The sequence below is a fragment of the Mesorhizobium sp. YM1C-6-2 genome (genome assembly GCF_003666685.1).
Lineage (GTDB): Bacteria > Pseudomonadota > Alphaproteobacteria > Rhizobiales > Rhizobiaceae > Mesorhizobium_K.
Genome location: NZ_RCIZ01000007.1, coordinates 165,600 through 223,270, shown reverse-complemented (window position 1 = coordinate 223,270; position 57,671 = coordinate 165,600). Strand labels below are relative to the sequence as shown.

Annotated in this window: 46 protein-coding genes and 2 pseudogenes (2 of these 48 cut by a window edge); 34 read left to right on the top strand and 14 right to left on the bottom strand. The window is 60.6% G+C overall.

All coding sequences use genetic code 11. The features are described 5' to 3' along the window. Nucleotides 1-274, top strand: the final stretch of a protein-coding gene (locus tag D8676_RS18735) for a glutamine synthetase family protein (protein ID WP_121582615.1). The gene continues 1,040 nt to the left of window position 1, outside the view; 274 of the gene's 1,314 nt are visible here — the last part of the coding sequence; its start codon lies off the left edge, out of view; the stop codon is at nt 272-274. 143 nt (nt 275-417) lie between these two features. On the opposite strand, the gene D8676_RS18730 is transcribed toward D8676_RS18735, so the two are convergent. Beyond that, the gene (locus D8676_RS18730; protein WP_121582614.1) at nt 418-2,040 is read right to left on the bottom strand and encodes a GMC family oxidoreductase N-terminal domain-containing protein; all 1,623 of its coding nucleotides are present in this window, start codon (nt 2,038-2,040) and stop codon (nt 418-420) included. 104 nt (nt 2,041-2,144) lie between these two features. On the opposite strand from D8676_RS18730, the gene D8676_RS18725 reads away from it, so the two are divergent. Next, complete coding sequence (locus D8676_RS18725) at nt 2,145-3,041, top strand: LysR family transcriptional regulator (RefSeq protein ID WP_121582613.1); 897 nt, start codon at nt 2,145-2,147, stop codon at nt 3,039-3,041. A 17-nt stretch (nt 3,042-3,058) separates the two neighbouring features. On the opposite strand, the gene D8676_RS18720 is transcribed toward D8676_RS18725, so the two are convergent. Beyond that, nucleotides 3,059-3,727: an FCD domain-containing protein gene (locus D8676_RS18720; RefSeq protein WP_121582612.1), complete on the bottom strand. Its 669-nt coding sequence runs from the start codon at nt 3,725-3,727 to the stop codon at nt 3,059-3,061. A 280-nt stretch (nt 3,728-4,007) separates the two neighbouring features. On the opposite strand from D8676_RS18720, the gene D8676_RS27395 reads away from it, so the two are divergent. The 13 genes and pseudogenes from D8676_RS27395 (at nt 4,008) to D8676_RS18655 (ending at nt 21,598) form a co-directional block, all read left to right on the top strand. Continuing rightward, nucleotides 4,008-4,175 carry a hypothetical protein gene (locus D8676_RS27395; RefSeq protein ID WP_183097156.1) on the top strand — a complete coding sequence of 56 codons (168 nt, stop codon included), beginning with the start codon at nt 4,008-4,010 and terminating at the stop codon, nt 4,173-4,175. Nucleotides 4,176-4,277: 102 nt separating this feature from the next. Next, nucleotides 4,278-5,204 carry a substrate-binding domain-containing protein gene (locus D8676_RS18710; RefSeq protein ID WP_121582610.1) on the top strand — a complete coding sequence of 309 codons (927 nt, stop codon included), beginning with the start codon at nt 4,278-4,280 and terminating at the stop codon, nt 5,202-5,204. A 111-nt stretch (nt 5,205-5,315) separates the two neighbouring features. Continuing rightward, a complete protein-coding gene (locus tag D8676_RS18705; RefSeq protein WP_210210735.1) occupies nt 5,316-6,806 on the top strand; it encodes a sugar ABC transporter ATP-binding protein in 1,491 nt (496 codons plus the stop codon). Nucleotides 6,807-6,902: 96 nt separating this feature from the next. Continuing rightward, nucleotides 6,903-7,859 (top strand): annotated as a pseudogene (locus D8676_RS18700) (ABC transporter permease); the annotation flags it as partial. A gap of 57 nt (nt 7,860-7,916) precedes the next feature. Further along, the gene (locus tag D8676_RS18695; RefSeq protein WP_121582608.1) at nt 7,917-9,629 is read left to right on the top strand and encodes an IlvD/Edd family dehydratase; all 1,713 of its coding nucleotides are present in this window, start codon (nt 7,917-7,919) and stop codon (nt 9,627-9,629) included. Between the two features lie 123 nt (nt 9,630-9,752). Further along, nucleotides 9,753-10,832, top strand: a complete 1,080-nt coding sequence (locus D8676_RS18690; protein WP_147448223.1) for a LacI family DNA-binding transcriptional regulator — start codon at nt 9,753-9,755, stop codon at nt 10,830-10,832. Between the two features lie 53 nt (nt 10,833-10,885). Then, on the top strand, nt 10,886-12,973 hold the full coding sequence (locus D8676_RS18685; RefSeq protein ID WP_245426898.1) for a hydantoinase/oxoprolinase family protein: 2,088 nt from the start codon (nt 10,886-10,888) through the stop codon (nt 12,971-12,973). A 38-nt stretch (nt 12,974-13,011) separates the two neighbouring features. Beyond that, entirely contained in the window at nt 13,012-14,766 is a 1,755-nt protein-coding gene (locus tag D8676_RS18680; RefSeq protein ID WP_245426896.1) for a hydantoinase B/oxoprolinase family protein, read from the top strand. 689 nt (nt 14,767-15,455) lie between these two features. After that, on the top strand, nt 15,456-17,117 hold the full coding sequence (locus D8676_RS18675) for an ABC transporter substrate-binding protein (protein WP_183097155.1): 1,662 nt from the start codon (nt 15,456-15,458) through the stop codon (nt 17,115-17,117). A gap of 149 nt (nt 17,118-17,266) precedes the next feature. Further along, complete coding sequence (locus D8676_RS18670) at nt 17,267-18,235, top strand: ABC transporter permease (RefSeq protein WP_121582604.1); 969 nt, start codon at nt 17,267-17,269, stop codon at nt 18,233-18,235. Between the two features lie 8 nt (nt 18,236-18,243). Beyond that, entirely contained in the window at nt 18,244-19,068 is an 825-nt protein-coding gene (locus tag D8676_RS18665) for an ABC transporter permease (protein ID WP_121582603.1), read from the top strand. Nucleotides 19,069-19,111: 43 nt separating this feature from the next. Next, a complete protein-coding gene (locus tag D8676_RS18660) occupies nt 19,112-20,680 on the top strand; it encodes an ABC transporter ATP-binding protein (protein WP_348629024.1) in 1,569 nt (522 codons plus the stop codon). Between the two features lie 81 nt (nt 20,681-20,761). Next, nucleotides 20,762-21,598 carry an enoyl-CoA hydratase-related protein gene (locus tag D8676_RS18655; RefSeq protein WP_121582601.1) on the top strand — a complete coding sequence of 279 codons (837 nt, stop codon included), beginning with the start codon at nt 20,762-20,764 and terminating at the stop codon, nt 21,596-21,598. A 122-nt stretch (nt 21,599-21,720) separates the two neighbouring features. Here D8676_RS18655 and D8676_RS18650 read toward each other — a convergent pair whose 3' ends face one another. From D8676_RS18650 to D8676_RS18635, 4 genes are read right to left on the bottom strand one after another with little or no spacing between them, the layout of a single operon-like run. Next, nucleotides 21,721-23,118 carry an aminotransferase gene (locus D8676_RS18650; protein ID WP_121582600.1) on the bottom strand — a complete coding sequence of 466 codons (1,398 nt, stop codon included), beginning with the start codon at nt 23,116-23,118 and terminating at the stop codon, nt 21,721-21,723. A gap of 56 nt (nt 23,119-23,174) precedes the next feature. Then, entirely contained in the window at nt 23,175-24,677 is a 1,503-nt protein-coding gene (locus D8676_RS18645; protein ID WP_121582599.1) for a CoA-binding protein, read from the bottom strand. Continuing rightward, complete coding sequence (locus D8676_RS18640) at nt 24,674-25,426, bottom strand: acetate--CoA ligase family protein (protein ID WP_121582598.1); 753 nt, start codon at nt 25,424-25,426, stop codon at nt 24,674-24,676. The genes D8676_RS18645 and D8676_RS18640 overlap by 4 nt, the downstream gene beginning before the upstream one ends. Beyond that, complete coding sequence (locus tag D8676_RS18635; protein WP_121582597.1) at nt 25,426-26,982, bottom strand: carboxyl transferase domain-containing protein; 1,557 nt, start codon at nt 26,980-26,982, stop codon at nt 25,426-25,428. The genes D8676_RS18640 and D8676_RS18635 overlap by 1 nt, the downstream gene beginning before the upstream one ends. 161 nt (nt 26,983-27,143) lie before the next feature. Between D8676_RS18635 and D8676_RS18630 the strand changes: the two genes are divergently transcribed. The 17 genes and pseudogenes from D8676_RS18630 (at nt 27,144) to D8676_RS18550 (ending at nt 46,273) form a co-directional block, all read left to right on the top strand. Then, nucleotides 27,144-27,365: a biotin/lipoyl-binding carrier protein gene (locus D8676_RS18630; protein WP_121582637.1), complete on the top strand. Its 222-nt coding sequence runs from the start codon at nt 27,144-27,146 to the stop codon at nt 27,363-27,365. After that, complete coding sequence (locus tag D8676_RS18625) at nt 27,358-28,728, top strand: biotin carboxylase N-terminal domain-containing protein (protein ID WP_348629023.1); 1,371 nt, start codon at nt 27,358-27,360, stop codon at nt 28,726-28,728. Before D8676_RS18630 ends, D8676_RS18625 begins: the two co-directional genes overlap by 8 nt. A gap of 79 nt (nt 28,729-28,807) precedes the next feature. Beyond that, nucleotides 28,808-30,907 (top strand): hydantoinase/oxoprolinase family protein, encoded by a 2,100-nt coding sequence (locus tag D8676_RS18620; RefSeq protein WP_121582595.1) that lies wholly within the window; start codon nt 28,808-28,810, stop codon nt 30,905-30,907. Continuing rightward, on the top strand, nt 30,904-32,574 hold the full coding sequence (locus D8676_RS18615) for a hydantoinase B/oxoprolinase family protein (RefSeq protein ID WP_121582594.1): 1,671 nt from the start codon (nt 30,904-30,906) through the stop codon (nt 32,572-32,574). Before D8676_RS18620 ends, D8676_RS18615 begins: the two co-directional genes overlap by 4 nt. A 94-nt stretch (nt 32,575-32,668) precedes the next feature. Then, complete coding sequence (locus tag D8676_RS18610) at nt 32,669-33,616, top strand: TrmB family transcriptional regulator (protein WP_121582593.1); 948 nt, start codon at nt 32,669-32,671, stop codon at nt 33,614-33,616. Nucleotides 33,617-33,793: 177 nt separating this feature from the next. Then, nucleotides 33,794-35,236, top strand: coding sequence for an aldehyde dehydrogenase family protein (locus tag D8676_RS18605; RefSeq protein ID WP_183097154.1), 1,443 nt, complete (start codon nt 33,794-33,796; stop codon nt 35,234-35,236). A 423-nt stretch (nt 35,237-35,659) separates the two neighbouring features. Beyond that, nucleotides 35,660-36,706, top strand: a complete 1,047-nt coding sequence (locus tag D8676_RS18600) for a putative sulfate exporter family transporter (protein ID WP_121582591.1) — start codon at nt 35,660-35,662, stop codon at nt 36,704-36,706. Between the two features lie 197 nt (nt 36,707-36,903). Next, nucleotides 36,904-37,143, top strand: a pseudogene (locus D8676_RS18595) (hypothetical protein); the annotation flags it as partial. 234 nt (nt 37,144-37,377) lie between these two features. Then, nucleotides 37,378-38,448 carry an amidohydrolase family protein gene (locus D8676_RS18590; protein WP_121582590.1) on the top strand — a complete coding sequence of 357 codons (1,071 nt, stop codon included), beginning with the start codon at nt 37,378-37,380 and terminating at the stop codon, nt 38,446-38,448. A 16-nt stretch (nt 38,449-38,464) separates the two neighbouring features. Next, nucleotides 38,465-38,851 carry an iron-sulfur cluster assembly protein gene (locus D8676_RS18585; protein ID WP_183097153.1) on the top strand — a complete coding sequence of 129 codons (387 nt, stop codon included), beginning with the start codon at nt 38,465-38,467 and terminating at the stop codon, nt 38,849-38,851. 15 nt (nt 38,852-38,866) lie between these two features. Next, the gene (locus D8676_RS18580) at nt 38,867-39,991 is read left to right on the top strand and encodes a substrate-binding domain-containing protein (protein ID WP_121582588.1); all 1,125 of its coding nucleotides are present in this window, start codon (nt 38,867-38,869) and stop codon (nt 39,989-39,991) included. 86 nt (nt 39,992-40,077) lie between these two features. Then, the gene (locus D8676_RS18575; RefSeq protein ID WP_121582587.1) at nt 40,078-41,658 is read left to right on the top strand and encodes a sugar ABC transporter ATP-binding protein; all 1,581 of its coding nucleotides are present in this window, start codon (nt 40,078-40,080) and stop codon (nt 41,656-41,658) included. Next, nucleotides 41,645-42,646 (top strand): ABC transporter permease, encoded by a 1,002-nt coding sequence (locus D8676_RS18570; protein ID WP_183097152.1) that lies wholly within the window; start codon nt 41,645-41,647, stop codon nt 42,644-42,646. Before D8676_RS18575 ends, D8676_RS18570 begins: the two co-directional genes overlap by 14 nt. A 49-nt stretch (nt 42,647-42,695) precedes the next feature. Next, a complete protein-coding gene (locus D8676_RS18565; protein WP_121582585.1) occupies nt 42,696-43,079 on the top strand; it encodes a RidA family protein in 384 nt (127 codons plus the stop codon). 66 nt (nt 43,080-43,145) lie between these two features. Beyond that, nucleotides 43,146-43,973 (top strand): alpha/beta fold hydrolase, encoded by an 828-nt coding sequence (locus tag D8676_RS18560; protein ID WP_121582584.1) that lies wholly within the window; start codon nt 43,146-43,148, stop codon nt 43,971-43,973. Nucleotides 43,974-43,991: 18 nt separating this feature from the next. Then, nucleotides 43,992-44,807 (top strand): TetR/AcrR family transcriptional regulator, encoded by an 816-nt coding sequence (locus D8676_RS18555; protein WP_121582583.1) that lies wholly within the window; start codon nt 43,992-43,994, stop codon nt 44,805-44,807. Between the two features lie 233 nt (nt 44,808-45,040). Continuing rightward, complete coding sequence (locus D8676_RS18550) at nt 45,041-46,273, top strand: MFS transporter (RefSeq protein WP_121582582.1); 1,233 nt, start codon at nt 45,041-45,043, stop codon at nt 46,271-46,273. 255 nt (nt 46,274-46,528) lie between these two features. Here D8676_RS18550 and D8676_RS18545 read toward each other — a convergent pair whose 3' ends face one another. From D8676_RS18545 to D8676_RS18515, 7 genes are all read right to left on the bottom strand, one after another. Beyond that, complete coding sequence (locus tag D8676_RS18545) at nt 46,529-48,049, bottom strand: amidohydrolase (RefSeq protein WP_121582581.1); 1,521 nt, start codon at nt 48,047-48,049, stop codon at nt 46,529-46,531. A gap of 21 nt (nt 48,050-48,070) precedes the next feature. After that, a complete protein-coding gene (locus D8676_RS18540; protein WP_121582580.1) occupies nt 48,071-49,153 on the bottom strand; it encodes an ABC transporter ATP-binding protein in 1,083 nt (360 codons plus the stop codon). Nucleotides 49,154-49,174: 21 nt separating this feature from the next. Then, a complete protein-coding gene (locus tag D8676_RS18535; protein ID WP_121582579.1) occupies nt 49,175-49,954 on the bottom strand; it encodes an ABC transporter permease in 780 nt (259 codons plus the stop codon). After that, entirely contained in the window at nt 49,954-50,802 is an 849-nt protein-coding gene (locus D8676_RS18530; protein ID WP_121582578.1) for an ABC transporter permease, read from the bottom strand. The genes D8676_RS18535 and D8676_RS18530 overlap by 1 nt, the downstream gene beginning before the upstream one ends. Nucleotides 50,803-50,852: 50 nt before the next feature. Further along, nucleotides 50,853-52,016: a spermidine/putrescine ABC transporter substrate-binding protein gene (locus D8676_RS18525; protein WP_121582577.1), complete on the bottom strand. Its 1,164-nt coding sequence runs from the start codon at nt 52,014-52,016 to the stop codon at nt 50,853-50,855. A 93-nt stretch (nt 52,017-52,109) separates the two neighbouring features. Next, a complete protein-coding gene (locus D8676_RS18520) occupies nt 52,110-53,519 on the bottom strand; it encodes an amidase family protein (RefSeq protein ID WP_121582576.1) in 1,410 nt (469 codons plus the stop codon). A gap of 47 nt (nt 53,520-53,566) precedes the next feature. Further along, a complete protein-coding gene (locus tag D8676_RS18515; protein ID WP_121582575.1) occupies nt 53,567-54,268 on the bottom strand; it encodes a cyclase family protein in 702 nt (233 codons plus the stop codon). Nucleotides 54,269-54,671: 403 nt separating this feature from the next. Between D8676_RS18515 and D8676_RS27695 the strand changes: the two genes are divergently transcribed. Together D8676_RS27695 and D8676_RS27690 are read left to right on the top strand one after the other, a co-directional pair. Further along, nucleotides 54,672-55,649, top strand: a complete 978-nt coding sequence (locus tag D8676_RS27695) for a LysR substrate-binding domain-containing protein (RefSeq protein ID WP_245426892.1) — start codon at nt 54,672-54,674, stop codon at nt 55,647-55,649. Continuing rightward, nucleotides 55,612-56,622: a hypothetical protein gene (locus D8676_RS27690; RefSeq protein WP_147448221.1), complete on the top strand. Its 1,011-nt coding sequence runs from the start codon at nt 55,612-55,614 to the stop codon at nt 56,620-56,622. The genes D8676_RS27695 and D8676_RS27690 overlap by 38 nt, the downstream gene beginning before the upstream one ends. A gap of 471 nt (nt 56,623-57,093) precedes the next feature. Here the strand turns inward: D8676_RS27690 and D8676_RS18500 are convergent, their stop codons facing one another. After that, on the bottom strand, nt 57,094-57,671 hold the 3' portion of the coding sequence (locus tag D8676_RS18500; RefSeq protein ID WP_121582572.1) for an ImmA/IrrE family metallo-endopeptidase. The gene runs 244 nt beyond the window's last position; 578 of the gene's 822 nt are visible here — the last part of the coding sequence; its start codon lies off the right edge, out of view; its stop codon occupies nt 57,094-57,096.

Below are 57,671 nucleotides of genomic sequence, written 5' to 3'. Positions count from 1 at the left end.
TGTTCAGGGAATCGAGGAGGGCCTCGAAATGCCGGTAGCCACCGAGGACGATCTGTCCACGCTCGATGCGGCTGCACTGAATGCGCGAGGATATGTGCGGCTTCCCCAAACTCTTGAGGCCGCCCTGGAGCGGTTCGCCACCAATTCCTTGGTGAGAAGCTGGTTCCCCAATGGCTTCGCGGATACCTATGTGAAGCACAAGCAGGGAGAGATGTCCTTTCTCAGCGGTCGCGACCCGGCTGAGATCTGCCAAGCCTACGAGCAGGTCTACTGAAATAGCGAAGCCGCCGCTATTTTTCTGACCCGAGCAATGCGCTGCAAAATGGCAAGGCGGACCAGAACGCCTGGGGTGGGTCGCAAAGTAGTCGACCATCGCCCCAGACCGCGTCGCATAGCCCGAAAAAAACGCGATCCGCTTTAGCGACGACGATCCTCGTGGATCATTTCGGCCCCCTTTAAGCCGATCATGGCGGTAGGGGTGTTGGTGTTGCCGGAGGTGATGGTTGGCATCACGGAAGCGTCGATGATGCGCAATCCTGTCACGGCCCTGACCCGTAGGCGTTCGTCCACCACGGCGAGGGGATCGCTCTCACTACCCATCTTTGCGGTTCCTACAGGGTGAAAGATGGTCGTCCCGATGTCGCCTGCCGCTGCTGCAAGCGCTTCCGTGCTGTCGCCAACGGATGGGCCGGGCAGATACTCTTCCGGCGAAAGCCGCTGGAGCGATGGCTGGCGCACCAACCGGCGGGTCAGTCGGATGATTTCTGCCGCTATGTGTCTGTCATGGTCGGTTGAAAGGTAGTTGCAGCGGATGCCAGGTTTCGCGTCGATCTCGGGCGAGTGCAGATAGACCTGGCCGCGCGATGTCGGTGTCAGATTGCACCCGCTGATGGTAATCGCTGGAAAACGATGAAGAGGCTCGCCGAAGCGATCGAGGGAAAGCGGCTGAACATGGAATTGCACATCGGGGCGGGCGACATTCTTGCCGGTGCGTGTGAAGATGCCGAGCTGGGATGGCGCCATTGTCAGCGGGCCTCGGCGCAACAGCAGGTATTCCAGGCCCATCATGCCCCTGCGCGGCAACGAATGGTAGGTTTCGTTGAGCGTTCGGGTTCCCGTGACCTTGTAGATCGCACGCTGCTGCAGGTGGTCCTGAAGGTTTTCGCCGATGCCCGGGATATCCGCCGTCACCTCGATGCCGAGCGCCGACAGGATGGATGCCGGCCCCAGGCCTGATCGCTGCAAGATTTGCACCGAGCCTATGGCTCCGGCGCTGAGGATCACCTCGCCTGCAGCTTTGGCTCGGAATACCCGATCGCCGACCCGGTACTCGACCCCCGATGCTTTTTTGCCATCGACAATAAGCCGCTCGACCGTCGCACCGGTCTGGAGACGAAGGTTGGAGCGCTTCAGGGCCGGTTTGAGAAAGCCCCTCGCGGCCGACCATCGTCGACCGCGCTTCTGGTTTACGTGGAAGTAGCCGACGCCCTCATTGTCCCCCGTGTTGAAGTCCTGGTTTGGCGGGACGCCCAGTTCCTGGGCCGCCTGCGCCACTGCGTCGAGGACGCCCCACCTTACGCGTGGAGGCTCGACGCGCCAGCCTCCTCCGGTGCCATGGAGGTTGCTTTCACCAAGGAAATGGTCCTCCAGCTTCCGGAACCATGGAAGCACGTCGCTCCATGCCCAGCCGGGAAGTCCCAGGGACTGCCAGTGATCGTAGTCGGCGGCCTGGCCTCGCATGGCGATCATGGCGTTGATCGCCGAGGAGCCGCCGATGACCTTGCCTCGCGGGTAAGCGAGGGAACGACCGTTGAGGCCTGGCTCGCGATCGGTTTGGAAACGCCAGTCGGAGCGTTCGTTGCCGATGGCGAACAGGTAGCCGACAGGGATGTGGAACCAGATCCAGTTGTCGTTTCCACCCGCCTCCAGCACAAGCACCTTGCTCGCGGGATCGCGCGACAGCCGTTCCGCCACGATGCAACCTGCCGTGCCCGCCCCGATGACGATGTAGTCGAACGTATCGGTCGTCTCGATTGCCATCTCAGCCCCTCGCTCGCGTTGCCGCGGGTCGAGTTCTTGGTGCAATCGAGGGTGCTTCACAATACGGAAATCTGCACTAGGATTGTGCAAAAACGAGTGCTGAAATGGATTGGGACCACCTGAGGATATTTTTGGCTGTTGCCCGGGCCGGGACGGTGGTCGAGGCCGCGCGTCTTTGCAGGCTGGACCACTCGACAGTCTCGCGGCGGCTGGCTGCACTTGAACAGGACCTTGACACGATCCTGTTTGAACGCGCCGGCCGGCGCCTGAGGATCACCGAGGCTGGAAACAAGCTTCGCCGGCTTTCTGAAAAGCTGGAATCCATGATGCTTTCCGAGCTTGGCAACATTCAGGACGAGCAGGGGCGACGGGCCGGGACGGTGCGCATCGGCGCTCCGGAAGGCTACGGCGTCGCCTATCTCGCGCCGCGGATCGGAGCGATTTCGGAAACCTACCCAGAGATCTCGCTCGAACTGATCGCGCTGCCCCGCAATTTCTCGCTAGCCGAGAGGGAGGTCGATATCGCCGTCACCCTGGATCGCCCGTCGTCGGGAGACCTGACCGTGCGCCGCCTTTGTCAGTATCGCCTGCAACTTTATGGCACCGAGGCGTATTTCGATCGCTACGGACGACCAAGGTCCGCGAAGGAACTGCCCGCTCATCGCTTGTGCGGCTACATAGACGAACTGCTTCATTCGAGCGAACTGGACTATATGGACATGCTGGTCAGCAATCTGCGCATGGAGTTGCGCTGCACCAGCATCGTGGCTCAACTGAACATGGTGCACGCCGGGCATTTTATCGGCATCTTGCCGGATTTCATGGCGCGTTCGTGCAAGGAAAACCGGCTGATCCCCATTTTGCCCGACAAGGCGCTGACGCGGACATACTGGCTCGCGGTGCACAGGGATCTTCGTCATGTCGAACGCGTGCGCCTGATTTGCGCTGAACTCATCGACATGGCCCGTAAAGGACGCGCCCTTTTTCTTGGCGACGGCTGACCGATAGTCTTGTGCTCCTATCGGTTCGAAAACAAATGAGATTCGAGCAGGATTCGCGATGTCTTGTTGAGGTGCCGAGACATGAGTTCGCAGGCTTCATCGGGCCTGCGGCCCAGCACTGCCTCCATGATTGCCTTATGCTCGCCGTCGACATCACGCATGCTTGTCTTCAGCGGCAGGGAAAGACGCCTATAGCGCTCGGCCTGCGCATAAAGCTGTTCGCGGATTCTCAAAAGGTAAGGGCTTCCACAGGCGCAAACCAGCCGATAATGGAATTCGCCGTGAGCGATGGACCAGTTCTCATTGACGCGCAGCGGATCGTCGTCGGAGGGTTCGGAAAGCCGGCTTAGGCGATGGTAGGCCGCTACGACGCCCGTCTCCCATTCGATGTCGCCGCGCTCGATCGATGCGCGAAGACAAAGGCCTTCGATTGATATGCGAACATTGGTGAGGTCAATCAACTCCTCAGGCGATATGTCGGCTACCTTGTAACCTTTCTGGGCTTCGGGGACGACAAAACCGTCGGCCGACAACCGTGACAAAGCCTCGCGCACCGCACCCAGGCTGACTTCACAACTTTGCGCCAGATCGTTGAGCTTCAGCTTCGCTCCGGGGGTATAGGTACCCTCGAGGATGTGGTTTCGCACATACCGGAACACCTTATCGGATTGCGTCATCGTCGCCATCTTAATTCAGTCCCAGGAGAATTTCAGCTTGCGGGTCAACGTTTGAAAATATATTTTGTAAAGGAAAGAGGATTTTTCTCCTCTCGCGCCGATGGCTTGGTCTGTCAACGGGCGGGCCCAAATTTTGTAGCCATGGGCTAGGCAGTCTTCGTCCTGTGGAAGCGGATTCCAGTTCTCCTCTGCTCAAAAACCATCATCCCAAATGTAGGGGTGGAAAATATATTTTCCAGTTGACAATCTAAATTTTTTTGAGAGAGTGCCGCGCAAGAGGGAGATTGCGGTGGTGCACCTTTCATACATTCGTGGCGAGATCGCTGGGCTGGGCATTGTGTCCGAGGGGGACGAGATCAGGGGCCTGCTTTCGACCGAAGAGGGTTATCCGGGTAGCGCTGAAGGGATCGGGATGCTGTCGAATCCGATCGTCCGCGAAATGCCGTTGGCGGCGTAGTTTCTGCTCATGTCTGGTTGAAAGGGAGGGGAGCAAGGCGCACGCGACAAATTCTGCCAGATAAGTAAATCGTTAAACCAAATCATTAACCGGGAGAGAGAAATGAAGAAGATACTACTTGCCTTGACGCTTGGCCTGATGGCTTCGTCGGCTTCCTATGCCCAGACGATCGGCTACAGCATGCAGACGGTGGATGACACCTACCAGTCCATCCTGCGCACGGGCGTTGAGGCACGCGCCAAGGAGCTTGGCCTGGAACTCCTGATCGAGGATGCTCAATGGGACATCGCTCGCCAACAGAGCCAGATCGAGAATTTCATCGCTTCCGGCGTCGACGGCATCATCGTTGTCGCCGTCGATGCGGATGCGGGCATCGCCATGTCCAAGGCTGCGGCCGCTGCCGGAATTCCGCTCGTTTTCGCCAACAGCCAGCCATCCAATGTAAACGAACTGCCCGAGAAGCAGGTTTTCGTCGGCTCCGATCAGCTTGAAGCCGGTGGTATTCCCGCGAAGGAAGTGTGCCGGATGCTGGGCGGAAAGGGCCGGGTCGCGATGATGATGGGCGAACTGGGCTCCGTGCTGGCGCGCGAGCGCACCAAGGCCGCCCACGACGTCTTCGCGACCGACGAATGCAAGGACGTGAAAATCGTCGAAGAGCAAACCGCTCGCTGGTCGCGGACAGGTGCGCTCGATCTGATGACCAACTGGCTGTCGGCGGGAATCGAATTCGACGCCGTCATCGCCAACAACGACGATATGGCCATGGGCGCGATCCAGGCCATGAAGACGGCGGGTCGGTCACTGGACAACGTCATCGTCGCCGGCATCGATGCGACACCCGATGCGCTGGCAGCGATGGAAGCTGGCGACATGAAGGTCACCGTGTTCCAGGACGGGAAGAAGCAGGGCACGGCTTCGGTCGACGCCATGATGAAGCTGCTCAAGGGAGAACCGATCGAGAGCATCAACTTCACCAGCCTCGAACTCGTCACCAAGGACAACATGGCTGACTACCTGGGTAAGAACTAGCCCAACGGGTGCGCCGCCGTTGGTGGCGCACCCGTTCCCCCTACGAGAGGCATGGTAATGCAGCCGATATCCGGCCCGGATCAAGATGGAAGCGAGGCCCTGCATCCGCAGATGCAGGGGGAGGAATTGCTGCGCGTCAGCGGCATCTCCAAGGCGTTTCCGTCTGTCCGGGCGCTCGACGATGTCCGCTTCGAACTCCGCCGTGGAACCGTTCACGCCCTGATGGGAGAGAATGGGGCCGGGAAATCCACCCTCATGAAAATTCTGGCCGGCGTGATCCAGCCGGATGAGGGGAGCATCTACCTGAAAGGCCGGCGTGTATCGCTGAAGACCCCGCTTGAAGCGCTTGGCCACGGTATCGCGATGATCCATCAGGAGCTTAACCTGATGCCGTCGATGACCGTTGCGGAGAATGTCTGGATCAGGCGCGAGCCGCTCAATCGCCTCGGCCTGGTGGATCATGCGCGCATGCGACGCATGACGCAGGCGTTGTTCGACCGTCTGAACATCGGCGTCGATCCCGACGCCAGGATCGGAGAGCTGGCGGTGGCCAGCCGTCAGATGGTGGAGATTGCAAAGGCGATCTCCTACGAATCCGACGTGCTGATCATGGACGAGCCGACCTCGGCCTTGACCGAAAAAGAAGCGGATCATCTTTTCGAGATCATAGCCGACCTGAAGAAGAGTGGCGTCGGTATCGTCTACATCTCGCACAAGATGGATGAGATACTCAAAATATCCGACGACATTTCGATTTTCCGGGATGGGAAATATATCGGGACCTATCGAAACGGAGAGATAACGAGGGACGAGATCGTCTTTCGGATGGTCGACCGCGAACTCTCCCAGATGTTTCCGAAGGAGAATGTCCCTTCCGCTGAGGTCATCCTTTCGGTCAGGGAGCTCTCGCTTGAGGGCGTATTCAGAGACGTCTCCTTCGATTTGCGGGCCGGCGAGATACTGGGCTTTGCCGGGCTTGTCGGAGCCGGTCGTTCCAACATCGCAGAAACGCTGTTCGGCGTGACGCCGGCAACGAGCGGTGAAATCCTTATCCGTAACGAAAAGATCGCCATCAGCTCGCCGGGGCAGGCCATCCGCAAGGGCGTCGGTTTTCTCACGGAGGATCGCGGGACGACCGGAAGCATGCAGGTCCTGAGCGTTCAGGAAAACATGCAGGTGGCGGTTCTGCAGAATGGTTTTACGAAGGTCGGATTTCTGTCCGGCTCCGCCTTGCGGGACGCATGCTCGGACATGTGCGAGCGCCTCAAGGTCAAGGCAGCCAGTCTTGAGACGCCGGTTGGAACGCTGTCAGGCGGCAACCAGCAAAAGGTGCTTCTGGGGCGTTGGCTTTTGACCAGGCCGCAAATCCTCATTCTGGACGAGCCGACCAAAGGCATCGATGTCGGAGCCAAGGCGGAAGTCCATGGGCTTATCTCGCGCATGGCCAGCAATGGCGCGGCGATAATCCTGATCTCTTCGGAGATGCCGGAAGTGCTTGGCATGAGCGACAGGGTCGTGGTGGTTCATGAAGGCAGGATCGCAGGAATCCTGGACCGCAAGGACGCAACCCAGGTCAGCATCATGGAAATGATCGCACGCTAGCGCACGAATGCGAGGTCGATAGGTATGAACGGCGTCCAGTCTCTGACGATGTCTCGAAAACAGCCCGCTAAGGCGTCCGGTTGGCGAAGGTTCGACGAAATCAACATCCTTATGGTGCTGGTTGGCATCGCGCTTCTGTGCGAGGCGCTTGGGTGGATATTCATCGGCCAAAGCTTTCTGGGTAATCCGCAGCGACTCACCATTGCGATCCTCCAGGTCTCGGTGATCGGCATCATCGCCATCGGCGTCACCCAGGTCATCATAACCGGTGGGATCGACCTCTCTTCAGGGTCGGTGGTGGCGATGACGGCGATGATCGTTGCCAGCCTGGCTCAGTCGGAAGGCTGGGCGCGCGCGCTCTATCCGTCGCTGGTGGAGCTTCCGGCCTATGTTCCGATTGTTGCGGGTATTCTGCTTGGCCTTATCGCAGGCTGCATCAACGGGCTGCTCATCGCCTACGCGAAAATTCCTCCGTTCATTGCGACGTTGGGGATGATGGTTTCCGCGCGCGGCATCGCCAAATGGTACACGCGCGGCCAGCCGGTTTCGGGGCTGACGGATGAGTTCACCGCAATCGGCTCCAGTGCGTGGCCGGTGGCGATCTTCATCGTCATTGCGATCATTTTCCACATCGCCATGAAATACACGAGATACGGCAAGTTTACCTATGCCATCGGCGCCAATCCGCAGGCCGCCCGCGTCTCGGGCATCAATGTCGAGCGCCATCTGGTGAAGGTCTACGCCATCGCCGGCATGCTGGCTGGCATTGCCGGCGTCGTTGCCTGCGCCCGCGCCCAGACCGCGCAGTCCGGCATGGGCTACATGTATGAGCTCGATGCCATCGCAGCGGCCGTCATCGGCGGCACGTCGCTCGCCGGAGGCGTCGGACGCATAGCCGGCACCGTGATCGGCGTGATCATCCTCGGCCTCATCTCGTCCGGCTTCACCTTCCTCAGGATCGATGCCTACTACCAGGAGATCGTGAAGGGCATCATCATTGTCGTTGCCGTCGGGTCGGATGTCTATCGGTCAAGAAAACGGCTGAAGAAATAGTTCGTTCGCAAGAGTTGAAAACCGCACGGTGCTCCAGTGCCGGGCCAGGAGACTGTCATGTCCAAGAAAAGCAGATCCCAGCAGTGGTTTGGTGGCGATTCCATGAACGCGTTCATCCACCGCAGTTGGATGAAGAACGGCGGCTTGCCGGACGATATGTTCGATGGTCGGCCGGTAATCGGCATCTGCAATACGTTTTCCGAGTTCACCCCCTGCAACGCCCATTTCCGCGGGCTGGTTGAGCACATCAAGGCCGGCGTACTCGATGCCGGAGGATTCCCACTCGAGTTTCCGGTTTTTTCCTGCGGGGAATCCATCCTGCGCCCCGGCGCAATGCTTTTCCGTAATCTGGCGGCGATGGATGCCGAGGAGGCGATACGCGCCAATCCGATGGACGGCGTCATCCTCATGGCCGGCTGTGACAAGACAACCCCTTCACTGCTCATGGGAGCGGCAAGTGTCGACTTGCCCTCGATTCTCATCTCCGGCGGGCCAATGCTGAACGGGCGTCATCGGGGCGGCATTCTGGGTTCGGGAACGGATATCTGGCGCCTTTCCGAAGAGGTGCGGGCGGGAGTGATTTCCAGAGAGGAATTCGTAGCTGCGGAAAGCGGCATGTCGCGCTCTCCCGGCCATTGCACGACAATGGGAACGGCCTCGACCATGGCGTCCATGTCCGAGGCGCTTGGCGTGACGTTGCCGGGCAATGCGGCCTATCCGGCAGTGGATGCGCGCCGCGCCAAGCTGGCGAGGCTCACCGGCCGCCGTGCCGTCGAGATGGTGAAGGAGGACCTGCGGCTTTCGCACCTGCTGACGCGACAGGCCTTCATTAATGCGATCCGCGTCAACGCGGCCCTTGGCGGGTCGACGAATGCGGTCCTCCATCTTCTGGCGCTTGCGGGCCGGATGGAAGTCGAGCTGACGCTGCAGGACTGGGACGATGCAGGGCGCTCCGTGCCGACGCTGGCCAACGTCATGCCATCGGGAAAATACCTGATGGAGGAGTTCTGCTATGCTGGCGGGGTGCCAGCCGTGCAGTCGGAAATCCGCGACTTGCTTGACCTTTCCGTGATGACTGCCAGCGGCAAGACGCTTGGTGAAAACCTTGAAGGCGTCGAGAATTTCAACACCGACGTGATCCGCACACGTGACAATCCGATCGTCGAGAACGGCGGCATCGTCGTGTTGCGCGGCAACCTGGTCCCGGATGGCGCGGTGATCAAGCCGTCGGCGGCGACGCCGGCGCTGATGAAACACCGCGGCAAGGCCGTCGTTTTCACGTCGATGCAGGACTACAAGGCGAGGATCGACGATCCTGATCTGGAGGTCGATGAAAACAGCATTCTGGTGCTGCAGAACTGCGGCCCCAAGGGTTTCCCCGGCATGCCCGAAGTAGGCAATATGGGACTTCCGAGAAAGCTTCTGAAAAAGGGCATACGCGATCTCGTCCGCATCTCCGACGCACGGATGAGCGGGACGGCGTTTGGTACGGTCGTTCTGCATGCGGCGCCTGAAGCAGCCGTGGGCGGGCCTATCGTTCTGGTGCGTGACGGCGACATCATAGAACTGGACGTTGAAGGACGCCGGTTGCACCTCGATGTCGACGAGGCCGAACTGGAGCGTCGGCGCATGGACTGGTCGCCGCCCCACGCCCCCGAGACTGGATACAAGGGGCTCTATATCCGTCACGTGATGCAGGCGGACAAAGGCGCGGATTTCGACTTCCTGGTGGGCTGCCGAGGAAGCGAAGTCGCAGAAGATAGCCACTGACAGTGCCGCTTCCATCGCGGCGACAAATGCAAGTCGATTCAGGTAGCCGTCGGCAGGCGGGCGCGGGGGCAAGGGAGGCGAAGATTGGCGACTCGAAAACCTTCATCATCCGGCAAGGCTAAATTGGACCTCGCGCCGCCGCGCGTGACCATTCAGGACGTGGCGCGGGCTGCCGGCGTTTCGGGCAGTTCTGTGTCCAACTACATGAACAGGCATTTCGAGCGGTTGGGCGAAGAGGCCCGGCTGCGCATAAAGGAAGCCATCGCCGAACTGAATTTCCGGCCCAACCGTGTGGCGAGGCAGCTCAAGACCGGACGCACGGACGCCATCGCGCTGATCGTTCCGAGTGTCGTCAATCCTTACAGCGGCGAACTCGTTCTTGCCATCGAACAGGAGGCGTCGAGGGCAGGCTATGGCGTTCACATGTGCAACACCATGCGAAGCTCCGCTATCGAGACGGATTTTCTGGACAGGCTTGCCGACATCGGGGTGCGCCGGCTGATCACGATCTCGCCGATGAACTCGACTTGTGGCGTCTATTACGCCGCACGGGAGGACGTGTCGATCGTGGCGATCGATGCGAGCCGCGACGATTTCAAGCTGCCGGGCCTACGAACCGTCAACCTGGATCATCGGGCCGCCATGGATATGGCTGTCGGCCATCTTCACGACCTTGGCCATGACCGCATCGCCTATGTGACCGATTCGCTGATCACGCACAGCCGCGTCGACCGGATGAAGGGATTCGAGCTTGCCGTCGAGCGATACGGCATCCGCGCCAGCGACATCGTTATGGTCGAGAACAGGGAACGTGTGGTCGATATCGCCGACCTTCACATGGTGGATGCGGGACGGCGCGCCGCCATCGATGTTGCCGCTCTTTCTTTGCGCCCGACGGCCGTCGTTGCTTTCAACGACATGATCGCCCATGGCCTGATGGCCGGATTTCGCGCCGTCGGAATTGCGGTGCCGTCTGATATCTCGCTCATCGGAGTCGACGATATCTGGATGAACGAAGCCGCCAGTCCGGGCCTCACCTCGATCCGCCATCCAGTTGCCGAGATGGCGAAGGCGACCATCGGCCACCTGTCTCCTTCGATGGATGAGCCGGCCGACAAGGTGCTGCTTCCCTCCCTGGTCGTCCGCCAGACGACGACGCAACCAACCTCCTCTTCAACCAGCCGCGACGCGCAGGGCAAATGACGGCGGCGGATGCCCGCCGTTCGCAATGCGACGTGCAAGCTTCAGGAAAACCAATGTCTGATCTGAGAATAGCGTGTGACACCGGCGGTACCTTTACCGATCTGGTCGTCGAGGACGATGGGCATATCCTCTTGTTCAAGGCATCAACGACGCCGGAGGACCCGGTGCTCGGCGTGCTGTCCGCGATCGACCTCGCCGCCGGACATTATGGTGTGGACCGGCGCGCGCTTCTCGGCCGCACCTCGATGTTTATCCATGGGACGACACGGGCGATCAACGCGATCATCACCGGCAAGACCGCCAAGACCGCATTCCTCACCACGAAGGGCCACAGGGATATCCTTGTCATCCGGGAAGGCGGCCGCATCGAGCCGTTCAACTTCCGGGTCGACTATCCGCAGCCATATGTTCCGCGCCGCTACACCTTCGAGGTTGAGGAGCGGATCGCGGCTTCCGGCGAGGTGTTGACGACGCTGGATGAGGAGGCGCTGATCACCACCATCGGCCGCCTGAGGAAACTGGATATCGAGGCGGTCGGGGTCTGCCTGCTGTGGTCGGTCGCTAATTCCGCCCATGAATTGCGTGTCGGTGAACTGCTTGCCGAGCATCTGCCTGGCGTGCCGTTCACGCTGTCGCATCAGCTCAATCCGACCTTGCGCGAATATCGCAGGGCATCGTCAACGGTAATCGATGCGTCGTTGAAGCCGTTGATGTTCGAATACCTGAACGGCTTGGAGTCGCGTTTGCGCTCTTCCGGCTTCAACGGTCGTGCGCTTGTGGTTACGTCAAGCGGCGGGGTGATGGATGCAACCGCAGTAGCCAACGCCCCGATCTATTCCATCAACTCCGGGCCGGCTATGGCGCCGGTTGCGGGGCGGCTCTATGCCGGGCGGGAATTCGGCAGCGCGGTCGCCATCATCGCCGACACTGGCGGGACGACGTTCGACGTCAGTCTCGTGCGCGACGGCAGGCTGCCGTGGACGCGCGAGACGTGGATTGGGCAAAAGCATCGCGGCCATATGACCGGCTTTCCGTCAGTCGACATCAAGAGCATCGGCGCCGGTGGCGGGTCGATTGCCTGGGTCGACAGCGGCAAGATGCTGCATGTCGGGCCGCAAAGCGCGGGATCGACGCCGGGACCTGTCGCCTATGGCCGCGGTGGCGAGGAGCCGACTGTCACCGATTGCGCGCTGATCCTCGGCTACATCGATCCCGATTACTTTCTCGGCGGCGCCATGAAGCTCGATCGCGAAGCGGCGGTGCGTCAGTTGGAGGCAAAGGTCGCCGCCCCATTGGGGTTGAGCGTGGAGGAGGCAGCCTTGGCCGTGCTTGGCCTGTCCTCCGAGAAGATGATTGGCGCGATCGAGGAAATCACCATCAATCAGGGTATTGACCCTGCGCAGGCGGTGCTTATCGGCGGCGGCGGCGCGGCGGGCCTCAACATCGTGGCGCTCGGCAAGCGCCTGCAATGCGCGGGAGTGATGATCCCCGAGGCCGGAGCGGTGCTGAGCGCTGCCGGAGCCTTGATGTCGGACCTCTCCACCGATCACGCTGTATTGAAGTTTACGACCGACGCCGCCTTCAAGTTCAACGAGGTCAACGAGGTCCTGGAAAGACTGGAAGAACGGTGCCGCGAGTTTCTTGCGGGTCAGGCGGATAGCGCCATCGACCACACGATCGAGTTCTCGGTTGAGGCGCGGTATCCCAACCAGATCTGGGAGATCGACGTTCCTCTTTCAACGACAAGGATCGCATCCGAAGCGGACCTTAGCCGGCTTAGTGCTGCGTTCCACGACGCGCATAAGCGTATCTTCGAGATCGAAGACCCGGACTCGTCCGTCGAGTTCGTGACATGGCGTGCAAAAGTAAGCTGCCGCCTGAAGGAGAATCCGGAAAGCCGGCTTGCCAGCCTCGCGCAAACCCATGACCAAGGGGTTGCCCGGCAGGCCTATTTCACGAGTGCCGGATGGACCGACACACCGGTCTACAGGCTTGAGACCCTGCCTTCCGGCCAACCGGTTTCCGGTCCGGCGATGATCGAATCTTCTTACACCACCGTCGTCGTGGATGCCGGAACCGTAGCGCGAAGAACCGAGGCAGGCGCAATTTGCGTTGAAATTCTGAAGGATGCGTCCCTATGAGCAAGCCGACAATGAGCAAGACTCCCGACGGGGTGCAGATGGCGATGATCGCCAGCCGCATGCAAAGCATCGCCCGCAAGATGCAGAATACGCTTTTCCGTACCGCAAGGTCCGGCATCCTCAACACCGCGCATGACTTCTCCTGCGTGGTGCTGACGGCGGATTGCAAGCTGCTGGCTGCCGCCGAAAGCCTGCCGAACCATACATTCGTCGGGCCGGACCTGATGTGCCAGGCGGTGCTGAAGCACCATCCGATCCTGAAGCGCGGCGACTGCTTCCTGCACAACAGTCCTTATGAGGGCAACTCACATGCGGCCGACCATTGCATGATCGTGCCGGTCATCGACGATGGGGGCACGTTACGCTTTTTCGTTCTCGCCAAGGCGCATCAGGGCGATTGCGGCAACTCGCGGCCATCTACCTATCTTGCGGATGTAAAGGACGTTTACGAGGAAGGTGCTCTCATCTTCTCGGCGCTGAAGATACAGGAAAACCATCAGACCAATCAGGATATCGTGCGCATGTGCCGCGCCCGTATCCGGGTGCCGGACCAGTGGTGGGGCGATTTCCTGGCCAGCATGGGCGCGGTGCGTATCGGCGAGCGGGAATTGCTTGCCCTTGGCAATGATGTCGGCTGGGACCTCCTCGACGGCTACGCAGATCGCTGGTTCGACTATTCCGAGCAGCGGATGATCGAGGCTATTCGCAAGCTGTCCTCAGGTCGCAAGACCATGCTCTCCGTGCATGATCCGATTCCTGGCCTGCCCGACGGCATTCCGATAACGACCCATATCGAGATCGACTCCGAGGCGGCGATGGTTCACATCGACCTGACCGACAACCCCGATTGCCAGCCCTGCGGACTGAACCTGACCGAGGCGACGTCGCGCAGTGCGGCGATGATCGGCGTGTTCAATGCCATCATGGACCATCATGTGCCGGCCAATGCGGGGAGCTTCCGGCGGATCGAGGTGAAGGTGCGGGAAAACTGCTGCGTCGGCATCCCGCGCCATCCGGCGTCCTGTTCCGTCGCCACGACCAATCTGGCCGACCACGTCACCAACCCCGTGCAGCGCGCGATTGCCGAACTGTCTCCGGGTTACGGTCAGGCCGATACCGGCCCGATCCAGCCGCCGGGACTGGGCGTCATTTCCGGTCGCGACCCGCGCAATGGCGACACGCCTTTCGTCAACCAGATCCATATCGGCATCAGCGGCGGGGCGGGCACTCCGGCCAGCGACGGTTTCCTGTCGATCATCCACGCCGGCAATGCAGGAATGTGCTATATCGACAGTGTCGAGGTCGATGAGTTGCAATTTCCCATCCTGATCGCCGACCGGCATCTGCTGCAAGACAGTGAGGGAGCCGGCACGTTCAGGGGCGCTCCATCGATCTACAGTGAATACGGTCCCCTGGGGGCCGAGAAATTCACGATCCTCTACGCAGCCGATGGAACCATCACGCCCGCTTCCGGGACCGTTGGCGGCGGTCCGGGCGGCAAGACCCGCGCTGCCTTGCGCCGCGTGGATGGCAGTGTTGACGAACAGCCGTCCTGCGCGGCCGTGACCGTTCGACAGGGAGAGCGCATGATCTCCCACTCGGCTGGCGGCGGTGGCTACGGCAATCCGCTGAAGCGAGATGCCGAGCGGGTCCTGCACGACGTCGCCGAGGGGTGGGTCAGTGTTGAAAGAGCGAAGTCAGTGTATGGCGTTGCGTTCACGGGAACGCCGGAGGACGACACTCTGTCGATGGATACCGGACAAACCGCCCAACTGCGGATGAACGCTTCCTAGCAGTTTGATCCCGGGCTCTGACGGCGGATTGTTGTCGTCCCAATCGTAAGGATGCGCGTTCGCCGTAACACGCTCTAACAGATCCCAGACTAATATCTAAAATTGCGGAAGGTTGGTTGTCCCGAAGCCTGATGAGGTTTCGGGACAATAGGACTCAGCGTTTGGAGGGCTCGTGGCGTTTTTTCGTCTCGGCGTTCACTGGACAGGAACCCAGCTGAGAGTGACGTAGGTCGTCCGAGACCGAGAGGCTTCGTCTTCCCCAATCAAAGCCACATCGTGAGACGGCTCGAGTTTGTCACGACTTTCAGGCAAGTCGTCGATGACGCCCGCCTGTAGCAGCTCGAACGGCATGACTATCCCCTCGACGAATTCGTGCCCATTCACCGACGGCTCGGTGACCGATGCAGGAAAGACGAGTCGTCCTACTTTAGCCGCCCTTCACGCGGCAGCCGTCATCCCAGCAGTGTCTACTCGATTTACATTTACTCGACCGTCAAAACGGTCGGCAGGTCGAGATTCACGTACGAGGAAGTGTTCCTGAGAGCCGTCAAAAACATCGGCACGTGGGCGTGAAACAGCTGGATGAAATTTAGTAGTTGCGAACAGGGCTACTATATGCAACGGTTCTGAACGCGTCGTGAACGTCAAATCATAAGGCGATCCTCGCTCGGCGCTTAATGGGGAATCTTATGGAATCTTTCGCGAAGAACTCAGCCGCATTTAGCTCAGGCTTGCTCGGCAACTGGTCGACGGATCGACGGCAAGTCCTCAAGGCGCTGGTGGGTACCAGCGCGGCATTGGTTACCGGGGCAGGCTTCACGGGGATCGCTTCTGCGCAGGATACAAAGACTGTCGTCGCCCTGGTCCAGCCGGACATCTCCACGCTCGGCCAGTATCTCAGCAGTGCGCTTGCCACCTCCCTCGTGGCGTCGAAGATCTATGACGGTCTGCTCGAATACGATTTCGATCTTAAGCCGAAGCCGTCGCTGGCGGAGTCGTTCGAGGTCTCGGAAGATGGCTTGACCGTGACGTTCAAATTGCGACCGGGAGTGGTCTTCCACGATGGGAAGCCGTTCACGTCGGCCGACGTCCAGTTTTCCATCCTCGAGGTTCTCAAGAACTTCCACCCGCGCGGCTCCATCAATTTCAAGGAAGTCGAGGCGATCGAGACGCCTGATGAATTGACTGCGGTCTTCAAGCTCGCAAAGCCGGCGCCCTACATGATCTCGGCGCTTTCCGGCTACGAAGCGCCGATGGTGCCCAAACATCTGTTCGAAGGGACCGACATTCGCGACAACGAACAGGCCAACGCGCCGATCGGCACCGGGCCGTTCAAGTTTGTCGAGTGGAGACGCGGGCAGTTCGTTCGTCTTGAGAAGAACGAGAATTACTGGCAGCCGGGCCTGCCGAAGATCGACCGTCTGGTCTTCCGCTACATTCCGGACGCAGGAACGCGTACCGCCGCAATCGAGAGCGGCGAGGTTCAGGTCGCCGGTTTCGGCGCGGTCTTCTATTCGGACGTTCGCCATCTTGAGACCGTTCCGGGCATGGAGGTCACACAGAAGGGCTACGAAATGATCTCCCCGGTCGTCGAGGCGCACTTCAATACGAAGAGGGCGCCGTTCGACCAGGTTAAAGTCCGCCAGGCGATCTCATACGCGCTCGATCGACAGTTCATCATCGACAACGTCTGGTTCGGCTTTGGCAAACCGGCGACCGGTCCTATCAGCTCCAATTTCGCGGCGACCGGGCTCTATACGAGCGATGTCCGCAACTACAATGTTCCCGATCGCGTGGGGCAGGCCAAGAAGCTGCTCGACGAGGCCGGCTTCCCCGAGAAGGAAGGCGGCATACGATTCGAGATGACGATCGACCCCACGCCCTACGGCGAGGAATGGCGGCGTTTCGGGGAATACGTCATTCAGGCGCTGAACACGATCGGCATCAAGGCCAGCATGCGCTACGAAGATGTGCCGACCTGGTTGAAGCGGATCTACACCGACTACGACTACGACATGATGTTGTCGTGGATCTCGAATCTGGCCGACCCGGTCACCGGAATCCATCGCGAGTATCATTCGAATTCGATCCGGCCGGGCGCCGTCTTCGTGAATGCGACGCAGTGGTCGACGCCGGAGACCGACGCCTTGATGGATCAGGCTGCGAACGAGAAGGATCCCGCCAGGCGGGCCGAACTCTATCACCAGTTCCAGAAGCTGGTCGTCGAGGCGGCGCCGACGATCTGGATCATGGAACTCCAGTTCAGCACGGTCACGAGCGACAGGGTCAAGGACGCGGTCGTGTCGCCGCTTGGGCTCTACGCCAACTTTGCCCAGCTTGATATCGTCTGAGGCTGGAGCAATCTGCGTGACCACGCTCAGCGGCGATCACGCATTTTGTCTCGGGATGGTTTCGCCGGCGGCATAGGCTCGGCCGGTTGCGAGACCGTCGCGTACGGTTGGTTTGGCTCGCAGCGGTTTGATTGGAAAGAAACGGGTTCATGGTTCGTTTTATAGCCCGCAGACTGATCCAGGCCATACCGACGATCCTCATGATACTGGTGTTGAGCTTCTTTCTGCTCAGGCTCGCCCCCGGCGACATCGCGGACGTTATGGCAGGGGAATCGGGCGGCGCCAGCGAGGAATACGTCGAACAGCTTCGCCAACAGTTCGGGCTGGACCGTTCGCTGTTCATCCAGCTCGCGACCTACATCAAGAACGTCGCAACCTTCGAACTCGGTTATTCATACCGCCAGAACATGGCTGTTTCCGAGCTCATCCTTTCGAGGGTCGGGCCGACCGTTATTCTCATGCTGACGAGTTTCGCCATCTCCATTGTCCTGGGGATCGTCCTCGGCATCGTGGCGGCTCGCAATGTCAACAGGCCGGTCGACCGCCTGATATCCTTGGTCTCCACGCTTGGCTACGCCACCCCGCTGTTCTGGGTTGGACTCATGCTGATCCTGATCTTTTCGATCACATATCGGATTTTCCCGACAAGCGGCATCGAGGATATCGCGGCGTTCAACGAAGGTTTCGCGCGGGTCAGGGACATTGCCTGGCATCTGGTGCTACCGGCAGTTTCGCTCTCGCTTTTCTACATCGCCGTCTACACCCGTCTGATGCGGTCGTCGCTGCTCGAACAATCGAAGATGGATTATGTGGTCACCGCCGAGGCCAAGGGCCTTCCTAGGCGGAAAGTCGTCTATGGGCATGTGCTGCGCAATGCTCTCCTCCCGATCCTCACGATGGCGGGCGTGCAGATCGGCAGTATGCTCGGCGGCTCGATCATCATCGAGTCCGTTTTCGGATGGCCCGGCATGGGACTGCTGGCTTACGAGGCGCTCTTTGCCCGCGACCTGAACCTGCTCACGGGCATCCTGATCGTGTCCTCCGTCATGGTCATCCTGATAAACGTCGTTGTCGATGTCCTTTATGCCGTCGTCGATCCCCGAATCCACCTGAAGTAGGCGCGCTCATGAGCACGACGGCCGAACGCTTTTTCAGAAACAAAACCGCTGCGGCGGCGACCTTGGTCATCGGATTGATCGCCGTTGTCGCGGTGGCGGGTCCGTTTCTCTATCCGCACGATCCGTTCGCCGTCCTCGCCAAGCCCTTCGAACCGCCGTTCGGAACCTATCCCCTGGGAACCGACGTCCTGGGGCGTGATGTCGCCGCCGGATTGATCTACGGCGCGAGGACGTCGCTGACGATCGCGCTCGTCGCCAGCCTGGCGGCGCTGCTGGCCGGGACGCTCGTGGGCGCAGTCTCCGGCTACTACGGCGGCATCGTCGACGATGTGCTGATGCGTTGCACCGAGTTCTTCCAGACGATCCCGACGTTTCTCTTCGCCGTGGTGATAGTGGCTGTCCTGACGCCTTCGATTACCTCCATCGCAATCGGCGTTGCGTTTGTGTCATGGCCGCCGGTGGCGAGGCTCGTGCGTGCTGAGTTTATGTCCATGCGCGAGCGCGAGTTCGTCCGCGCTGCTGAATGCCTGGGCGCGCCTGACCGGCAGATCCTGTTCCAGCACATCCTGCCGAATTGCCTGGCGCCGATCATCGTCATGGGTTCGCTGATGGTCGCGCAGGCGATCCTCCTGGAGTCTGCCCTCTCCTTCCTTGGGCTCAGCGACGGCAGCACGTTCAGTTGGGGCTATATGATAGGCGCGGGACGGACGTTCCTGCGCTCGGCATGGTGGCTGTGCACTATTCCCGGCCTGGCGATCCTCATCACGGTTTTATGCATCAACATCATCGGCGAGGCGCTGAACGATGCCCTCAATCCGCTTCTGAAAGACTGACCGCATGACGCCTGTTCTTGAGGTCACGGATCTGGATATCGCTTTGCCCGGCGGCGCCGATCGTCAGTATGCGGTAAGCGGCCTGAATTTCGATGTGCACAAGGGCGAAACGCTCTGCGTTATAGGCGAGTCCGGTTCGGGCAAGTCGCTGACCGGCAAGGCGATCCTGCGGCTGCTCCCCAAGCCGCATGTGCGAGTGGCACAAGGGCGGATTCTTTTCGAGGGAACCGATCTGGTCCAGATCGGCGACGAGAGCATCCGGAAGATACGGGGAAACGCCATCTCCATGATCTTTCAGGAGCCAATGACGGCGCTCAACCCCGTGCTCACCATCGGCCGGCAGATTGAGGAGGTGCTCATCGAGCACACCCGAATGAGCAGGCCCGAGCGCTGGAAGCGGATGCGCGAGATTCTGACGGAAACGAACCTTCCCGATCCGGAACGCATCCTGAACTCCTATCCTCATCAGCTTTCCGGCGGGCAGCGGCAGCGGGCGATGATCGCCATGGCGCTCATCCTCGAGCCGAAGCTCATCATTGCCGATGAGCCGACAACTGCGCTCGACGTCACCACGCAAGCGCAGATCCTGCGTTTGATGAAGCAGATACAGGAGCGGCATGGCACAGGGCTTCTGTTCATCACCCACGATTTCGGCGTGGTCTCGGAAATCGCCGACCGCGTAATCGTGATGGAGCGCGGCCGGGCAGTGGAGAGCGGCCCCGTTGGCGACGTGCTTCATGCCCCGAAGCATCCCTATACGCAAAGCCTGATGGCCGCGGTGCCGTCGCTATCGCCGAAACCCAGAAATCGCACGAGCGGACAGGGGGCGCCGAACGCCCCGACACTCGTCGCGGTCGAGAACGTCTCGAAAACCTACCCGCTTATGGGCGGCGGCTCCATGAAGGCCGTGGACAACGTCTCGCTTCGCCTCGGTGTGGGCGAAACCTTGGGGATCGTCGGCGAATCCGGATCGGGTAAATCGTCGCTCGCCCGTCTGCTTCTGCGGCTGTCTGAGCCCGACGAAGGAACTATCCGGCTCGACGGCACCGATCTCCTCGCGCTCAACCGATCGCAGCTGAGAAGCAAGCGCCATCTCTTTCAGGTCGTATTTCAGGACCCTTACGGTTCGCTCAATCCGCGCTGGACCGTGGGGCGTATAATCGGCGAGGGCCTGAGGTTGCGCAACGAGCCGCAACGGAAGGTACTGGAGAAATCCGAGGCGATGATCGATCTCGTCGGCCTCGATCGGAAGGCACTGTCGAGGTTTCCACACGAATTTTCCGGCGGTCAGAGACAACGTATCGCCATTGCCCGCGCGCTGATCATGGATCCCAAGCTGCTGATCGCCGACGAAGCGGTATCGGCTCTCGACGTGTCCGTTCAGGCACAGATCCTCGAGCTTCTCGACGAGATCAAGAAGCGCCTGAACCTCTCCATGATTTTCATCACGCACGACCTGCGGGTCGCGGCCAACATTTGCGACACCATCATGGTCATGCAGTCGGGCCGCGTCGTCGAAAGCGGGCCGGTAGAAACCATCTTCAAGGCGCCCCAGCAGGAGTATACGCAGCGGCTTTTCGCGGCTGTTCCGGGAAGGCTGACAACCGATTGAGGCGAATCCCTTCTTCCAGGCATAAAGTGCCGCCGTATCTCCCTACGGCTTCGACAAGACGAGAAAGAACAGGTCACCAGCATGTCCGATACACCGTCACCGGCGTTCGTCGCGCCGACGCTCGATGACGCCATTCTGGTGGTGGAACGGGGCGTCGCAACCTTCACCATGAATCGGGACGACGTGAGGAACGAGCTCACCGGTACCGCGCTCGCCAGCGATATCGTCAAGGTCGTGGACGCGATCAACAACGAACCATCGATCTCGGTCCTGATCGTGACAGGCGCTGGAAACGCCTTCTCTGCCGGAGGCAATGTCAAACATATGAAGAGCCGTGAAGGATCTTTCGGCGGCGATGTCTACACGGTGCAGAACAAGTACCGGCGCGGCATCCAGCAGATCCCGCTCGCCTTGGACCGGCTGGAGGTTCCGTCGATCGCGGCCATCAACGGACCAGCGATCGGGGCTGGCTTCGATCTCGCCAATATGTGCGACATGCGCATCGCGGCTGATACGATGGTGGCTGGTTCGACCTTCGTCAATCTCGGCATCGTGCCGGGGGATGGCGGCGTCACGTTCCTGGAGCGCCTGGTGGGATATCAACGGGCCGCCGAGCTTGTGTTCAGGGGCCGCCTGATCTCCGCCGAGGAAGCGCAGCGGCTTGGGATCGTTCTGGAGGTGGTGCCGCGCGATGAGCTGATGGCGACCGCGCTCAAATATGCGCGGGACATCGCACGAAAGCCGCCTCGGACGATCCGTCTGACCAAGCGTCTCCTGCGCTCCTCGCGGAACATGGAGCTTGCGCCGTTCCTCGACCTCTGCGCTGCCTTTCAGGGCATGTGCCATGACAGCGCAGACCATCATGAGGCGGTGTCGGCGTTCCTCGAGAAACGCGAGCCACACTACAGCGGACGGTGAACGGCCAAAGCACCGGGCCGCTTCTGCGTGGATGGGCGGCGGCGTCTCTTTCTTGATGTTTCTTGCTTGCCGGAACGCTGCCTGCGCTCGACAGCGGCATTCCAGTTGGTGACCGCCCGCTATCAGCGAACGAAGCGCTTCAACTCGTTGAGTGTCGCATCGAGAACCTGGCGCGTGCGACGCGCCATCTCGTCAAGACCGGCCTCGTCGATGATGAGAGACGGCGAGTAAGCGATCCGGTTGGGCACGACTCGAAGGATGATGCCAAACTGCTGCGCATATTTGTCGATCGTCCCGATCAGATTCGCCTCGGCGGGAAACGGAGCCTTGCTCTCCTTGTTCATGACAAGCTCCAGCCCGCCGATGAGGCCGCAGCCCGACGTTGCTCCGACCAGAGGGTGGGAAGACAGATCGTCGAGGTTTTGCAGGAAGGTGCCCTCGACGGACTGGACCTGCGCGACGATGTCCATCTCCTCGTAGATCTTGAGGGTCTCGAGCGCGACGGCCGTGGCGACCGGATGTCCCGCATAGGTGAAACCATGCACGAAGGCGCCGAGCCGGTTGCTCTCGTCGCGGAGCACTTCGAAGATCTTGTCGTTGATGAGCAAGGCCGAGATCGGCTGCATGCCCGAAGACAGGCCCTTGGCGCAGGCGATCATGTCGGGCTTCAGATCGTAGGTCTGGCAACCCCACATCTCGCCGGTCCGGCCGAAACCGCAGATCACCTCGTCGGCGACGAAGAGGATGCCGTACTTTTTCAGCACCGCCTGGACCTTCTCGAAATAGCCGGCAGGCGGCGGGAGCGCGCCGGCGTTGCCCTGCACGGGATCGGCCCAGAATGCGGCGATGGTTTCCGGCCCCTCCGCCAGGATCATGCGCTCGAGCGAGTCGGCGAGACGGCTGGAAAATTCCTGTTCGGTTTCGCCAGGCAGCGCATTGCGGTAGTGGTTCGGCAAGTCGGTGTGGAGGAATTCCGAAAACGGCAGGCCGAAGCTACGGTGATACGCGCCGTTGCCGGTCATGCTCGTGGCCACGCAGGTCGAACCATGATAGCTGCCCATGCGCGTGATGATCTTGCGCCGCTCCGGCTTGCCGAGGGCGTTCCAGTAGTACCAGACGATTTTGACGCCGGTGTCGTTCGCCTCCGATCCAGAACACTGCAGCAGGACCTTGGACATTTCCACCGGCGCTATTTCCAGCAGCCTTTCGGACAGATCGATCGCCGCCTTGTGGGACGCATGGCGGAATATCTGAAAATAACCAAGTTCCGACATGGCCTTGTAGGCGACCTTGGCGAGCCGCTCGTTGTGATAGCCGAGCGAGGCGCACCAGAGACCGGCGCCGCTGTCCAGATATTGTTTGCCCGTATCGTCGGTGACGAAGACGCCATTGCTTCCGGTAATGATGGTGGGCCCGACGCTCAGATGCTTGAGCGCGTTCGTTTGCGGGTGGAGAACCGAGGCGATGTCCCGCTCCCGATACGAGAGGGCGGCGTTGGCGGTCGCTGCATTGTCGGTCATGGAAGGCTCCGTTGGATGGCGGCCGACCCTCGTCGCCGCCAGGTGACATTGCTCAATCAGTGGGCCGGCGCGCCGACCTGGCCGGCGCTTTCCGCGCTCATGCGCCGGGTTGCCAGGTAACGTTCATATTGCCGATAGGATTGCAGGGCGGTGATCGCCTGCGGAACTTCGTCGAATGTCGGGATCCGATGTTCAAGGGCCACCGCCCGCATCCGCCGGCGCCAGCCGTCCGCCTCCTCGCTCCGATCCGATCTCAGCACCAGCAGCGTGTGGGGTGCGGTGTCTTCCTGCTGTGCGCGACCGAGGATGGACTGGACGAGATTGGGAAGCAGATCCTTGACGTGCCGGTAGGCCATGAGCACCGGCAGATTGAGGTGCACCAGGGTGGCGTATGGAGAGGTGAGGGTGCGGTCCACCTCCAGCAGCTTCGCGATCAGCCTGCCTTCCTCTTCCTTCAGCACGCTTGCCGGAAGGTCCATGGGATTTTCCAGGCTGGCGCCGGGTGGCATCTCGATCGCCGCATAGGCGTCACGGGCAGCCTGCTCGAGTTCGGCCAGTGCGAGACCGGCGGCGTCGAGCGCGTCGGTCGCCAGCACGCTCGTCCCGCCGCCGTTCCCAAGCAGGGTCACGGTCGGCTGCTCCGCCTCGGGCTTGGGGCGCAGCCACAGACAAAGCTGGAGAGCGTCCAGGAATGCGTCGAGGCTGGGCGTGAGTATCGCGCCGGTCTGACGGGCGAACGCTTCCCAGGCCTGCCGGCTGCCGCCCATTCCGCCGGTGTGCGAGGCGGCTGCCTTCTGCCCGGATTTCGACAATCCGCCGACCATCAGGACGAGCGGCTTCCTGCCCCTGTTCCTGCGGGCGAGGTCGAGGAATCGACGGCCGTCCTTCACGTCTTCCACATAAAATCCGATCACATCGGTGTCCGGGTCTTCGAGGTAATATTCGAACAACTCCGCGGGCTGGACGTCGATCGCGTTGCCGAGCGTGACCAGCCCGCTGTAGCTCAGCCCGAGGTTTTGGCCGCGCAGCAGGATGTCCATGCCAAGACCGCCGCTCTGGCAGCCGATGCCGATGCGGCCCTCGCGTAGCGAGGCGGTTTCCATGAAGGTGTAGCCGCCGCGCGGCGAATGGGTCCCCATGCAATTGGGGCCGACCAGGCGCATGTCGGTCTCGCGTGCGAGGGCTAGGATCTCCGCCTCCCATGCCGCACCGGAGCCGTCTTCATTGGTCGCCATGACCTGCGCGAACCGCAGCTTCCCGCCGGTATCGGCTAGAATGGTCCCGACCTTCTCCGCCGGCACCGTCAAATAGGCATAGTCCACCGTGTTGGGGATGTCGGCAATCTTCCGGAATGCCCGGATGCCGTCGATCTCCTCGGCCTTCGGATGGATGGCGTAGATCTTGCCGGCATAACCCGATGCCTTCAGGGATCGAATGAAACGGTTTCCCGCCGACGTGCCTTGGGTCGAGGCGCCGACGACGGCGATGCTGCGCGGCGTGAAAAGCGCTCGGAAGCGGTCGAGGATGGGGCCGCAAGCGGATGGATGCTCGGTACTCATGATGCAGCCTTCAGAACGAAGCGGGCGTCCACTGCGGCCATGCCGTCGGCACGCACGATGACCGGATTGATATCGAATTCGAGGATCTTGTCGGCGTGCCGCCAGAACAGGCCGTTTTCTCCCCCGAGCGCCAGAAGCGCGTCGACCAGCGGCGTGATGTGGACGGGCGTCCGCCCGCGCGCTCCCCGCAGGATCGGCAGGATCTTCAGGCTTTCGACCATCTCGGCGGCATCGACCCTGCTGATCGGGCAGAGGCCGAAAATCGCGTCGCCGAGCACTTCTGCGAAAATGCCGCCGGCTCCGACCATGACCATCGGCCCGAGCTTGGGATCGTGCATGCCACCGAGGATCATCTCGCAACCCGGGGCGATCATCTCTTCGACCAGGAACCCGGTCAGCGAAAGCCCGGCCATCTTCATCCGGGCTGCAATGTCGGACCGCGCCTCGTCGACTGCTTGCTCGTCGCGGAGATCGAGACGGATGGCGCCGATGTCGCTCTTGTGGATCGGCTCGCTGGAGAGCGCCTTGAGGACGAAGGGTGGCTTGAGATCGGCAAGCGAACCGGTAGCTGCGCGTCCGGCCGCCAGCTTTACTCCTCTTGGCGTCGCGATGCCGATGCCGCGCAGGGCGGCCTTGGCCTCGTGTTCGTCCAGCGCCGGTTGGCCGGCGTCCCATGCCCGTTTGAGAGCAAGGTCGGCAGGGCCGTCGAGCGCTGCGCCCGACGGTTTCAGACTGCGGTCGTACTGCATCAGAAACTCGTCGGCCAGTTTGCCAGATGGTGCTCGCCGACGAAGCTGCCGGAACCGCACTGCACGTCGAGCGCGGAGATCAGGAACTGCCGGGTTTCCGCCGGATGGATGACCGCCTGGGTCTCGAACAGGCCGGCGAGGGCGAAGGCCGAGCTGTCCTGTGAGATTTGGTCGACGAGCTTGTCGAACCGCTCGGGGTCCTCCTCGCGCTTCAGGCCGTGCAGGATATTCACCCCGGTCTTCGGGTCCATGAAGCCGAAATTCGCGGTTGGCCAGGCCGCCGAGATATCGGCGTGACGCCCGCCGCCCATGTTGAGATAGGCCTGACCGAAGTTCTTGCGGATGGTAAGCGAGATACGGGGCACGGTGACCTGCGAGAGCGCATTCATCCAGTTCATGATGCGGCCGGGCGCCCAGCGCTTCTCGCCGTCGATTCCTATGAGGAAGCCAGGCTGATCGACCAGGAAGATCAGCGGCAGGTTGAAGGAATCGCACAGCACGATGAAGCTGGTCGCCTTGCGCATCGAGTCGACGTCGATCGCGCCGCCCCGGTGCAGCGGATTGCTGGCAATGATGCCGACGCTGCGGCCGCCGAGCCGCGCCAGCGTGGTGACCAGCGATTTGCCGAATCGCGGCTTCAGCTCGAAGGCGCTGCCGCTGTCTACGATGCAGTTGATGACCTTCTTCGAGTCGTAGACCTGCGTGGAGGAGGCGGGAAAATGGTCGAGGATGGCGGCCGCCGCCTCGTTCGAGCCTTCCGGCACGGGTGTCAGCGCCGGAGCTTCCCTTGCGCTTTGGGGCAGATAGCTGAGGTACGTCTTCACCAAATCGAGTACCTGCTGATCGGTGTCGGCGGCGTAGTCGACCAGTCCTGTCTTCTCCGTGTGCAGCTTCCAGCCACCGAGTTCCTCGGGCTCGACCGGCTGGTTGATGGCGACAGAGGTGACGCGGCTGCTGGCCACGGCCATCGTCGCGCCTTTGCGCATCGCCACGAAGTCCGACATGCAGCCGTACCAGGTGGAGGAGCCGTAGCAGTCGCCGAGCAAGGCTGAGACGAGCGGCATCTCGCGCGTCCGTCTGAACTCCGTCGGATCCTGCCCGAGTATGGCGCGTCCTGCAGCGCCCATACGGTCGGGCATGCGGGCGCCTGACGATTCGCCCAGCATGACCAGCGGGAAACCACGCTTGGCCGCCGCATCCTTCACATGCTTGATCTTCTTGCCGTTGATGACGCTCGACGATGCGCCTAGCACGGTGAAATCGTTCGAGACGACCCCGGTCAGGCGCCCGTCGATCGTACCGAAGCCGGTCACCTTGCCGTCGGCCGGCGTGCGGTCCCGAACCTCCGGCCGGATCGAGGTGGCCAGTTCCCCCACCTCGAAGAAACTGCCGGGATCAAGCAGGTAGTCCAGTCGCTCACGGGCATTGAGAACACCTGCCTCTTTGCGGGCGGCCAGTTTCTCCTTGTTGCCCATCGCCTGGGCCTTGGCCTTGAGCCGCTTCAGCTCGATCAGCCCTTCGCCGATCGGCCCTACGGAGGTTTCGGAGCTCTCCATCTTTCGATTCGCCTCTTGTCATTGCCGTAGTTGTTGTTAATACTACTAATGCAAGACGACGTGCGGTGTCTAGAGGAAACGTTGCGTCTCTCTCGCTGGTGCCGGACCTTTCCGGTCCCGTATTTCCGCAACGGCCGATGTCCGAAATCGAGGCGCAAGACATGTCGAAAGTCACCGTAGAGAGCGAAATGGCGGGGTCGATCTGGAAGATCCTGGTTCAGGTCGGAAGCGACGTCCAGGAAGGTGACACGCTGATAATCATCGAAGCGATGAAGATGGAAATCCCGGTCATAGCGTCGGACTCCGGGCGCGTGACCGAGATACTGGTCAAGGAGGGCGATCAGGTCAGCGACGGCGACCCGGTCGTTCGGCTGGATGCCTGACATGCGCAAGCTCCTTGTCGCAAATCGTGGGGAGATCGCCTGTCGCATTATGAGGAGCGCGCGCGCGCTCGGCTGGAAGACCGTCGCGGTCTGCTCCGACGCCGATGCCAGCGCCCTTCATACGCAGATGGCGGACGAGGCCATCAACATTGGCGAATCCCCCGCCTCGAAAAGCTACCTTCGAATGGACAAGCTGCTGGATGCAGCCATGAAAACCGGCGCCAGTGCCGTACATCCCGGCTATGGTTTCCTGTCAGAGAGCGCACAATTCGCGTCAGCAGTCATCGAAGCCGGACTACTGTGGGTCGGGCCGTCGCCAAAGACGATCCGCCTGATGGGAGACAAGCAGTCTGCGCGCGAGGCGGCGATGCGAGCCGGCGTGCCTGTGGTGCCCGGCAGTCGGCGTTTCCTCTCCGGCGAGCTGGACGGGCTCGAAGCAGCCGGCAGTGAAGTCGCCTTTCCGCTGCTCATCAAGGCGTCGGCGGGGGGCGGCGGTATCGGCATGCGCAAAGTTGACCGCGCAGAGCAGCTCTCCGGTCAGGCGGTCATGGTGCAGGAGGCGGCACAGAACAGTTTTGGGGACGGAGCGATCTATCTCGAGCGGCACGTTTCGCCGGCCCGCCATGTCGAGGTCCAGGTTTTCGGTTTCGGCAACGGTTCGGCGATCCATCTCTTCGAGCGCGACTGTTCGCTGCAGCGCCGCTTCCAGAAGGTGATCGAGGAGACCCCGGCGCCGGGCCTGCCGACTGAAACGCTGACGGTGATGTACGACGCAGCGCTGAAGCTGTGCGCCGAAACCGACTATGCCGGAGCCGGAACCGTCGAGTTCATCGTCGACGCCGAGACGATGCAATTCTATTTCCTCGAGATGAACACGCGGATACAGGTCGAACATCCGGTTACCGAGATGGTGACCGGCCTCGATCTCGTCGCCATGCAGCTACAGCTGGCCGAACTGGGTGGCAAGATGCCCGCGGTCGCGCCACAATCCACCGGAGCGGCGATGGAGTGCCGGCTCTATGCCGAGAACCCGGCCAAGCGGTTCTTTCCTTCGCCCGGCCGGCTCGACGTCTTCCGCCTGCCCGCCAATATCGATCACGTGCGCGTCGACACCGCCTATCGCGAGGGCGACGAGGTGACCCCCTTCTACGATCCGATGATCGCGAAAATCGTGGCGCATGGGGCTGATCGCGCCGCCGCCATTAGCCGGATGGTGTACGCGCTGGAATCGTTGCAGGTCGAGGGCATCGTCACGAACCGCGATTTCCTGCTGGCATGTCTGAGACATGGGGAATTTCAGGCGGGCAACGTCTACACCCGATTCATCGACGATCTGCATGGCGATCTCGTGCGGACATCGTGACGCCGCAGCCACGAGATCGGGGATGCACGGCAATGGTGAAAGCCGCTGCCGAAGATACTGCGCAATAGGATAGCACTTCATGACTGGCACGACGGCAACAGGATCGAGGTTCGCCCAACGGATCGCGATCGACATTGGCGGGACCTTTACGGATCTCGCGCTCATCGACGGTGAGGGCGTCGTCGTGACGCACAAGCGGTTGACCACGCCGCGCAATCCGGTTGAAGGCTTCGTCAGCGGTGTGTCCGAACTGCTCGAGCTCGCCGGCATATCGCCCGACCTCGTTCACGAGATCCGCCATGCGACGACGCTCGGGTCGAACGTCGTGATCGAGCGGCTGGGCGCCCCGGTCGCGTTCCTCACGACGAAGGGCTTTGGCGATGTACTGCAGATCCAGAAAGCCGTCCGCTACAGCATCTACGACACGCGCATGAGAAAGCCGGAGCCGCTGGTGCCGCGCTCGCGCGTCTGGGAAGTCAACGAGCGCGTCATGGCTTCGGGCGAGGTCCTGCGGCCGCTGGATGCTAAGGAGGCGCGCCGGATCGTTTCCGAGATACGGGCATCGGGGGCGCGTGCGGTGGCGGTCGGTTTCCTGCACTCCTACGCGAATCCGCTTCACGAAGAGCAGATGAAGGAGTTGTTCGCGCAGGAAGCGCCGGAGATCTACGTCACCCTGTCCAGCGAAGTTTCGCAGCTGGCCAAGGAATATGCACGGTTCAACACCGCGGTGACGAATGCCTATCTCACGCCCATCTTCCGCGACTATCTCTCCAGGCTGGGCGCCGCGCTCCAGGAGCGCTCCATCGAGGCGCCGCTGTGGATCATGCAGTCGAGCGGGGGGCTGACGTCCAGTGAGCGGGCCGCTGCGCTGCCCGTCCGCAGCGTCGAGTCCGGACCTACGGCCGGCGTCACCATGGCTGCACGCCGCAGCAGCATGTCCGGTTTCGAGAACGTCATCTCGTTCGACATGGGCGGAACCACGGCAAAGGCGTCGATCGTCACCAATGGGCGTCCGACGATCAGCCGCAGCTTCGAGATCGACAGGCTCGAGATGCGCGACGGCAGCGGGCTGCCGCTCGATACGCTCGCTGTCGACCTGATCGAGATCGGTTCCGGTGGCGGCAGCATCGCACAGTTGCTCGCCGGCGCCCTGCAGGTAGGGCCGCGCAGTGCCGCCTCTGAACCCGGGCCGGTCTGCTATGCGCGCGGCGGAACGGAGCCGACCGTCACGGATGCCGCGCTCGTCCTGGGCTATCTCGACCCGGCGTCCTTTGCGGGCGGCGCGATACGGCTCGATCGTGACGGTGCGGTCAAGGCTCTCGCCCGATTGGGCGAGCCGCTGGGACTTGACGCTTTGCAAACAGCTTGGGGCGTCCACCAGCTCGTCTGCTTGAACATGGAACGGGCGACCCGCCTCATTTCGATCGACAAGGGTCTGGATCCCCGCGACTACGCGATGATCTGCTTCGGGGGCGCGGGACCGGTTCATGCGGCCCGTCTCGCACGCGGGCTCGGAGTGAAGAACATGATCGTGCCCGCCGGCGCCGGTGTCGGATCGGCGCTCGGGTTGCTTTCCTCGGTCGAGAAGACCGAGCTCGCCCGGACGAGGAAGATCCTGCTCGATGGCGGTTGCGTCGAAAAGGTTGCTCGCCAGATATTCGAAGAGTTGCGCCGCCAGGCCGCTGCGATGATGGGCTGCGAGCCGGATGATCCGCGGCTGAGCGCCCACCACTTCGTCGGCCTGCGCTACAGCGGCCAGGGTTACGAACTGGAGGTCGAACTGCCGTCTGTCTGGGACGAAGGGCTCGGCGCGAAACTACGCGATGCCTTCGCCAGGCTCTACAGCAACGTCTACGGCTATGCCGAGGATCTTCCGCTCGAGGCGACGACCTGGCGGATCGCGTTGGAGAGCGTCGGTCAGGATATCGAAGAACGGCTCAGCGTCGAGCGGAGTGAAGGCGGCCGGGCGCTGAAGGGGCGCCGCACGGCGTATTTTGGAGAAACCGGCGAGACCCAGATCAACGTCTATGATCGCCATGCCATGAGCGGCGACGACCGTGCCATCGGCCCATGCGTCATAGAGGAGCGCGATACGACCACGGTGCTTCTGCCCGGGGATATCGGACGCATCGATGAGCGTGGTGCCATCATCGTCGAAATCGGAAAGGCCGCACAATGAGCGAGATCGACTCCCTGACGGTTTCGGTGATCTGGGGACGGCTGGTCTCCATCGCCGAGGAGATGGGCGTAACGGTTCGGCGCACTGCCTACTCTGAAGCCGTCCGCGAGGGTGGCGACTTTTCCGTAGCCGTCTTCGACGCCGAAGGGCAGATGTTGAGCCAGGCAGACCTCAGCCCCGGCCATCTCGGGGCGATGCCCTTTGCCATCGGGAACATGCTCAAGAGCTATCCCCGGGAGACGCTGAAATCCGGCGACATCATCATCATGAACGATCTCTACATGGGATCGGGTCACCTGCCGGACTTCTACTGCATGAGCCCGGTGTTCCTGCAGAGCCAAATCGTCGGCTTCGTCGTCGCATCAGCCCACATGGTCGACGTAGGCGGCATCAAGGCCGGCAGCCAGGCGGTCGAGGGGGTAACCGAGCGTTTTCAGGAAGGCATCTGTTTCCCGCCAGTCAAATTCTACAACGCGGGCGTGCCGGTTCCGGAAATCACGCGTATCATCGAAGCCAATGTGCGCGTGCCGTCGAAGGTGATCGGCGACCTGAAGGCGCTTCGCAATGCGCTCCATGCCGGTGGCCGGGCGCTCTCGTCGCTTTTCGCGACATATGGCGTGGAACGACTGACTGCCGCGGCCAGGCGAATTCTCGACCAGTCCGAAAGGGCGGTACGCGAGTCTCTCAGCGAGATCCCGGACGGCGACTACAGCTACGAGGACTGGCTCGACGACGTCGGCCCCGGGACGAGACCGGTAAAGCTCGCGGTTACAGTCAGGGTCCGAGGCTCGGAGATCATATTCGATTTCTCCGATTCCGATCCCCAGACCGCATCGGCGATCAATAGCCCGATCAACTTCACGCGGGCCTATTGCTACTGGGCGACGAAAGCCATCACCACGCGCAACGATATCCCCCAGAACCATGGCCAGCTGCGCCCGGTCACCCTCGTCGTGCCGGACAGCAATTTCTTCAATCCGTCGCCTCCGGCGGCAGCCGGGGGCCGAGCCATGCTCAACCAGCGTATCCCCGAGCTGATCTTCGGCGCGCTCGCGCAGATCGTCCCTGAGAGGATCACTGCCGGCAGTGGACAATGGGCGAATCCGATCATCAACGGCATCGACCCCCGCAACGGTCAGAGGTTCGTGTTCTACGACTATCTGGTCGGTGGGGTCGGCGCCCGCTCCGGCGCTGACGGCACAAGCGCACTGTCACCGGTGTTCTCGCTGGAGAATATCCCGGTCGAAATGCAGGAGGCAGCCTGTCCGATCCTCGTGGAAGCTTTCGGCTTCCTGCGCGACAGTGGTGGCGCCGGTGAGTACCGAGGCGGACTGAGCCTTTACAAAGAGGTCCGAATTCTGGCGGAGCACGCGGAGGTTTCGAACCTCAGCGACCGACATAGCCATGGCTCCTACGGTCTCGAGGGCGGGCTTGACGGACCGGTCGGCCGGAGCGTCCTGAACCCCCATTCGGATGAGCCGGTAGTGATGCACTCGAAAGGTGTCTACGCCCTCAAAAAGGGCGATGTCCTCCGCTATGAATGCTCGGGCAGCGGCGGCTTCGGCGATCCGAAGCAGCGGCGGCGAGAGGCCGTCGAGGACGATCTGCGCGAAGGCAGAATATCAAGCGAAGCCGCTGCGACCATCTACGGCCTAGAGAGTCCGTGACGCCGGCCATGCCCGGCTTCGCATCCTATCACCGATATGATAGGGACTTCCCGTTACGGGTCGGACCCTATCCCGTGATCCGGGAGGAGAGCTGTTGAGCGGAGCCACGAAGACGTCTGAAGCAAAGCGTCTGCCGACGCAGAAGCCCGACCCCATAGCAACCAGCGATATCGTATCGGAGCTTCAGGGGCTGGGCTTCTCGGACTATGAGGCGAGAAGTTATCTCGGACTTCTGACCTCATCTCCCGCGACAGCCTACGACGTGAGCAAGACGATGGGGATCCCGCGCGCCAATGTGTACGGTGCGCTGGAGAACCTCATGAAGAAAGGCGCCGTTCAGCCGGTCGGCGAGCGACCCGCCCGATTTGTTCCGGTGCCACCCGCCGAGCTGCTCGGGAGCATCGTGAAGAAGACCTCCAATCGCTGTGAACGCCTCGCAACACTTCTGGAGAAAGTCGAGACGGAACAACAGCAGGAAGTCGTCTGGACCATCAAGGGCGAAGACCTCGTAAACATCCGCATCGGCGACATGCTGGATCGCGCGCAGAAGCATATCTGGATCAAGGCGGCGGACCATATTCTGGAGGCTCATCGCGACCGGCTGAAGGCGGCCCACGATCGCGGCGTTCGCATCGTGATCATCCTGTTCGGCACTGATGTCGAGCGATTCAGCTTCGGCAATGGCGCGCGGGTCTATCTGCATGAAGGGAACGGTATCCGGATAGGATCCGCCGACAACATCTTCACGCTGACGATAGATTACACCGAGGCGATAACGGCCCGGATGAAGGACGACTATCTGGGCGCCCATACCCGCAGCGAACCTGTCGTGACGATGGCGGAAACAATCATACGCCACGACATCTATCTCGCCGAGATCTACAGTCGATTTGGCAAGGAGATCGAGGGCGCCTTCGGTCCTTATCTCGTCCAGATTCGCGAATCGCTGTTCTCAGGACCGCAGGCCGCACAGATGCGCGAAAGACTTCGCGATCTTGGGTTGCTAGGCAAGGAAACCAAGGTCCGGGCCAAGGCTCGCTGAGCTTCTTTCCTGATTCCATTTGTTCCAAGTCCGGGACTGCCTGCCCAAGGTGGCAGCGTGAGAGTTCGCGCGTGCAGCGAGGTCACCAGGAGCGACTGGTAATAGAAGTAGTTGCGGAAGCAGCTACATAATGATATCCACCTTTTGCTCGGCTTGAAGCGGATGTCGGAGGGTGCAGTGTCATCGATCGGTGAGACCTATGAGGCGCGGAGCTTCTTCGCTGCGGAATGGACCGCCAAGACGGACAGGCGGGCACTGCGCGAACCTTTCGAAAATGCCGTGGTGTCCCAGGTGCACGATTGCGGCGCTGAGGATCTGGACCGCGCCCTGGACGGGGTTGTTGCCGGAGCCGCGCGCGTGGCTGCGATGCCCGCGATGGAACGTTCCGCCATTCTCCACCGGGCGGCCGTGCTGCTGAAGGAGCGTGCGGAGCTCATTTCGATGGCGCTGACCCGCGAGACGGGAAAGACCATTCGTGATAGCCGCCAGGAGCTTGCGCGCGCTACCGACGTATTTCGGTTCTGCGCGGAAGAAGCAATCCGCATCGAGGGTCGGCACCTGCCGATCGCCGGCAGCCCGGCCGGCAGCGACAAGGTGGCGTTTGGCCTTCGCTATCCGGTAGGTGTCGTCGCCGGCATCGTTCCGTTCAACGCGCCCGTCAACCTGGCCTGCCACAAGATCGGACCCGCCTTCGCGGCCGGTAATTCTATCGTCGTCAAGGCGCCGCCGCAGGCGGCCTATACCCTCTCGCTGGTGGTCGAGGCGTGTCTCGATGCGGGGCTTCCGGCGGACGCGATCGCGCTTCTCCATGGCGACGGGGCGCTGGGCGCCGCGCTCGTGCGTGACCACCGCGTCGACTTTCTTTCATTCACTGGCTCGTCGCGGGCGGGTCTCGCGATCAAGGCTGCAGCCGGAATGCGCGGGACCATCCTCGAATTGGGCGGCGTGGGGCCTACGATCGTCCATGAGGATGCCGACGTCCAATTGGTTGCTGCCCTGTGTGCGAACTCCGGATTCAGGCTCGCAGGACAAAGCTGCGCCTCGCTGCAAAACCTCTTCGTCCACAAGGATGCGCTCGACGCTTTCACCGGTCTCTTCCTTGAAAAGGTGCGGGCGCTGACTTCGGGCGATCCGCGAGATACGGCGACGGACGTCGGCCCGGTCATCGACGAAGCCGCCGCAAGCCGGATCGAATCCTGGCTGGCGGAGGCGAAGGCCGGCGGCGCGAAGATCCTTTTGGGGGGAGGGCGGCGCGGCAACGTCATAGAACCTACGGTCGTTACCGCCACAACACCCGAGATGAAGGTGGTTTGTGACGAGGTTTTCGGTCCGGTCGTGGTGATCAGGCCTTATGAAGACATCGGCTCGGTGTTCCAGTGGATCAGGGATACCGGCCTCGGGCTGAACTGCGGGATATTCACGGGGCGCCACGATGTTGCGTTCCGCGCCGTGCGCGAAGTGCCGTGCGCCGCCATCATCGTGAACGGCACGTCCACTTTCCGTCCTGACCAGATTCCCTACGGCGGGCTGCGCAACAGCGGGTACGGGCGCGAGAGCCCGCGCGACACCATAATGGCAATGACCCAGGAACGGATCCTTGTATTTCCGGATGCTCGATAGTTCGACAAATCACCAGTGAACGCGGGTGGGACCCCAGCGGTCACCCAAATGGCCGCTCCGAGCCTGGGCTGAAACGGAGCGCGTAGAGGAATTCTTGATATGCTGAACTCGGCTCAGATTGTGCATGCACCCGAAGCCTCTGGCTGGCATTTCTTTTCGGCTGGGACAACAGTCTGGAATTCGGCCTCATCCCATTCATTCCCGCCGAGCTCTTCAAGATGATGCTGGCGCCGGCAGTCGCGAGGCTGTTGAGCGCCGGGAAGGGCTGATGCTCGGTCGCGCGTAGCCGGCCACATCAGGCTGCGACCGCGCGGTATTGCTCCGTGGTGCGCGAGTACGAGACACGCTCGATCTGCGGGGCTCGCTCGGCCATTGGATGCTGACGAAAGTTTAACGCAAGACGTCCCTAAGACAGGCAGGTAAGTGAGTACGCAGACACCTTCGCCAAATGCAGCATTCCACACTCGAATTGAGCATTTTCTGCCCGGCGTCACTCTTGTCCTCATTGTGACCGCCGCCGCCTATGGCTTGCGACAGGTGCCCGGGTTCTCGGCGCTGAGCCCGATGTTCTCGGCCATTTTGATCGGAATGGCTTTTGCCAACTTCACGACGGTTCCGAGCCCGGCGTTGCCGGGGATCGCACTGCTCAGCAAGAGACTGCTCCGGGTCGCCGTGGCGCTGTTGGGCCTGCAGCTGACATTGACGCAGGTCATGGATGTCGGAACTACAGGTGTCGTACTTATCGCCCTGGTCGTGGCTGCGACCTATGGATTCACCGTCGCGGCAGCGAGGTTGCTCGGTGTGAACCCTCGTTTGGGCCGACTGCTGGCCGCTGGAACGTCGATCTGCGGTGCATCCGCGATCGCGGCGACAAACGCGATCGAACATGCAACCGACGAGGAAGTCTCCTACGCAATCGCCTGCGTCACGCTGTTCGGGACACTCGCGATCGTTTGCTACCCTGTAGTTGCGTCGCTCCTCGACCTGACCGCCACGTCCTTCGGATTCTGGACAGGCCTGTCGGTTCACGAGGTCGCTCAGGTCGTCGCCACCGCCTATCAGTATGGTGACGAGGCCGGCGCATTTGCGGTCATCGTGAAGCTGACCCGTGTTTTGCTACTGGCGCCGCTCCTTGTCGTTGTCGCATCGATGGCGGTGCGGAGACGCTCGGCAGCCGACACGCCGATCAACGCAAGTCAGATGCTTCCGCTGTTTGTCGCGGCTTTCATATTGTTGATGTTGGCGAATACCGCGGGAATCGTGCCGCAAGGCGCCCGGGATTCGCTGGTGTCGATCACGCCGGTGATACTGACCTGCGCTCTCGGTGCCCTGGGGCTGGGTACACGGTTCGGCGCGATCCGGGAGCAGGGCCTGCGGCCGCTGCTGCTTGCCGCGCTGTCGTCGCTTTTCATTTCACTCGTGGCGGTCCTGGCGATGGCCATCTGGGTGGCGGCACCCACGTATCCATAGCGGCATGCTCTCGCGAAGTAAGACCAGACAGGTGCCGGACTGAGTGGTGAACCGAGCAGTCCTCGGCTAACCGGTCTCTGCGATTTCGACCTGTGATCTGAACAGGCGGACCGGTCGTGACGGCCGGCCCGCCAGAGCCGACGCCGGGGAGGGGCACCCGGGCGTCGGCCCCTTTTAAGGGCAATGGGGTGGGTTCCATGTGCAGTAGCAAGGGTGCTGGCAGGAGTGCCGGGTCGCAGCGGCGGACGGCAAAGGATCTGACGCGCGGTTTCCGAAGCATCATTGTCTTTCTGTTTTCGATCTCCGGCGTCATCAACGTGCTCGCGCTGACCGGCTCGATCTATATGCTGCAGATCTACGACCGGGCGCTGACCAGCGGCAGCGTGCCGACATTGTTGGCCCGGTCGCTGCTGGCGATCGGGCTTTATCTCTTCCAGGCAAAGTAGCTGTTCTTCCAGCACGCGGCCGCTCTACCGGACAACTGGCATCTGAGTGCGGCGAAAAGCAGATCCTGATGCTCGCGAGAAGAACAGGGACCACCCTGCCCATTTCGAGGCATTGACAAAATAAAATCGTTCGGATCAGATACTGATCGATCGATCAGACAGGGAGCTTTTCGATTAGAAGCAAATGGAGGAGTTGATGTCTCCTCAAGCCCTTGGGAGGTTCAAATGCTCAACGACGTCTTCGTCCTTGACGCAATCGCGCACGCGTACAATTTCAGAGAAAGCAATCGCATCGGGCAGCCTTACGCCGACGGGATCGCGACGGGTGTCTATCAGATGCATACGCAGTATGCGCCTCCTGGCCGGCCCGACCTGGTGCTCGATCAGCGAACCTTCGACAATGACATCTGTGATCCCGATCTGACGGGCGACGTGATTTTCGGCGAGAGCCACACGGACGCCACGATCTATCACGAGCTGCCGCTCTACGGCTATTTCAAGGACGGCGGGTCGCCGCTCTGGGTGGGCGAGAAGATGCGCGAGCGGTGGCCCGGGCGAGTATTCCTCTATGGCGGGGTGTCTCCACATCAGCCCAACGCCCTGGATCGCGTCGACGAACTGGTCGAAAAGCATAAGGTTTCCGGGATCAAGCTGTATCCGCATGACATGATCTCGGGCGAACTGCGCAGCTATACGATCGATGACGAGAAGCTGCTCTATCCGATCTTCGAGAAGGTGCGGAAGCACGGCCTTCGGACGGTTGCGATCCACAAGGCCATCGTCATGGGTCCGGTGCCGATCGAACCGTATTTCCCATTTGAAGTAGGCGCTGCTGCGCGCGCCTTCCCGGACCTGAATTTTGAGATTGTCCATGGCGGTTGGGCGTTCATGGAAGAGACAGTGGCCCAGATGCAGTGGCATCCGAATATCACTGTAAGCACCGAAGGAACCACCGCACTACTGGCCAGGTCCCCGCGCAAGTTCCTGGAGATCGTCGGCACCCTGATGATGAACGGCTTCGGAGACCGCATCCTCTGGGCCATGGGCGGGCTTGTCGGCCACTCCCGTTGGTATGAAGAGGCGTTCTGGAAGATCGAGATGCCGCGGGATCTCGTGGAGGGATACGGTTTTCCTGAGCTGACGGAAGAAGCAAAGCGCAACATTCTCGGCTTGAACGCCGCGCGACTTCTGGGTCTCAGCGACAATCAGATCAATAAGACCATGTCTTCTGGCGAGTACGCCAAGCCACGTCGTCTCATGGAGCCGTACTCGACCCTGAAGCGCGCTGCCGCCTGAGCCCGGGAGAATGACGATGACAGCCAATCAACTGCATGAAAACGTAATGCAGACGCTCGAAGCCATCATCGATCCTTGCAGCATTGCCTCCGGGGCCCCGGGAGGATTGGTTTCCATGGGTCTCGTGGGCGACGTTTCGATCAGGGAAGCCGCCAATGGCGCTGAAGTGGACGTCGTCCTCTTCGTGACAGAGCCAGGCTGCATGATGTCGGCCTTCTTCCAGATAACGGCCAAGCAAAAGCTGGAGGACCTCTCCGGGATCGGAAGCGCCAACGTTTCGATCGACTACGGCCACATCTGGGATCCGCAGCAGATGACGAAGGAGTACCGGGACAAGCTGACTGCATATCGGGCATGTCAGACGGCGCACATGAAAGAACTGCGTCAACAAAAAACAGCATAAAAGGGGAAGTATGAAATGAAAAAGAACGTTTATTCGTTGGGTCTTTCAGTCGCTCTTTTGAGCTTTACCGCAACCTTCTACTCAGCCAGTGCGCAAACGGCAGCCCCCGAGACATTCGCGAAATCGGTCGTCGACGCTGCACGGCAGAGCAAGATGTCGCGTGCCCCCCTCGACGAGGGTGGTGTGGTTTGGACAGGCCCGGAAAGCTCGCCCAAGCCAATTGAAAAAGCGTCGGTAGCGGTGATGCCTTGTCCGCTTTCGCTCGGCGTATGTCAGTACCTGTTCGAGTCCGCGAAGGAAGCGGCTGAGGCCATCGGCTGGGAGGCCTTCCCGATCGACAACAAGGGCGATCCGGCCGTCGCGCAGCGTGCGGTGGACGCCGCGATCAATCGCGGCGTCAGTTGTGTGCTCACGCTTGCATCTCCGGCGCGTGACATCCGTGCACAGATTCAGCGCGGCAAAGAACGCGGCGTTGCATTCGTGACCGGCTTTTCGGACGATCCAAAGGAGTTCGGAGGTGACATCGGCTACGGGCTCGACTACCCCGCAGCCGGGGAATTGTTGGGCGCATATGTCATCGCCAACGGCGGGGGCGGCGTCGTGATCTTCGACTCGCCCCAGCTTCCCCAGCTTTCCGTTCGTCTGGCCGGTTTCAAGAACTACCTTGAGAAGCATGGTGGCGGGCTGGCCACGATCGTCCACGAAGAGGACTACTCGCTTGCAGCCGGTGCGCCAGGCCAGATCACCAAGATGCAAGCCATCCTGACAAAGTACCCCAAGGACAGCTTCAAGTGGATCGTCGGTCCCTTTGACGACGCGTTGGTTCCGCTCCTGCAGACTGCTGCGCAACGTGACCGCACCGAGATCAAGGGACTGGCTTTCGATGGAGAGCCGATTGCCTATGACTCGATCCGTAGCGGAGGATCCCAAGCTGCAACCATCAGCTGGGGCCTGGAATGGGTGGCATGGGCCGGCATCGATGAGTGCAATCGCGCGCTAAACAAAGCTGAACTCGGTGTGAACAAGGATTTTCCGATCCAGTTGACAGACTCCACCAACGTTCCGCCCGCCGGTAAGGGCTATGACATTGGTTTCGACTTCAAGTCGAAATACAAGGAGATCTGGTCCGCAGCGAAGTAATGCCTCTCAATTGCTGCCGTGGCGCAGCTGCGCCACGGCAGCAATAACCGGTAAGCCTCGCGGTCTTAAAAGAGCGAACCAGCGCCATGCGTGCAAATGAACTTGGAGAGCGATCAGTCGCTCCTGGCGGCGTGGTCGACGAGGGAGCGATTCTCGCCTTCCGGAACATCGTGAAGACCTTCGGGCCCACTGTCGCAGTGAACGATGTCAGCTTTTCGCTGCAACCAGGGGAGATCCATGCGCTCGTCGGGGAAAATGGGGCCGGCAAGTCCACGTTGATCCGTATACTTGCTGGAGACCATCAACCGGATTCTGGAACGATCACACTGGATGGCGCACCGGTCAGCTTCGATCACCCCGGTGCGGCGCTGGAAAGCGGCATCGGCTTTGTTCATCAGATTCCGATGTTTGTGCCGGGTTTGAGCATTACTGAAAACCTGATGCTCGGAGTCCCGTTCCGTCGCAACGCAGTTGGCTTGATAGATTGGGCAAAAGCGCATGCCGCTGCCCGTCAAAGTCTTGAGCAAGTCGGCGTCGACGTCGATCCGAAGCGTTCTTTGAACGAGCTTGGCCCGGCCGAGCGTCAACTCGTTGCGGTTGCACGAGCGCTGCGCCGTCATCCCAGTGTGTTGGTTCTGGATGAAGTGACGGCATCACTGACTGAACTGGAAGTGCGGACGGTACATCGGCAGATCGATCGACTGCGCAGCCAAGGCATAGCGGTTCTTTACGTGAGCCATCGCCTTGAGGAGATCTTTCGTGTTGCGGATCGTGTTACAGTAATGCGCGATGGTCGGCATGTGACGACATTGCCCGTATCCGACCTGACGCACCAGCAACTCGTCAACCACATCGTGGGCACGAAACTCGGCGATTTGTTTGTGCGGCACGATCCGGCGCCGCGCATGGACGACACTGTGCCCACACTGGAAATAGATGGTCTTGGCGACGGAAAACTCATCGATCTCAATCTGAAGCTGTTCCCGGGAGAGATAGTCGGGATCGCTGGATTAGGCGGGAGCGGCCGATCACGGCTGCTCAAGATGATCTATGGCGCGGGGGCGCCACAAACTGGCGAAATCCGGCTGAACGGCACGGCATGCCACTTTCGTTCGATTGCCGACGCGCTGGCCGCGGGCGTTGGCTTCGTGACCGAAGACAGGATCGCCGACGGTTTTGTCGATACCTTGCCGATCTGGAAAAACATCACGCTTCCATGGCCCAAGCGTTTCTCCTCGCACGGCATCCTTAAGCTGCGCCAGGAACGGATGTACGCATCGCACGATGCGGCGCGGATTGGCGTGAAGATGCCGTCGGTCGACGCGATGATGACGCAACTCTCTGGCGGAAACCAGCAGAAAGCCATCTTTGCGCGCTGGATCAGCGCACCGATCCGCCTGCTTTTGCTGGACGAGCCGACCCATGGTGTCGACATCCGCTCAAAAGCGCAAATCTACGACCTGATCAGAGAACTCACCTCACAGGGGGTGGGCATTCTTCTCGTTTCATCGGAGATCGAGGAACTGGTCGGCCTTTCCGATCGAGTTTTCGTTCTTCGTGATGGGCGATTCAGATCCGTTCTTAGGGATGAGGAGATCACCAAGGACCGCATCCTCCATTCACTCCTCGACGAAGAGAGACAGGTCAGTGAACATGACAAGCACTAACGATCGTATTGATGGTAACGTTCCTGGCGGTTCTCTGGTGTCGGTCCGCAAAAGCATCGACTGGGGCTCGCTAGCTCCTGTGATATTCTTCGCCGTACTTGTATTGCTATTTGGCTTTCTCGAACCTTCCATCTTTCTAACGATCGACAATCTGGCGTCGATACTGAACAACGGAGCAGTTCTGGCTATCCTCGCCTGCGGCCTGACCGTTGTTCTGGCCGTGGGAGAGTTTGACCTCTCGATTGCCGCGGTCGCGTCATTCGCTGGCGCTCTGGCTGCGGTCACGATAGCCCAGATGGGCTGGAACGTCGCGCTCGTCCTGCCGATGATCATCGTGGTCGGGATTCTGATCGGCCTGATCAACGGCGTGCTGGTCACGCGTTATGAAATGCCAGCCCTCATCGCAACGATTGGTGTTTCGAGTCTTCTCGATGGCCTTTCGATGTGGGTAACAGGCAATTCCGTCATCTTCAGTGGCTTTACTGGGCCTTTCCTCGCTTTGGGAGACTGGCGGATCGGCAGCATACAGGCTCCCGTATTCTATCTCGTATTTATCGCGGCGATTTTGATCGTGATACTGCATTACACGGTATTGGGGCGGCACATCTACGCGACCGGGGGAAATCGCGCAGCAAGCCGCATGTCGGGTATCAGGGTCGAACGTCAGATCATAACTGCGTTCGTGATAGCGGCGGTGCTCGGTGCACTCGCGGGCGTCATCTACACAGCAAGGCAGGGCTCTCTAACTCCTCTTTTTGGAGCCAGCATGCTGCTGCCGACTTTCGCGGCCGCGTTTCTCGGTTCGGTGACGCTTGCGCGCCGTCAGTTTCACATCGTGGGCACTGTGATCGGCGTGTACCTGATCGAGACTGGGACCACTGGCCTCCTGATCCTCGGAGCGCCGGCATATACCCAGCAGCTGTTCGCCGGGGCGGTGCTCATCCTGGCAACAATCGGCGCGAGATATCGCAACGCCAAGACGAAATAGGCCGACGTTCACGAACGTCCGACGAAACCATTCAGCGGAAGGAAGGCAAATGTTTATCCCGATCGTTCCCCCCGGCTCAGCCAAGCCGATCGCGCCCTATGTGCATGGAGCTCGCGCGGACAATACCATCTATGTCTCGGGGACTTTGGCGATAGATCAGCAAGGATCCGTTGTCCATCCTGGCGATGCAGCCGGGCAGACGCGATACATCCTCGACCAGATCAAGTCGGTAGTCGAAGCTGGCGGCGGAAGCCTCTCCGATATCGCTTACAACATGATCTTCATTTCGGATGTAAAGCATTACGGCGAAATGAACCGGGTGTATGCCGAGTATTTCCCGAATCCGCCGGCCCGGTTCTGTATTGTCTCACAATTGGTGCGCGAGGAGTTTCTTATAGAGATAGCCTCTATCGCTCATGTTCAATCAACATAAGCCAGCAGACTTCCGTCAACGCGGGCGGAAATAACCCCTGTCCCTGGGGTGGAATGAGGTGCGTGGATGCCGATACTCAAGCTTGACGACTGCGAGATTTACTACGAAGAGCATGGTGAGGGCCCGCCGCTGTTCTTCGTGGCGGGCTTGGGCGGAGTCGGCTCCTACTGGCAGCCGCAAATCGCGTATTTCTCGAAATTTTTCCGTGTCATCGTTCACGACCACCGGGGCACGGGCCGGAGCACGAAATCCAAGATCCGGTATTCACTGGAGCAGATGGCGGCCGATACCATTGGCATCATGGACGCCCTGGCGATTGATAGCGCTATCGTAGTCGGCCATTCGACCGGAGGCGCAATCGCTCAAATCCTTTGCCTGGAGCATCCGAATAGGGTTCAGGCAGCAGTCATGTATGCGACATGGACCAAGGCTGATACATTCTTCAAGCGCTGCTTTGAGGTGAGGCGTACCCTCTTGAAGGCAGGGCCCACCGACTATGTCCGGGGCGGATCCATATTCTTGCAGCCGAGTTGGTGGATCAGGGATGCGCCCGACATTGAGGACACCACGGTCTACGGCGACAGCTTTGATCCGGACATCGTCGATAGCAGAATTCAAGCATTGCTGGAGTTCGATCGAACAGCAGATCTTTCTCGGATCGCGACACCTGTTCTTGTCATCGGCGTGGAGAACGATCACTTGACCCCGATCTACTATTCCCGCGCCATTGCAGATGCAATTCCAGGCGCCGAGCTTGCAACGATGAAGGATGGCGCGCATGTCGCTTCCCAGATATTCTCGGACGAGTTCAATGAAATTGTGCACGACTTCATTTTGAAGCAGGAGCGCATCTTGTTAGGAAGTTGGGCGTCGGAGAAAGCCGCTCATCCATAGCATCAGCGGCTTGGGGCGATGGCCCACAGCCGCAGCGTTCAGACACTGATGGATATGCGAGCCCTTGAAAATCGTATGACAACAACGAAAAGAAAAGCAGCTTCCACCACCATGGCCGATTCCGAAAGGAAAGATCTGATCCTGGATCAGGCTGCCATCCTTTTCGCGACCAAGGAGTTCGATGGCACGTCGATGCGTGACATAGCCCGTCTCGCAGGCGTGAGCCAATCGTTGATCCACTATCATTACGAGAGCAAGGAGCAGCTTTTCGAAGCCGTATACGATCGGCACATGAAAGAAATGAATCAGATGAGAATCAGCTCCATCCGCTCATTTCTTGAAATGAAGAACGCCAAGGGGGATAAGGATATCGAGGTTCTGATCGGCATCCTTATAAGGCCATGGATAAATCTCGTTACCAGCGAAAACGAACCAAGTCGTGAGTTTGCGAAGTTTGTCATAAGAAGCGCTTATCACGACGATGATTGGTCAAGAACGGTAGCCTTAAAATACTTTAACGAAGTTCAGGATCTCGGCGTCAGTGCATTTCTGGAGATAGTACCAGAATTCGACAGGAGCATGGCCTTTCGCGCATACTTCATGATGCTTAGCATGTTCTACATGTGGCTAAGCGCGCCTAAACGGCTGTCTGATCTCGCGCACAGCGATGAAGACATGAAAAATACGGATTTACTTCTTCGACATGGCGTGACTTTCGCCGCGGCGGGAATACGAGCCCTGAGAAGCAATTGTCGAGCTAGCCGTGCATCCGCTGCCGCAGACCGACGCCAAAAGAAACCATCAACCGCCAGGCCCTTGTCGCGGACGGCATAGCGATCGAGCACATAGGGCATGGCATAGGGTGAACAGGTCAACACGCGTTCTGCCGCTGCATTCCGCATTGAGAACCAGCCCGCTGAGCAGGCTGAATGATTGGCGCGACTATCGGAGATTTCCTCAACAACTAAGCCGGTCCGTGGAATGGCTCCGAACAACCGTTCTGCGTTGTCCGAAGCCCTTCCTTTTTCTCCGGCTCCTGTGAGGCCGGCGCCAAGGCTGCACACCGAATGACACAACGACAAGCATACGAGTCTGGCAACGAACAAGAACCCGGGATTTCATTATTTATCAGTGCCCTCGGGGCAGCGCAGATATGTTCGTGGGGGACGCTGTTCTACGGATTCCCACTGATCGCCGAGGCCATGCGGATCGACCTCGGCTGGTCGAAGACCGAGCTTTACGGGGCCGCCACCTGTGGCCTGCTGCTAGCCGGCCTTGCCGCGTATCCGGTCGGGGCCGCCATCGACCGGGGCCACGGCCGCATGCTGATGGCCGGTGCCTCGGTGGTAGCGGGAGTGCTGCTGGCTGCCTGGTCGCAGGTGACCAGTCTCATTACCTTCTATGCGGTGCTCGCCATCCTTGGCTGCATGCAAGCCGCGACGCTCTACGAGCCAGCTTTCGCGGTTATCGCGCGGCGGGTCGGGCCACAAGGCGCGCGCAAGGGCATCACGGCCTTGACGTTGTGGGGCGGCTTCGCCAGTACCGTCTTTATCCCCGTGATCCAGTTCCTGATCGACACTCAAGGCTGGCGCGGTGCGCTCCTCGGTATGGCAGTCGTGAACATTGTCGTCTGCGGTGGCCTCTACTTCCTTGCCATCGACCCTGCGAAGGACGTGCCGTCTCGTACCCTCGAACCTGATGAGGCAGCCCCGCTCAGGGGGCGGGCGGCGGTCGCGGCCGCGATGCGTAAACCTGCATACTGGGGCCTCATGCTGGCCTGGATTTCCTATGCGGCTGCCTTCTCGTCGCTCACCTACCATTTCTATCCACTGTTGCTGGAACGCGGACTGGATGCGTCGGAGGTCGTGATGGTCCTGGCGGTTATCGGCCCCGCACAGGTGGCCGGCCGCGCGATGATCCGGGCCTTCGCGTCGGACGCACCCGTGCGGAAGCTGGGGTCGGCAATCGTCGTCGTCTTTCCGCTGGCCATTATAGGCTTCGCCTTCGCGCCCCCGGCGACGCTCGTCATGGCTTTCGTCGCAGCTTTCTATGGAGCGGCGAACGGCATGATCACGATTGTTCGTGGACTTGCCGTCCCGGAGATGGTCACGCGTGAGGCCTATGGGGCGGTGAACGGCTCGCTCGTCGCTCCGATGAACCTAATGCAGGCGGGGGCACCCTTGGCCGCTGCCGTGATCTGGCAGGCGAGCGGTGGTTACGGCGCAGTGCTCGCAGCGATCTTCGCCGGATCGCTGGTGCTGTGTGCTGGATTCTGGTTCGCTGCGGCATATCAAAAATAAGATGGAACTGGCTGCCGCGCAGTCGATTGGATGTTTGCTCCTAAAGATTTGAGCCTGAAGCTGCCAGTCCGCTTGCGCCCAGAGCCGTCTTCTGCCGGTTTCACATCGGATGTTATGCGACATCGGCGCTACGTCCGGTTCGCGCCCCCATGTCGGCCGCAAGGATCGGTTTCGCAGCTACCTGAAAGCAGACTTTGGTGGCGACGACGACGCTGGTTGCGTTTGTGAGACGCAACTCCCGCCCTCAACGTGAAACTACGTCATATACCACTCGGCAGGTGTGGCGCTGTAGCGGTTGAGCCCGATATCCTGCCCGCAGCAGCGCTCGTGAATCTTCCTGAAATATGGTTCGAACCGCCGGTTCAGCTTTTCGACACCGGCGTGGTGCGCGCTGAAGGCCTCATAGCGGCCGCGCAGCTCTTGCAGCAGCGCCTTCTCGTTGACCTTCGTGAGTTCGCCGCCGTCCACGACAACCTCGCCATTAACGAACACCTTGTCGATCGACGACCCGTTCTCGCAATAGACGAGATGGTTCTCCAGACTGTTCTGAGGCGTGAAGTTCAACGTCTCGAGGTCGAACAGCACAAGATCGGCGCGCTTGCCCTTTTCCAGCGAACCTATCTCGGTGTGCTGCTGCGCACTGCGCGCGCCGCCCATGGTTGCCGCGTGGATGACCTCGCCCGCGGAGGGCCAGCGGTCATAGTTTGGCGTGGTCACCTTGTGCAGCAGTCCGGCGACATGCATGACGTCGAGCATTCGGCTGGTGTCGTTGCTTGAAATGCCGTCCGACCCGAGGGCGACGTTGACGCCTGCATCCAGGAGCTTGCGGAACGGTGCTATTCCGGCACCCAGCTTCTGGTTCGAGATCGGGTTGTGGGCGATCGAGGACTGCCGCTCCGCCATCCTGGCGATATCGCTGTCGGTCACCCAGATCGAATGCGCCATGGTCGTGAGGTCGGAGAGGACGCCGAGGCTATCGATGTATTCGACCAGCGTCTTGCCGTAGAACTCGCGTCCGGTGACCGCCTGCACTTTCGTTTCCAGCACGTGGATGTGATAGGAACTCTTGATCTCACGCGCAAAATCGTGGGTCGCTTTCAGCATCTCGTCCGTACAGCGCTGCGGTCCCGAGGGCGCGACGAGGTAGCGGAGTCGATCGGAGCGATTGTGGTGCTTCTTGACCGCCGCCGTGGCGAAGTCGAGATATCCCTTCACCGTTGCCGTCTCGATCTTGAGCACCTCTTCGATAAGATCCGCGGGCAGGTATTCCCGCGTGAACGGAATGGTGTCGATGAACGGCCGATCCATGATGTTGCCCGACACGTTGGCCCGTATGCCGACCTCGTCATACGCGTCGAAGACGGCGTCGATCGCCTCCATACCCTGCGTCGGCAATTCGATAATGTCGTCGACCAGGCAGGTCACGCCGTTCTTCAACGACTCCATCGCCACGATCATCGAGCGAAGATAAATCAGGCGCGGATCGAGCGCCTTGTTGCCGACGATCGGATAGGAATAGAGCATCCAGATCTCAAGCGGCATGTTGTCGAAGCGGCCCTTGAACATCGCCTCCCAGGAATGGACGTGTCCGTTGACGAGGCCTGGCGTCACAAGCCGGTTCTGGCCATCGATCTTCTTGGCACCGTCCGGTGTCGGAACCGCCGCTCCGACATGGGCGATTTTCTGCCCCTCGATCAGTATGTCGCCCACGAAAGGACGCGTGCCGTGCTCCTTGTCGACCGCGATGATATTGGCGCCTGCGATATGCGTGATCATCCTGAACCTCCCGTATCGTATTTAAAGCAGCATGAAGGAATCGTTGGCCGTCCATGACAGGTTGACCCTGTCGCCGAACTTCAATCCGAGTTTCTGGACCGCGCGCTGCTGTTGCTGCACCTTGAACTCGGCCCCGTATTCGGTCTCGAAGAACATCGTCACGACCGAACCGATGAATTCCTCGCCACGGAATGTCGCGGCGATCTGGTTCTCACGCTGAGGCGCCTCGGCACTTTCGATGGCAACGAGATCGGCGCTGATAATGAACGTCACCTTGTCGCCGGGTGAAGGTTTGTTGGCCGCTGGCACCGAGAAGGAATTGCTGCCCGCGCGGATCATACAGTGCTCGCCGTCAATCGCGGCAACCTCGCCATCGATCAGATTGTTCATGCCGACGAATTGCGCGACGAAGCGGTTCGACGGGGCGCGATAGACCTGGTTGGGAGAGCCGAGCTGCTGGATCCTGCCTTCGTTCATCACGGCAACCAGATTGGCCATCGCCAAAGCCTCGGACTGGTTGTGCGTGACATAGATGAAGGTGATGCCGGTCTCCTGCTGAAGCGTCTTCAGCTCCGACTGCATCTTGATCCGCAGATGGGCGTCGAGCGCGCCGAGAGGCTCGTCGAGAAGCAGAATGCGGGGCTGGGTGACCAGCGCACGCGCCAGCGCCACGCGCTGCTTCTGTCCTCCGGAAAGCTGTGAGATGGCACGGTCGCGCAACTGCAAAATGCCGACGCGCTCCATCCATTCGGCAATGCGCTTCTTTATCTCGGCCTCGGGAAGCCGCATCATCTTGAGGCCGAAGGCGACGTTCTCGGCCACGCTCATGAACGGAAACAAGGCGAAGTTCTGCCAGACGAGCGGCGTGTCTCGTTCCCAAGGCTTCAACTGGTCGACACGCTTGCCGTAGCTGGCGATCTCGCCGGCAGTCGGCTGCTCCAGACCGGCGATCATGCGCAGCGTCGTCGTCTTGCCGCACCCGCTCGGACCGATGAACGCGATGAACTCGCCATCCGATATGGACAGGTTTACATCCGATACAGCGGTTGTTCCGTTGAATATCTTGGAGATATTCCGGAGCTCTATTGCTGGCGTCGATGTCATGATGGCTCCCAGGGATTCGAACTATTTCCGCGACCAGACGATGATGGCCAGGGCGGAAGAGATTAGAATCAGGCTGATCGCGAACACGATCGAGCCAATCGCATTGATCGATGCGCTGACCTGTCCCTGAAGCAGGGTCAGGATGCGCACCGGAAGGGTGACGTCGACGCCTGAGACGAACCAGGCGATCATGAATTCGTCGAACGAAAGCGCCGTGGTGATCAGCAGCGCGGCGATGATCGCGGGAAGGCAGTGAGGCACGACGACCTTGAAGATCGTCCGCGTCTGCCCGCAGCCGAGGTTCCATGCCGCCTGCTCCAGTTCGGGCGGCATGTCGGCGAGGCGCATGCGGATGACCGCGAGCGCGAAGGGAATGCACAGGATCGAGTGGCTGACGAAGATGCCGAGTGGCGATGCGGCCAGCCCCACCTGCTTCAAGAAGTTCAGCATGGCGAGACCGAGCACGATCAGCGGGATCGTCGGCGGAAGGATGATGATCGCGAGCAACGCGTTCTTGCCGGTAAACCGCCAGCGGTAGTCCATGTACGCGCCGAGGAAGCCAAGCAACGTCGCAGTGACGGAAACCGACACCGCGATCAGTATGCTCAGCACAAAGGCGTCGATGATGCTCGGATCGGCGAATACCTCATTGTACCAGTGCAGGCTGAAGCCGGTCCAGGGCAGGCTGGGGAAACGGTTCGAGTTGAACGAAAACGCGATGAGCGAGACGATCGGCAGGTAGATGAAACAGAAGACGAGGCAGACGAACGAAACCTGACCGACACGGATGAGGCGTTCCATCAGTGGGTCTCCCCGGGCTTGCGATAGGCGAAGGTGAGCGCTGCAAAGATGACGCCCATCATGGTCACGATCATCGCCATGGCGACGACGGAAGCGCGGGGCCAGTCGGACGCGGACTTCACCGTGTCGATGATCAGGATGCTCAGCGTCGGCGATCTGCCACCGCCCAGCAGCGAAGGCGCGACGAAGTCGCCGAAGGCGAGGATGAAGGCGAACGCGGCGCCGACCGTCAGGCCGACTTTTGCCGATGGCACCACCACCGCGAAGATCGTGCGCAAGCGCCCGCAGCGGAGATTGTGCGCAGCCTGAATCAAATCACGATCGATGGCGGCGATACTGGCAAACTGCAGCAGGATCACGAGCGGCAGGAAGAACGTCGCATAGCCAATCATAGTCCCGACGAAAGTGTTCAGCATCGCGACCTGACCGATCCCGACGGCCCCGAGCATGGTGTTGATAATGCCGTTGTCGGAGATGATCACCTGCCACGAATAGGTGCGGACGAGATAGCTGGTGAAGAAGGGGCAGATCAGGAGGAAGATGGCGACGATCCTGAAGCGAGGGCCTGCGTTCAGCCCCAGGAACAGGGAGACCGGAAACGCCACGATCGAGGTGATCACAGTGGCCGCCGCGGCATAGAGGAAGGTGCGCAGGTAGATGTCGTAGAAATATCCCGCCGCCAGCACCTTCTGCCAGTTGGTGAAGGTAAAGTCGGGCTTGAGACGGTAGTTCTGCACCGACCAGAACGTCATCACGACGAGGAAGATCAGCGGCACCAGAAAGAATATGACCTGCCACAGTATGGGCGGCACCGTGATCGTCGCGAAGAAAGCATTAAGCCGGCGCATGTCGGACCTTCCGTGGGGGAGGCCCCGGGTTTACCCGGGGCCAGCAGGAGCTACATGTTCTTGAATTCTGTCCAGGTCTCGTTCCAGACCTCGATCGACTGCTGAACCGGCAGCTTGCGCGGGAAGATGTTGCCCTTGCGGTACTGATCCATGACGTTCTCCTGGTCCTCTCTGAGACGCAGGCGATCGGCCCATTCCGGTTTCTCCTTGGCCATCAGCTTCCAGCCCTCCTTGTTGGGAATGGCGGCGGCATAGGAGGAGAGCGTCGCGGTCTTGACCTGCCCTTCAGGCGAGGTCGCATACTGGATGTAGCGCTTGGCGAGCTCTGGGTTCTTTGCGCCCTTGGCGATGGATAGCGATTCCGTCCACTGCAGCCCGCCTTCATCCGGTACGACGGCTTTCACCGGCCGACCCTGATCCTCCAGAAGCAGGGCGACCCAGTCGCCGATCCCCGGAACTACCCAAGCCTGGCCGTTCGCAAAGGAGGAGAAGAGGTCCGCCATCTGAAAGTAGCCGGCCGTCTGCGGCTTCAGCGAGAACAGCGTTTCGCGCAGCTTGTCGAAGGCCTCGTTCGAGATGTCATAGGGAGGCTTGTTGCCGTTGTAGAGGCTCAGTGGTTGCAGGCTGGTAAGGTACCAGTCGAACCAGCCGACCTTGCCGGTCACCTTGCTGTCCCAGAGAATCTTATAGGACTTCACTTCCTCTGCGCTGAGCTTCTCGGTGTTGTAGGCAAGCCCCAGATAGCCGAACCGCAACATCACCGCATAAAGCTGGTCATCCTTCCAGTGCTGCTCGAATTTCTGGAACTCCGGAAAAAAGTCGGCGAAAGGATAGTCTGCGGGATTCAGCGGCTCGATCTGGTCTGCGTCTACGAGTTGCTCGACCACTTCCGCGTCGGCAAGGATCACGTCGTATACGCCCTGGGGCGTCGAGTTGATGACGGCCAGAAGCTGGTCGCCGCCGACATATTCCTTCACCCTTACGCGAACCCCGTAGCGCTCCTCGAACGCGCCGACCATGTAGGGGTCGCCGTGTCCCGGCCAGGTCAGGACGTTAAGCTCCTTGCCCTTGAATTCATCCGTCGCTTCCTGCGCCCATACCCCGCGCGATGACATAGCCAGACCGGCGGCGGCGCCACCGGCGAGACCCATGAAATTTCTGCGCGAGACATCCGAGCGCAGCAGGCCCTTCTGGTTTATTCGGAACTTCGTCATTTGCCTTCTCCCCTTGGTAGCGTTCGATGCATGCTTGAGTAGAGTGCGGCGTCACCGGGGTCTTCGCGACCGCCGGTGGGTTGAACTATGGGTTCATGCCTCCGTGAACTTGCGGATGTTGTAGTGCGGTGCGCAGGTTCGCTCGAAGGCGGCCGCGGCCCGGACGACGTCGTATTCTCCCAGCGCTCGTCCCACGACCTGCAGGCCGATCGGCATGCCCGCCTCGTCGAAGCCGGCGCAGACGGAGGCGGCGGGCTGCCCGGTCAGGTTGAACGGGTAGGTGTAGAACACCCAGGAGACCAGATTTCGGTCGGCGAGGTGCTGCGGTATGTCCTGCTGCGCCTCGAGCGCGGACACGGGAAGGACCGGCGACAGGAGCAGGTCGAAGCTCTCGAAGAACGTTCTCACCTTGTCGCGCAGCGCATAGCGCTCGAACACCTTGGCGTAGTAGTCGCGCATCTCCTGCCCAAGCGCAGCCGTGAGCACTTCGGCTACGGCGGGATCGAGCAGATCGCGGTCGTTCTCGATGACTTGCCTCAGCCGCGTACCGATCCCGGCATAGAATTCGGCGATCCAGAGATCTGCCGGGTCACTGGAGAACACCTCGTCGACCCGCTCGACTTGGCAGCCCAGTTCCTCGAAGCGCATCGCCGCCGCCTCGCAGACCGCGACCACTTTCGGATCCGGACGCGCATATCCGAGCGTTGGGCTCCAGGCGATCCGCAGGCCGGCCGGAGAAGCCTTGCAGGCCGAGAGAACATCGGGCACCGGCCCAGCCACGCTGAACGGATCGCGTTCGTCATATCCCGCGACCGCAGTGAAGAGCAGCGCGACATCCTCGAAATTGCGCGCCATCGGTCCGACATGGGCAAGCGTTGGCGTGGCCGAGGTCGGCCAGACGGGAACTCGCCCGAAATGCCCCTTCAATCCCGCAAGCCCCGTGAACGAGCAAGGAATTCGGATCGACCCGCCGCCGTCGGTCCCCAATGCGAAGGGCGTGATGCCGGCAGCGACGGATGCAGCCGCACCCGCGCTCGATCCACCGGGCGTCTTCGACTGATCCCAGGGATGGCGGGTGACGCCGGTCAGGAGATTGTCGCCGACGGGCTTGGCGCCGAACTCGCTGGTGGTCGTCTTTCCGATCAGGATCGCGCCAGCCTTCTTCGCCCGTTCGACGGAAGGCGCATCGACGGTGGCCACGTTGTCGGCCATGGCGCGCGAGCCTGACGCATAGCGCACGCCGCCGACGGCGATCAGATCCTTGGCCGAGAACGGTATGCCGTGCAGCAGGCCAAGGGTCCCGTCTTTCATCACCGCGTCTTCGGCGGCCTTCGCCGCCGCCATCGCGGCTTCGGGCAGGAGGACGAAGAAACAGTTCAGCGTCGCTTGCGTCCTCTCCGCCTTGTCCAGCGCTCGGCGGGTGAGTTCGACTGGCGAAATCTCCCGGCGGGCGATCAGCCGGCGCAATTCGAATGCGCTGAGATAGTCGAATTCCGCAGACATGGCCTCTGGTCCTCCCACCTTCCGCCGGCTGGTTGCTTGGCTTCTAGCTAGCCATCGAGCAGCGCGAAGGCGCGGACTGGAGAACCGGAGCCGCCTTTGAATTTCAGCGGCACGCCGAAGAACTGAAACTCGCCCTTGCCGAGCAGCGCCTCGAGGTTGACCAGCCACTCCCAATGACTGATGCCGAGGTCGCGGCACAGCCTGTGCTGGGCGAAGATGTTATCCGTAGGCTTGTCGGTCGACGGACCCTCGACACCGTGCATGCGTGATCCACGCTCATGCAGCCAGCGGGTCGCCTCCACCGTCAGCAGCGGATTCTTCCAGACCGAGTCCAGCGAAGGATAGTTGCGCTTGTGGAAGCCCGTGCAGAGAAGCACGATGTGGCCGTTCACTTTCACGCCGGCCTTTTTCTCGGCCTGTTCCATATCCTCTGCAGTGATGTCGCCGAGATCGGGGATATGCTGCAGATCGAAGCAGACCGCCGGGCCCATGAACATGTCGAGAGGCATCTCATCGACCGGCGCACCCTTCGGATTCACATGGCGAAACGCATCGACGTGCGTGCCGACGTGATCGAGCATCGCGATGAAGTTCGTCTGGAACGTCATGGCATCGCCTTCAACGCCGAGCCCGAAGGACTTCGAACCCTCATGCGTCATGTGAGGCGCGAGGACGGGGCGCTGGAACAGCTTGTGCGCCGGCATGTTGTCCTCGATCGTCAGGCTCAGATCCACAATCTTCTTGGCCATGCTGCATCCTTTCTGTTCGATGGCTGTCCCTGGACGACGCCAGCGTTCGGCTGCGCAGCCGCAATAACGGCGCAGCCGCTGACCGCGGCGCTTCGGTCGAAAAATTGTCAGCTTGTTATCCGCGACCCAGCGGGTCAGCCGCGGAACTCATCCCGGTCGGGATTTGACGACCATGTCATCAACGTCTCCTCCAAGCGCGTCGTTGCTTTTGTTTTCTGACGCTGCGCCAGGATTAGGGGGTTATTTTTCTCGACGATCAAAGACTTTATTCCAATAGGATATATAACGAAAATTATATGTCTTATCCGGTGAAAACTGCAGTAAAATAAGGTCACGACGCCCAGATATGGCTCGTTTTCGACAGATGTCGCGAGCCATAGTCATGCGATTATAAGATTGACCAATGGATCAGCGCCCCCATTATAACGCCGCTCATCGCAAGGCACGCTCGCTGACCATGGACATCAAGCAGCTTCGCTATGTCGTGCAGATCGTGGATTCCGGAAGCGTGTCCAAGGCGGCCGAACTGCTGCGTGTGGCGCAGCCTTCGCTGAGCCTTCAGCTGCGAACCGTGGAGGAGGAACTCGGCGTCAAGCTGCTCGTCCGCCATGCGCGCGGCGTTTCGCCAACGGAAGACGGCAAGGTGTTTGTAGAACATGCCCGCAAGGTCCTGCGCGAGATGGACCAGATCCGCGAAGTCCTTTCGTCGACCTCTTCCAATCCCACCGGCCGCGTGACGGTCGGGCTCCCCACCTCCGCCTGCCGCGGCCTCTCCCTGCCGCTGACCAGGGCCGTCGCTGCCGCCTATCCAGGGATCAAGCTGCACATCGTCGAGGCGATGACAGGCAGCCTCGATGAGTGGATCGAGTCAGGCAAACTCGACATCGCGCTACTGTACAATCACAAGGCCTATGAGAATGTCGCCTGGACCGAGATGATGGTCGAGGACCTCATGGTGATCGCCGCGGCGGATTCCGAATATGCACGCCTCGATCAGGTCCAGTTTGCATCGCTTGCCGACATGCCACTCGTTCTCCCCGGCCTGCCTAACACGCTCCGCCATGTGCTTGAACGCATAGCGACGCGGCTCGACATGGAGATCGGTGTCACCATCGACTGCGACAGCCTGCAGAGCATCATCGAGCTGGTGAAGGCCGGCTACGTCACGGTATTCCCGAGTTTCGGCATGTCCCACATGATATCGTCTGGCGAGTTCCGGGCGATACCGCTCGTCAATCCGACGCCCAACTGGCGCCTGTCGGTGGTGCTGTCCAAACGAACGGCCAATACGCATTGCAGCCAGGCGATCGTTCAGCTCCTGGCTGAGACGATACGTTCGATGGTTGAAGAAAAACGGTGGCGCGCCAACCTTGATTTCTGAGTTGGAGGCGCCAGCAGGCTCGGCGGCCTATCACCTGACACGCGCAGGATGCTTCGTGCGGCCACAGCCCAGGTTAAGGAGAAGCCCGCCGAGACGCGGCCCGGTAAGGGCGCTGAAGGGCCAGGCCCCAAACCGCAGGAACGGCTCCAACGTCCGGCACGGGCATCTGCTCACTGGCTTCCTGTTCGACGACACCGGCGATCGGCTGAGCCCGGTGTTCACGGTCAAGGACGGCAAGCGCTACCGCTACTACATCTCCAACCGGCTCGAGACTACGACCCGAAGCGATCCTTCCGGTTGGCGCTTGCCGGCCGACGAGCTGGAGCGGACGGTCCTGCATCAACTCGACACGATGCTTCGGGATGACGTCAGGCTGTCCAAGTGGGCCGGCATGATGGTGCCTGCAATACTGGTGCATACCGCCATCGCCAGGGCAGAGGCGTTCCGCGATGCACTCCAGACCTCATCCCCTGAGCAAGCTAAGTCATTGAGGCGTCTCGTCCGTGCCATCCACGTGAAGCCCGGCCAAATGGTCTTCGAAGTCGATCCCCGTGCCGCGATTGGCGAGGCAGGCAATACGGGGTCTGATGATGCCGGACAGCCCGAAGTCGACCCAGTCACCATCTCAGTGCCGATGACGCTGAGACGCAGGGGTGCCGAGGCAAAGCTTGTTCTGGAAGGCCAATCGCCAAGCAGGAAACCCGATGATGGTCTCGTTGAAGCGCTGGCCAAGGCTCATGTCATGCTTGGCATGCTGACCGACGGCCCAGCCAGAACCATCGCCGAAGTGGCGAACGAAACGGCCGTCCATGTTGCCGACGTCAGCCGCATTCTCCCGCTCGCCTTCCTGGCGCCTAAGATTACCGACGCAATTCTGCGGGGTCGCCAGCCGGTCGAACTCACAGCCCGCGCCTTGATGCGCGAAGACCTGCCCCACCTCTGGACGTACCAGCTCCAGCAGTTCGGCATTTAAAGCGCGCTTGAACAGTCCTAGAATGGCACTTCACGACCATCGCTGCTGAAATCTATTGGACACGCTACCCCGCCCCTAGAGACGATCCGGCGAATACGCCGAAATCCCGGCGTCTCACCGCGTCTCTATCCCAACAGTTCTCCGTTATACGGTGCTAAGTCGCGGAAATGACGTCGTGTTTCCCGTACTGGGCGCGAGACTGAAAAATTGCCGGACTGACTGGTGAAGGAGGCAGTCCACCGATAACAAGTCTCGGATCCAAATTCCCTAAATACAGGGAAAATACAGGGAATTTCTGCAGTTTTGGCCACATTCGACGGAATCTCGCGCCGAATTATTGCGTAAGCGCAATGGCTTGGCAGTAAATTCCCTGGTCCGTGGAACAGGGAATTTAATACGGACTTTCAGGAGTTTCACACAAAGATCAGGGAAGAGTTTTGAGCTCAGCAGGGAAGGGAGCGCCTCGAAAGTTCAATCGTCGTCGTTCGGATCGTCCGCTTCAATTTGCAACAAGATGATGGAGTGCCCATTCTCCTGTCGCATCACCTGAATGGCCAAGACTTTCGCCCGCTGCAGACCGGGCCAATCGAGCGGATCGGCCTCCTCGACGTCCGAGATGCTGCTGTCTCGGCCGACATTGGGCAATGGGGGTAGCGGATCACCTTTGTGGAGGCCGATGTAGGGAAAGCCAATGCCGCGATCTGCGTATTGGTAGCAGCCTTCATAACCAAAAATGACCGCCAGCCGTTCACGGTGCGAATTCACATATCGCCTGGCGGCAGCAGTTTTGCTTATCTCAAGTGCGGCGTGCATTGCCAGCACATGTTCGAGGTCAGGCAAACGGTTCAGGTACCGAGAGATCAGTCTTTTGGGAGCCAGTAGTTCGATCGCGAACTGATTGGCCTCCGTTTCCTGGCGAACGTGAACGTCATTGCCCGAGGGAATGGCCATGTCTCTTTTGTTGCACACAAAGCCTTTTCTGGAAGTCTGCTTGTGCCAGCCGCACAGGAAATGACCGAGTTCATGCGCGAGCGAATAACGCCGGCGAT

Excerpts from the sequence above, each read along its gene's own strand:
- D8676_RS18730 (WP_121582614.1), bottom strand. The coding sequence starts at position 2,040 with ATGGCAATCGAGACGACCGATACGTTCGACTACATCGTCATCGGGGCG.
- D8676_RS18725 (WP_121582613.1), top strand. The coding sequence starts at position 2,145 with ATGGATTGGGACCACCTGAGGATATTTTTGGCTGTTGCCCGGGCCGGG.
- D8676_RS18720 (WP_121582612.1), bottom strand. The coding sequence starts at position 3,727 with ATGGCGACGATGACGCAATCCGATAAGGTGTTCCGGTATGTGCGAAAC.
- D8676_RS18710 (WP_121582610.1), top strand. The coding sequence starts at position 4,278 with ATGAAGAAGATACTACTTGCCTTGACGCTTGGCCTGATGGCTTCGTCG.
- D8676_RS18705 (WP_210210735.1), top strand. The coding sequence starts at position 5,316 with ATGCAGGGGGAGGAATTGCTGCGCGTCAGCGGCATCTCCAAGGCGTTT.
- D8676_RS18695 (WP_121582608.1), top strand. The coding sequence starts at position 7,917 with ATGTCCAAGAAAAGCAGATCCCAGCAGTGGTTTGGTGGCGATTCCATG.
- D8676_RS18685 (WP_245426898.1), top strand. The coding sequence starts at position 10,886 with ATGTCTGATCTGAGAATAGCGTGTGACACCGGCGGTACCTTTACCGAT.
- D8676_RS18680 (WP_245426896.1), top strand. The coding sequence starts at position 13,012 with ATGGCGATGATCGCCAGCCGCATGCAAAGCATCGCCCGCAAGATGCAG.
- D8676_RS18675 (WP_183097155.1), top strand. The coding sequence starts at position 15,456 with ATGGAATCTTTCGCGAAGAACTCAGCCGCATTTAGCTCAGGCTTGCTC.
- D8676_RS18670 (WP_121582604.1), top strand. The coding sequence starts at position 17,267 with ATGGTTCGTTTTATAGCCCGCAGACTGATCCAGGCCATACCGACGATC.
- D8676_RS18665 (WP_121582603.1), top strand. The coding sequence starts at position 18,244 with ATGAGCACGACGGCCGAACGCTTTTTCAGAAACAAAACCGCTGCGGCG.
- D8676_RS18655 (WP_121582601.1), top strand. The coding sequence starts at position 20,762 with ATGTCCGATACACCGTCACCGGCGTTCGTCGCGCCGACGCTCGATGAC.
- D8676_RS18650 (WP_121582600.1), bottom strand. The coding sequence starts at position 23,118 with ATGACCGACAATGCAGCGACCGCCAACGCCGCCCTCTCGTATCGGGAG.
- D8676_RS18645 (WP_121582599.1), bottom strand. The coding sequence starts at position 24,677 with ATGAGTACCGAGCATCCATCCGCTTGCGGCCCCATCCTCGACCGCTTC.
- D8676_RS18640 (WP_121582598.1), bottom strand. The coding sequence starts at position 25,426 with ATGCAGTACGACCGCAGTCTGAAACCGTCGGGCGCAGCGCTCGACGGC.
- D8676_RS18635 (WP_121582597.1), bottom strand. The coding sequence starts at position 26,982 with ATGGAGAGCTCCGAAACCTCCGTAGGGCCGATCGGCGAAGGGCTGATC.
- D8676_RS18630 (WP_121582637.1), top strand. The coding sequence starts at position 27,144 with ATGTCGAAAGTCACCGTAGAGAGCGAAATGGCGGGGTCGATCTGGAAG.
- D8676_RS18625 (WP_348629023.1), top strand. The coding sequence starts at position 27,358 with ATGCCTGACATGCGCAAGCTCCTTGTCGCAAATCGTGGGGAGATCGCC.
- D8676_RS18620 (WP_121582595.1), top strand. The coding sequence starts at position 28,808 with ATGACTGGCACGACGGCAACAGGATCGAGGTTCGCCCAACGGATCGCG.
- D8676_RS18615 (WP_121582594.1), top strand. The coding sequence starts at position 30,904 with ATGAGCGAGATCGACTCCCTGACGGTTTCGGTGATCTGGGGACGGCTG.
- D8676_RS18590 (WP_121582590.1), top strand. The coding sequence starts at position 37,378 with ATGCTCAACGACGTCTTCGTCCTTGACGCAATCGCGCACGCGTACAAT.
- D8676_RS18585 (WP_183097153.1), top strand. The coding sequence starts at position 38,465 with ATGACAGCCAATCAACTGCATGAAAACGTAATGCAGACGCTCGAAGCC.
- D8676_RS18580 (WP_121582588.1), top strand. The coding sequence starts at position 38,867 with ATGAAAAAGAACGTTTATTCGTTGGGTCTTTCAGTCGCTCTTTTGAGC.
- D8676_RS18575 (WP_121582587.1), top strand. The coding sequence starts at position 40,078 with ATGCGTGCAAATGAACTTGGAGAGCGATCAGTCGCTCCTGGCGGCGTG.
- D8676_RS18570 (WP_183097152.1), top strand. The coding sequence starts at position 41,645 with ATGACAAGCACTAACGATCGTATTGATGGTAACGTTCCTGGCGGTTCT.
- D8676_RS18565 (WP_121582585.1), top strand. The coding sequence starts at position 42,696 with ATGTTTATCCCGATCGTTCCCCCCGGCTCAGCCAAGCCGATCGCGCCC.
- D8676_RS18560 (WP_121582584.1), top strand. The coding sequence starts at position 43,146 with ATGCCGATACTCAAGCTTGACGACTGCGAGATTTACTACGAAGAGCAT.
- D8676_RS18555 (WP_121582583.1), top strand. The coding sequence starts at position 43,992 with ATGGCCCACAGCCGCAGCGTTCAGACACTGATGGATATGCGAGCCCTT.
- D8676_RS18550 (WP_121582582.1), top strand. The coding sequence starts at position 45,041 with ATGACACAACGACAAGCATACGAGTCTGGCAACGAACAAGAACCCGGG.
- D8676_RS18545 (WP_121582581.1), bottom strand. The coding sequence starts at position 48,049 with ATGATCACGCATATCGCAGGCGCCAATATCATCGCGGTCGACAAGGAG.
- D8676_RS18540 (WP_121582580.1), bottom strand. The coding sequence starts at position 49,153 with ATGACATCGACGCCAGCAATAGAGCTCCGGAATATCTCCAAGATATTC.
- D8676_RS18535 (WP_121582579.1), bottom strand. The coding sequence starts at position 49,954 with ATGGAACGCCTCATCCGTGTCGGTCAGGTTTCGTTCGTCTGCCTCGTC.
- D8676_RS18530 (WP_121582578.1), bottom strand. The coding sequence starts at position 50,802 with ATGCGCCGGCTTAATGCTTTCTTCGCGACGATCACGGTGCCGCCCATA.
- D8676_RS18525 (WP_121582577.1), bottom strand. The coding sequence starts at position 52,016 with ATGACGAAGTTCCGAATAAACCAGAAGGGCCTGCTGCGCTCGGATGTC.
- D8676_RS18520 (WP_121582576.1), bottom strand. The coding sequence starts at position 53,519 with ATGTCTGCGGAATTCGACTATCTCAGCGCATTCGAATTGCGCCGGCTG.
- D8676_RS18515 (WP_121582575.1), bottom strand. The coding sequence starts at position 54,268 with ATGGCCAAGAAGATTGTGGATCTGAGCCTGACGATCGAGGACAACATG.
- D8676_RS27695 (WP_245426892.1), top strand. The coding sequence starts at position 54,672 with ATGGATCAGCGCCCCCATTATAACGCCGCTCATCGCAAGGCACGCTCG.